Below are 56,293 nucleotides of genomic sequence, written 5' to 3'. Positions count from 1 at the left end.
GTCGCGCTGCGCACCCTGGTCTCCAGCGGGCTGGCGCGCCCCTCGCGGATCTCCCGCGACGAGGCGGACGGTGCGATCGTGGCCTCCGTCGAGGTGGAGGAACCCGGCGAGGACGAGGGCGAGCTCGATCTGCGGACCCTCCTCGCCCCGCATGCGGGCTCGCGGGTGAGCTTCGCGGAACCGGGCACCCCGGTGCCGCTGCCGGTGCCCGCCGCCAGGGAGCTGGCCGCGGCGGTCGGAGCCGCCCTCGACAACGTGCGCAAGCACGCGGGGGAAGGGGCCAGTGCCTGGATCCTGGTCGAGGACTGGGGCGACGAGGTGATCGTGACGGTCCGGGACGACGGTCCGGGCATCCCGGCCGGCCGGCTCGACCAGGCCGAGGGCGAGGGCCGGATGGGAGTGGCCCTGTCCATCCGGGGCCGGCTCCGGGACCTCGGCGGCAGCGCCGAGCTGGTGTCCGTCCCGGGGCAGGGCACCGAAGTGGAACTGAAAGTACCGAGGGGGAGCAACCAGTGAACGAGTCGAGCGAGCAGGGCAGCCAGGGCGGACAGGACAGCCTGGGCGGGCAGAGTGGCCTGGGCGGCATCAAGGTCATGGTCGTGGACGACCACCCGATGTGGCGGGACGCGGTCGCCCGCGACCTGGCCGCCGCCGGCTTCGACCTGGTGGCCACCGCGGGCGACGGGCCCGAGGCCGTCCGCCGGGCCCGCGCGGCCGCCCCGCACGTGCTGGTCCTCGACCTCAACCTGCCCGGCATGCCCGGGGTCCAGGTCTGCAAGGAACTGGTCGGCGCCAACCCGGCGCTGCGGGTCCTCGTGCTCTCCGCGAGCGGCGAGCACGCCGATGTCCTGGAAGCGGTGAAGTCCGGCGCGACCGGCTACCTGCTGAAGTCCGCGGGCGCCCAGGAGCTCATCGACGCCGTGCGCCGCACGGCGGCCGGCGACCCCGTCTTCACCCCGGGGCTGGCCGGCCTGGTCCTCGGCGAGTACCGGCGCCTCGCCACCGACCCGGCGCCGGCCGCCTCCGACGAGCCGAAGGCCCCGCAGCTCACCGACCGGGAGACCGAGGTGCTGCGGCTGGTGGCCAAGGGGCTCTCGTACAAGCAGATCGCGGAACGGCTGGTGATCTCCCACCGCACCGTGCAGAACCACGTGCAGAACACCCTGGGCAAGCTGCAGTTGCACAACCGGGTGGAGCTCGTCCGGTACGCGATCGAGCGGGGCCTCGACGACGCCTGAGCTGCGCACGCGCTGAGGCCGCCCCTCGTACGAGTGAACGGGCGTACGCAACGCCCCGCAATTCCCCCGGAATTGACCCTTCCTCAGGTCTTGCTGTGATCTGAGTCACCACTAGCGTGACCGTCATGCGGGCCCCGCGGCCTCAGCGGGCCCTGTGGCGAAGGGAAATTCCATGAAGGCCATGAAGGTCGGAGTGCTGACGGGCGGCGGCGACTGCCCCGGGCTCAACGCAGTGATCCGCAGCGTCGTGCGCAAGGGCGTGCAGGAGTACGCGTACGAGTTCGTCGGGTTCAAGGACGGCTGGCGGGGTGCGGTCGAGGGCCGCACCGTTCCGCTCGACATCCCCGCCGTCCGCGGGATCCTGCCGCGCGGCGGGACCATCCTCGGCTCCTCGCGCACCAACCCGTTCAAGCTGGACGACGGCGTCCGCCAGATCAAGGAGAACCTCGCCAAGTACGAGGTCGACGCCCTCGTCGCGATCGGCGGCGAGGACACCTTGGGCGTGGCCGCCAAGCTCTACGAGGAGTACGGCATCCCCTGCGTCGGGGTCCCGAAGACCATCGACAACGATCTGTCGGCCACCGACTACACCTTCGGCTTCGACACCGCCGTCGGCATCGCCACCGAGGCGATCGACCGGCTGCACACCACCGCCGAATCGCACATGCGGGTGCTGGTCGTCGAGGTGATGGGCCGGCACGCCGGCTGGATCGCCCTGCACTCGGGGCTCGCGGGCGGCGCCAACGTCATCCTCATCCCCGAGCAGCGCTTCGACGTGGACCAGGTCTGCGCCTGGGTGAGCTCGCGGTTCAAGGCGAGCTACGCGCCGATCGTGTGCGTCGCCGAGGGTGCGATGCCGAAGGACGGCGACATGGTGCTGAAGGACGCGACGAAGGACTCCTTCGGCCACGTCCGGCTGTCCGGCGTCGGCGAATGGCTGGCCAAGGAGATCGAGGCACGGACCGGCAAGGAGGCCCGTACGACCGTACTCGGACACATCCAGCGGGGCGGCACCCCGAGCGCGTTCGACCGCTGGCTGGCCACCCGCTTCGGGCTGCACGCGATCGACGCGGTGCGTGACGGGGACTTCGGGAAGATGGTCGCGCTGAAGGGCACGGACATCGTGCGGGTGCCGATCGCCGAGGCGACGGCGAAGCTGAAGACGGTGGACCCGGCGCTGTACAAGGAGGCCGGCGTGTTCTTCGGCTGAGTTCTCGGTCGAGCCCCGGCTGGGCGCAGGGCGGGTCGGGACCGTGGGTCGTAAGGTGACAAACGACCCATGGTCCGATTCTTCTGCGCAGTACGGGAGCGAACGTGGAAATCCTGGCATTCGGGGTGACGGCGGACGAGAAGCCGCTCATCGAGAAGGCGTTCGAGGGTCAGCACGAGGTGCGCTGCCTGGACGTCTTCCTGAGCGAGGACACCGCCCCCATCGCGACCGGGTACGAGATCGTCTCCTCCAGCGTCAACGCCGACCTGAGCGGGCGGGTGCTGCGCACCCTGGCCGCGGGCGGGACGAAGATGATCGCCCAGCGCTCCACCGGCTTCAACAACATCGACCTGGACGTCGCGCGGCAGCTCGGCCTGACGGTCGGCCGGGTCTCGTACTACTCCCCGTACTCGGTGGCCGAGTTCGCGTGGACCCTGGCCATGGCGGTGAACCGGCGGATCGTCCGGGCCTCGAACCGCACGCGGGACTTCGACTTCCGGCTCAACGGCCTGATGGGCCGCGACATGCGCGGCCGCACGGTGGGGGTGCTCGGCACCGGCAAGATCGGGGAGGCGTTCACCCGGATCGCCCACGGCTTCGGCATGAACCTGCTGGGCTGGGACGTGGCGCAGAACCCGGCGTGCGTGGAGCTGGGCATGAAGTACGTGGACAAGGACGAGCTGTTCGCGTCCTCGGACCTGATCAGCCTGCACGTACCGCTGCTGGAGTCCACCCACCACATCATCGGCGCCCAGGCGCTCAAGACGATGAAGGACGACGCGATCCTGGTGAACTCCAGCCGCGGCGGGCTCGTCGACACGGACGCGCTGGTCACGGAGCTGCGGTCCGGACGCTTCACGGGGGTCGGCCTGGACGTGTACGAGGCGGAGGCCGGACTCTTCTTCCTGGACAAGTCCCTGGTGGTCGTCGAGGACGACACCCTGGCGCGACTGATCACCTTCCCGAACGTGGTCGTCACCTCGCACCAGGCGTACTACACCCTCGACGCGGTGAGCCAGATCATCGACACCACGGTCGCCAACGTCGCGGACTACCTGGCGGGCCGCCGCTCGGAGAACACCCTGAGCCCCGCGGACCCCTCCTGAGGCGTCCCGGCACGAGTGGCCTAATGTCGCCCCCGTGGACATACCCGAAGCGGTTCGCTGGGCCCTGCTCGCCTGCGCCGCACTGAACCTCTTCTTCGCGCTCAGGGCCCTGCGGCTGCTCGTCCGGTCCGCGCCGGGACAGCGGACCGGCCCCGCCCTCACGGGCGCGGACCACCTGCTGGGCACGGTGCTCATCGCCGCCCTCGCCTCGCCCGAGGAGCACCCGGCCGTCGTCTTCGGCGCGCTGACCCTGCTCGGCCCGGTGATCCTCTGGCAGATCGTCCGGGACGCCCGGGCCCGCAAGGAGCCGAAGGACCCGACCGCCCCGGAGGACGGCCAGACCCCCGCCACAGCCGGCTAGCCGGCCGCTAGGCCTCCGCCGGGGTGCGGATCCCGGTGATCAGGTCGCGGACCAGCTCCGCACCGCGCAGGGTCAGGACCGACTCCGGGTGGAACTGGACGCCCGCGAAGCCGCCGGAGGCGGACCGCAGGGCGTGGACCTCACCCGTGGTGGGATCGCGCGAGACCTCGATGCCGCGCAGGGCCAGGGACCGCTCCCGCTCCGCCGAGCAGTGCGCCGCGTACGTGTTGTAGAAGCCGACGACCTCCTCCGTCCCGAACAGCGGGATCCGCGTCTGCGCCCCCTGCGCCGGCTCCGCCTTGCGGACCAGCGGGAGCCCCAGCTCGGCGGCGAGCAGCTGGTGGCTGAGGCAGACCCCGAGCAGGCCGCCCCGGTGCGAGGCCAGGAGCTCCGCCGTCAGCTCGCGCATGGTGCGGATCTTCGGGTCGCCGAAGTCCGCGGGGTCGCCCGGGCCGGGGCCGAGCACGATCGGCCCGTCCCAGGCCAGCGCGGCGGCCCGCAGCCCCGGGTCGTCGTAGCGGCGTACGGTCACCTCCAGCCCGGCCACCCGCAGCACGTGCCGCAGCATCGAGGTGAAGGTGTCCTCCCCGTCCACCACCAGCGCATGGCCCGTCACCCGAGAGGGCCGCTCCTGCATCCGCAGCCAGAACGGCGCCAGGTCCTCGCGGCGGGCCGCCAGGGCCGCCTGCACCCGGGGATCGTCGGCCAGCCGCGGCCCGGCCCCGCCGTCCGCGCAGGGCCGTACCGCCGCCGGGCGGACGCCCAGCGCAGCCAGTACGCCGGCCGCCTTCGCGTGCGTCTCCGCCACTTCGCCCGCCGGGTCGGAGTGGCGTACGAGGGTGGCCCCGACGGGCACCCGCAGCGCGCCGTCCGGCGCGATGTCCGCGGTCCGGATGAGGATGGGGGAGTCGAGGGTCTGGGCGCCCGAGGCGTCGAGGCCCAGCAGGGCCAGCGCGCCCGCGTAGTAGCCGCGGCCACCCGTCTCGTAGCGCTCGATGACCCGGCAGGCGTTCTGCACCGGCGATCCGGTCACCGTCGCCGCGAACATCGTCTCCTTCAGCACCTCGCGCACGTCCAGCGAGGACCGGCCGCGCAGCTCGTACTCGGTGTGCGCGAGGTGCGCCATCTCCTTGAGCCGGGGGCCGACGACCACCCCGCCCATGTCGCCGACCGTGCACATCATCTTGAGCTCCTCGTCCACCACCATGGACAGCTCCTCGGTCTCCTTGCGGTCCCCGAGGAAGCCGAGGAGGGAGTCGGCCGTCGGCCCCCCGGCCGGATAGCGGTACGTACCGCTGATCGGGTTCATCACGACCGTGCCCCCGGACATCCGCACGTGCACCTCGGGGCTCGCCCCGACGAGGGTGCGCTCCCCGGTGTGGACCACGTACGTCCAGTACGCGCCCCGCTCGCCCTCCAGCAGCCGCCGGAACAGTGCGAGGGCGTCGGCGCGGCCGAAGCCCTCGATCCGGCCCCCGTAGGTGCGCCGGATGACGAAGTTCGCGCCCTCGCCCCGGCCGATCTCGTCCTCGATGACCCTCCGGACGGTGTCCGCGTACTCCTCGTCGGGGACGTCGAAGGCGCCGCCGTCGACGCGGACCTCGTGGGCCGGCAGTGCGGCCAGGGCCTCGGCGAGCGGGATCTCGTGGGCCTCCTCGGCGACCAGCACGCTCAGCGGCGTGCCGTCGTCGCGCACGTCGAAGCCGCGCTCGCGCATCTGGCGGAAGGGGACGAGGGCCAGGGCGGGCCGCTCGCCGACGGGCAGGTCGGCCAGGTGCTCGGCCTCGTGGACCGGGCCGATCAGCACCTCGACGGTGTCGTGGTCGCGGCCGGGCGTGCGGCGGCGCAGCAGGGCGAAGGGCGGGCAGTCGTCGTCGAGCAGCCGGCTCAGGTGCGGGTGAGGGGGCAGGTGAGGCGGCAGGTGAGGGTGCAGGTCCATGGAGTGGGCGTCCTATCCGGTTTCGGAGGGTGGGACGGCCCGGTCGGCTGCGGTGACTCGCAGAACGCGGAAGGCCGCCCCTCGGGGCGGCCTTCGCTTCGCTCGTGATCTTCAGGTACGCGCGAGAAGTGGGCCGCCGGGAGCGGGCCACCACCAGTTCTGGTTCGAGTGCGCGTACATGCTCCGACCCTAACCCACCCGTCCGTCCAGGGCAGGTAAACGAGTGAGTAACAGAGCGAGAGACATCCGTCTCACGTAGTGGTCCTCGTCCGGGAGGTGCGGTGTGACGCCGTAATGTGTGTGGGGTGACCGTGAACGCTGAAACCCAAGCCCCCGCCGCCAAGGCGACCTGGCGGGACCTTCCCGCGGCGCAGCAGCCTTCGTACCCCGATGCCGAGGCCCTGCGCGCTGTCGTCGCGGACCTCGAGTCGTATCCTCCCCTCGTTTTCGCGGGCGAATGCGACCAGCTGCGCGCCCGCCTGGGAGCCGTCGCCAAGGGCGAGGCGTTCCTGCTGCAGGGTGGCGACTGCGCCGAGGCCTTCGATGCCGTCTCCGCCGACCACATCCGCGCCAAGCTGAAGACGCTGCTCCAGATGAGCGCCGTCCTGACGTACGCGGCCTCCGTGCCCGTCGTCAAGGTCGGCCGCATCGCGGGCCAGTACTCCAAGCCGCGCTCCAAGGACACCGAGACCCGCGACGGCATCACCCTGCCGACGTACCGCGGCGACTCCGTGAACGGCTTCGCCTTCAACGAGGCGTCCCGCGTCCCGGACCCCGAGCGTCTCAAGCGCATGTACCACGCGTCGGCCTCCACGCTGAACCTGGTGCGCGCCTTCACCACCGGCGGTTACGCCGACCTGCGCCAGGTGCACGCCTGGAACCAGGACTTCGTGAAGAACTCCCCCTCCGGGCAGCGCTACGAGCAGCTCGCGCGGGAGATCGACAACGCCTTGAACTTCATGAAGGCCTGTGGCACCGACCCGGCGGAGTTCAAGGCCGTCGAGTTCTACTCCTCCCACGAGGCGCTGCTCCTCGACTACGAGGGCGCCCTCACCCGTACGGACTCCCGCACCGGCCGGCTGTACGACACCTCGGGCCACATGGTCTGGATCGGTGAGCGCACCCGCCAGCTGGACCACGCGCACATCGAGTTCTGCTCGCAGATCGCCAACCCGATCGGCATCAAGCTCGGCCCCACCACCACGGTGGACGAGGCGCTCACCTACATCGACCGCCTCGACCCCGAGCGCGAGCCGGGCCGCCTGACCTTCGTCGTCCGCATGGGCGCCGACAAGGTCCGCGACAAGCTTCCCGAGCTCGTCGAGAAGGTCACCGCCTCCGGCGCGACCGTCGCCTGGGTCACCGACCCGATGCACGGCAACACCTTCGAGGCGGCCTCCGGCCACAAGACGCGTCGTTTCGACGACGTGCTCGACGAGGTCAAGGGCTTCTTCGAGGTCCACAAGGGCCTCGGCACCCACCCGGGCGGCATCCACGTCGAGCTCACCGGTGACGACGTCACCGAGTGCGTGGGCGGCGGCGACGAGATCTTCGTCGACGACCTGCACCAGCGCTACGAGACGGCCTGCGACCCGCGCCTCAACCGGAGCCAGTCCCTGGACCTGGCCTTCCTCGTCGCCGAGATGTACCGCGACCAGTAGGACCCGGCCCGGCGCAGTGTGAGCACCTCGTGACGATGGGGCGCGGATCGAATGTGATCCGCGCCCCATCGTCGTTCCCGGCTCTTTTAGGGAACCCTAAGTTTGGGTATGGTTAGGTAAGCCTCACCGAATAGGGGATGGCTGGCCGAACCATTCCTTCCCGGGAGGTGAACCGCGTGTACGTCTGCTCTTGTTTCGGGGTCACCGACAAGCAGGTCAAAGACCACGCGGAGGCCGGAGCCTGCACGCCCCGCCAGATCGCCTCGGCCACGAAGGCCGGCACCGACTGCGGTTCCTGCGTGCGGACCATCCAGGGTCTCCTCGGCCGCGGGGCCTGCCCGCGCCGTGAACTGCTGGAGAAGGGCGAAGCCGCCGCCGTGCTCGCCGCCGACCCGCTGGTACCGGCACTGGTGTCGACCGGTCCGGAGCTCGCCGAAGCGGCGTAAGGCCTACTCGGCTGCTAGCTCGGCTGCTCGATGAGCTGCGCGATGTAGAGCGCCTCGCCGATGGACTCGATGAGCTCCAGCTGGGTGTCGAGGTAGTCGATGTGGTGCTCCTCGTCTTCCAGGATCTCCTCGAAGAGCCGCGCCGAGGTGACGTCGCCCTTGCCGCGCATGACCTCGATGCCGCGCTTCAGGCGGTCGATCGCCTCGACCTCGACCTGCCGGTCGGCCTGGAACATCTCCGTGAGCGTCTGGCCCACGCGGACGTGGAAGAGGCGCTGGTAGTTCGGCAGACCGTCGAGCATCAGGATGCGCTCGGTGATCTTGTCCGCGTGCTTCATCTCATCGATGGACTCTTCACGCGTGTACTTGGCGAGCTTCGTCCAGCCCTTGTTGTCCTGGATCCGGTAGTGGAGCCAGTACTGGTTGATGGCCGTAAGTTCGCCGGTCAGCTGCTCGTTGAGAAACTCGAGGACCTCGGGGTCGCCCTGCATCGCAGAGGCTCCTTCCAAGCAATGTCAGCAATGTGACGGGGCAGGTGCGCGCATCCTTGCACCGCCACAGGAGGCCGTCCAGTAAGTGCCTCCTTAGTGGGAGTTGCCGTGACTTGCCCGAATCCGGGCGAAGCTGGTCATGACCACCCCGCCAAGTCTGTCACCATGGAGACATGGGTCAGCCGGAAAGCCGGGAATCTCCGGGATCAGAACAACTGGAGCTTCCCCCGGGGCAGAGGCTGCAGCGCGGCTGGCCGGTCACCCACTACGGGCCGGTACCCAAGTTCAAGCCGGAGCGCTGGGAGTTCCGCGTCTTCGGCGCCACGGCCGACGGTGAGAAGCGCTGCTGGAACCACGAGGAGTTCGCGGCCCTGCCGTTCGACTCCGTCGAGGCGGACCTGCACTGCGTGACCAAGTTCAGCATGCCCGGTGCCGAATGGGGCGGCGTGCTCGCCCGCCGGATCCTCGACCTCGCTCCGCCGTCCCCGCAGGTCACGCACGTGATGGTGTGGGCCGAGTACGGCTTCAGCTCCAACCTGCGCCTCGCGGACTTCGCCTCCGAGCGGACCGTCTTCGCCACCCACCAGGGCGGTGAACTGCTCACCGCCGAGCACGGTTTCCCGCTCCGGCTGGTCGTGCCCCACCTCTACGCGTGGAAGGGCCCCAAGTGGGTCCGCGGCATCGAGTACATGACCGCCGACCGCCGCGGCTTCTGGGAGGAGCGCGGCTACCACAACATCGGCGACCCCTGGCGCGAGCAGCGCTACTCGTACCAGGAGGAGCCGGGGGACGGCCCCGAGCTGTAGCTCATCGGTTCGGTGGCTCAATGGTGGTACTGGTGGACCACCGCGTGACCCTTTCCGCGGCCGATCATCCACTTGTTGACGGGTGTCGTGACGACGAAGGCCACCGCGAACGCGATCGCGAGCGCCGTCCAGAACAGTGCGTCCGACAGCATCGCGTCCATGGCTCCGGGCCAGAGCAGGATCACCCCGTTGTCGATCACCTCCATGACGGCGATGGACAGGGTGTCCGCCGCCAACGCCACCCGGACGGCCGTACGGAAGTCCAGGCCGGCGGCGCGGACCCCCCGCAGGGTGAGCGCGTAGCCGAAGAAGAACGCGAGGGCGATCGCGAGGACCATCGTCGGCGCGTTCCCCCAGCCCAGCGCCGTCCCGATGACCATGCCGAGCACCTCGCCGATGGCGCACCCGGTGAGGCAGTGCAGCGTGGCCTGCGCGGCGGCGGCCCAGGTGACCTTGCCGCCGGGGGTGGCGTGGTGGTGGGCGTGAGGGTGGTGCTCGTGCTCGTGGCCGTGGTTTTCGTGTTCGTGGCCGTGCTGCTCGTGCTCGTGACCGTGACCGCGGTGTTCGTGACCGTGGTGTTCGTGCTGCTGCTCGTGCGCGTGCTCCATGACAACCCCCTGGCGAGGAACGCCGGATAGCGGCTCCGTCGGTCGATATGACAGAACCGTATACCCCCCCGGGGTATTCCTCAACGGGTCTCGTGACCCGTGGGCGATCAGCCGAGCCCGCGCAGCTCCTTCAGCAGCGCCACGTCCTCCGCGTGCCCTTCCTTGCCGCCCGGCGTCTCGATGACCAGCGGTACGCCCTCCATCGCCGGATGCGTGAACAGCTCGGCGAAGGCGTCCCGGCCGATGTGCCCCTGGCCGATCTGCGCGTGCCGGTCCTTGTGGGCGCCCACGCCCTCCTTGGAGTCGTTGGCGTGCACCAGCTTCAGCCGGCCCTCGCCCACCGTGTCCACCAGCAGGTCCAGCGTCTGCTTCGTCCCGCCCGGCTCCGCCAGATCGTGCCCGGCCGCGAAGATGTGGCAGGTGTCGAGGCAGACCCCGAGCATCGGATGCCGGTCGAGGGCCTCGAAGTACGGGCCGAACTCCTCGGCGGTCGAGCACAGCGAGGAGCCCTGCCCGGCCGTGGACTCCAGCAGCAGGAAGGGGTCGTCGTCATGCGTCAGCTCGTCCAGCAGCGGCAGCATGTGCTCCCTGACCTGCGCGTACGCCGCTTCGCGCGGCCGGCCCCCGGTCGCCGAGCCGGTGTGCACGACCACCCCGAGCGCGCCGATCGCGCGGGCCCGGCGCAGCGAGTGCCGCAGCGATTCCACGGACTTCTCGACGGTGGCCTCGGTGTGCGAGCCGAAGTTGATCAGGTACGGGGCGTGGACGTAGGCCGGGATCCCCTCGGCCGCACAGGCCGCGCGGAACAGCTCGTCCTGGGCGGGATTGCCGGCCGGGGTGGCCCAGCCGCGCGGATTGGCGACGAAGACCTGGACGGCCTCGGCGCCCATCTCGCGGGCGTACGCCAGCCCGACCGAGGCCAGCCCGCCCGCGACGGGCACGTGCCCGCCGACGGGATTGCGGTGTGTGGAGTTGTCGTTCATGGCGTGCGGTTACAGCCCCTTGGTCCTGATGGTGATCGTGCTGCCCTCGGCGGCGTTCTGGCCCGCGGGGACCGACTGGGAGTCGACGGTGTTGCTGAAGGAGAGGAAGGGCTTGTCGACCTTGACCTTGAAGCCCAGCCCCTCCAGGGTCTTGCGGGCCGCGTCGGCCTCCTGGCCGGTGACGTCCGGGACCGAGATCTGGCGGGGCCCCTTGGACACGGTGAGGGTGACGGTGTCGCCCGCGGCGGCCTGGCTGCCGGCGCCGATCGACTGGTTGGCGACCGTACCGGCGGGGGAGGGGGAATTGACCTCCTCCGGTGCCGTCTCCACCTTCAGGCCGAGGCCCTCCAGGGTGGAACGGGCCTGGTCGAGGGGGGTTCCGGTGACGCGCGGGACCGCCACCGGGCGCCCCTTGCTGACCACCATCGCGACCAGGGTGTCGAGGGCCCGCTTCTGGCCGCCCGTCGGATCCGTGCTGATCACCGAGCCCTGTGCGACGTCCTGGCTGAAGGCCTGCGTGACGGCCCCCGGCGTCAGGCCGACCGAGGTCAGCTCGGCCTTCGCGGCCTCCAGGGGCTTGCCCTTGAGGTCGGGTACGACGACGACCTCGGGCCCGCGCGAGATGGTGAGGGTCACCGCGCCGTTGCCGCGGATGCGCTTGCCGCCGGCGGGGTCGGTGTTCATCACGGTCCCCTTGTCGAAGGCCGCGCTGAACTTCCGGTCGACCCGCTTCACCCCGAGCCCGGCCGCCGACAGCTGGGACTTGGCCTCAGCCTCGGTCTTGCCGAGGAGGTTCGGCACCTTGGTGAACTGGCCGGAGCTGATGTACCAGACCCCCGTGCCGAGGCCGAGGAAGAGCAGGACGCCGAGGACGACGAGCACCGCACCGGGCCGCCGGACCCGGGAGGCGGGCGCCGGGGGCAGGGGCGGAGCCGCGAGCCGCGAGGTGTGGGACACCGGCTCGGAGTGCGAAGCGTGCGGGGTGTGCGAAGCATGCGGGGTGTGCGCGGCGTGGGTGGCGTGCGTGGTCACCGGGCGGGGGATCACGCTGGTCCGGTCCTCGGCGGCGGTCCGCTCCGCGGCCCGGGCCTGCGGCGGTACGGCGTCCAGCTCGGAGTCGGAGAGCTGGGCCCGCGCCCCTATGGCCAGCCCGAGGAGGGCGGCGGCGTCGTAGGGACGCAGGTCGGGGTGGCGCGCGGTGGCCTGGGCGACGAGCTCGTCGAGCGCGACGGGCAGCCCGGGGACGGTGGCCGACGGGGGCGGGACGTCCTCGTTGAGGTGCTGGTAGATCACCTGGGCCGGGTTGTCGCCGGTGTGCGGCTTGGAGCCGGTGAGCATCTCGTAGAACACGACGCCGCAGGCGTAGACGTCCACGCGGGTGTCGGTGACGCCGTTCTCGATCTGCTCGGGGGCGAGGTAGGAGACGGTGCCGAGGACGGACCCGGTGGTGTTCGTGACGGAGTCCACGGACCGGACCAGCCCGAAGTCGGCCACCTTGACCCGGCCGTCGTCGCCGATCAGCACGTTCTCGGGCTTCATGTCCCGGTGCACGAATCCGGCGCGGTGCGCGGCGCCGAGGGCAGCGAGCACCGGTTCGAGGATGTCGAGGGCCGCGCGGGGCTGGAGCGCACCGCGCTCGCGCAGCACGTCGCGCAGCGTGCAGCCGGACACGTACTCCATGGCGAGGTACGTGTACGGCCCGTGCGTGCCCTGGTCGAAGACGGCCACGACGTTCGGGTGCGCGAGCCGGGCCACGGACTTCGCCTCCCGGATGAACCGGTCGACGAAGCCGGGATCGGCGGCGAGGGCCGGGTGCATCACCTTCAGCGCGAGGACCCGGTCCAGCCGGGTGTCGACGGCCCGGTAGACCGTGGCCATCCCGCCGGCCGCGATACGGGCGTCCACGCGGTACCGGCCGTCGAGCGTCTGCCCGACGAGGGGGTCATCCAGGGTCGTATCCACCCGGAGATTCTACGAGGGCCGCATCGGCCCCCGTCCCGGACGGCCGGGGTTGCAGCGGAGCTGTGACGTGGGGCGGTACGGGTTCCCGCGGGTGCGGGGCCCTCGCCCCCTCGCGCTCCACCCCGCCCTGGCGGCTGCCCACCCGCCACATCGGCACGGGGCGGACGGGCCTGGCAGCGATGTGCGCGGCGGAACACGGAATGCGCGGCGCTTTCCGGGCCGGAATCAGGCAGGGATGGGGTTTTCCCGTCAGTCTCATCGTCCTTCCGGGCCGGGCCGCCCTGTCAAGGGCGCTCCCTGCGGTCGCGTCGCTACGCGATGGCCTTCGGCCACCCTTGACAGACCGACCCGACCCGGAAAAACGAAGACTGCCGGGAAAACCCCAAAGGAACGGGACGGCTCAGAGGACGAGGAGCGGCCCCGTCGGCGATGTGCGGCCACACTCCGCAAGGCCTGCCTTGAGCCCGGGCGAGCCGAAGACCCCGGGCAGCCCCGGCGCGCATCAGATCGCTACACGCACCCCACACCTCAGCGACCGACCGCAGAGTCCAAAACAGACATCCTCGCTGAGTGGTTACGCCTGCCGGCCGACCGGCTCGATGTTGCGGATCGCGGTAGTGAACTCGCGGCCCGACGCGTCGCGGATGTAGGCCGGCTCCATCCAGCGCTCGTGAACGATCGAGTCCGAGACGTTCTCGTGGATCACGGCCATCAGCTCCCCTTCAGCGCCGGATGCGATGTCGCATGCGTGGACGGATCCCCAAGGTGGTACCTGTAGTGGCCTATGTCTGGTCCCAGGGTGTCTAGAGAGGCGAAGGGGTGATCGTTCAATGACCAGCCAAGGCGGGTCCCGCCAGCCGAAGTACCAGCGGATCGCTGATGCACTGCGGGCGGCCATTCAGTCGGGTGAGTACGGCCCGGGTGACCGCCTGCCAGGTGAGAACGACCTCATGACCGCCTACGACGTCGCCAGGATGACCGCACGTCAGGCCCTCGGCGTGCTCCAGAACGAGGGCCTCACCGAGGCGCGCAAGGGCGCCGGCGTCTTCGTCAGGGCGTTCAAGCCTCTGAGACGGCGTGGCATTCAGCGCCTCGCGCACGAGCAGTGGGGCTCAGGCCGCTCCATCTGGTCCGCAGACGCCGGGGACCGAGAGCTCGTCGTCGATCAGATCGAAGTGTGGGAGGACTCGGCCGACAAGCGCATCGCAGACGCCCTCGGCATTCCCACAGGGGCCCGGGTCTGGACACGCAGCCGCCGCTTCGTGCTCGAAGGAAAGCCGGTGCTCTTCGCGACATCGCACCTGCCGTCAGATGTCGTCGCCGACTCTGCGATCACCCAAGCCGATTCCGGCCCCGGTGGGACGTACGCGCGGCTGGCTGAGCTGGGGTACGAGCCCGTCCACTTCCGCGAGGAGATTCGCTGCCGGATGCCTTCGGCCGACGAGGCCGAACGTCTCTCCCTCGCGATGGGCACACCAGTCATCCAGATCATCCGCACTGCGTTCACCGGGGGTGGGCGGCCGGTCGAGGTCAATGAAATGACCCTGGACTCCGCCTCCTACGTGCTGGAGTACGACTTCGACGCCTAGACCGCAGCGGACTTGGGACTGCGGTCGGTCGCTGAGGTGTGGGATGTGTGTAGCGATCTGATGCGCGTCCGGTCTGCCCGGGGTCTTCGGCCGGCCCGGGCTCGGGGCGGGCCTTGCGGAGTGTGGCCGCGCCTCTCGGCCAGGCCCTTGCCTGCTCCTCTGACCCGCCCGTTCTTTTGGGGTTTTTCGGCTGCCTTCGTTTTTCCGTGGCGGGCCGCCCTGTCAAGGGCGGCCGAAGGCCGTCGCGTAGCGACGCGACCGCAGGGAGCGCCCTTGACAGGGCGGCCCGCCACGGAAGGACGATGAGGCTGCCGGGAAACCCCAACCCTCCCGCCGCTCCCGGTCGGCTCGGATCCCGCTTCCCCCGACCCCGGCGGGCCGGGCGGTGCGGGCCCGGTCCGGTGCCGGGTGGGCGGGTGGGCAGCCGCCGGGCAGGGGTGGAGCGCGAGGGGGGCGAAGGCCCCGCGTCCGCAGGGCCCCGTAGGCCTCAGAACGCCGGTCGTTCCGGGTCCAGGGTTGCTCGGCCCTCCGTGGGGGAGGAGGCTTCTGCAAAGCGGCGTTGGGGGATGCGGCCCGCGCGGTGGGCCAGGCGGCCTGCCGTGACCGCGTCGCGCATGGCCGCGGCCATCAGGACGGGGAGCTGGGCTCGGGTCACCGCCGAGGCGAGCATGACCGCCGTGCAGCCCAGTTCCATGGCCAGGGCCACGTCCGAGGCCGTTCCGGCTCCCGCGTCGAGGATGACCGGGACTCCGGCCCGTTCGGTGATCAGCTCGAAGTTGTGCGGGTTGCGGATGCCCATGCCGGAGCCGATGGGGGAGCCGAGCGGCATGATCGCCGCGCAGCCCACGTCCTCCAGTTTGCGGGCGAGGACCGGGTCGTCGTTCGTGTACGGGAGGACCGTGAAGCCCTCGTCGACCAGGGTTTCGGCGGCGTCGAGCAGTTCGACGCCGTCCGGGAGGAGGGTGCGTTCGTCCGCGACGACCTCCAGTTTGATCCAGTCCGTGCCGAGGGCCTCCCGGGCGAGGCGCGCCGTCAGGACGGCTTCGCCCGCCGTGAAGCAGCCCGCGGTGTTGGGGAGGACCGCGATGCCGAGGCGGTTCAGGACGGACAGGACCGAGCCCTGCACCGTCGGGTCGAGGCGCCGCATCGCGACAGTGGTGAGTTCCGTGCCGGACGCGACCAGGGCGCGTTCCAGGATGTCCAGGCTCGGCGCCCCGCCGGTGCCCATGATCAGGCGCGAGGAGAAGGTCCGGCCGGCGAGGGTGAAGAGGTCGTCCGCCATCTGATCAGCCTCCCTGGACTGCGGTGAGGACCTCGACGCGGTCGCCGTCGGTCACGGAGGTGTACGGCCACTGGCCGCGCGGCACCACGGTCTCGTTGAGGGCGGCCGCGACCCCCTTGGTGGCTTCGGTGAGGGTGGCGACCACCGTGGCGAGCACGGCCCCGTCCGCGATCTCGCGCGGCTCGCCGTTGACGGAGACGGAGATGGTCATGCGAATGACTCCTGTCGCGTGAGGGAGGGGGCGGGGGAGGGCGTGGCGGCGAAGCGGCGTGGGGTGAAGGGGTGGGCGATCTCCGGGAGTTCGCCGGTGGTCAGCAGGTCCGCCATCACGTCCCCGGTGAGCGGCGTCAGCAGGACCCCGTTGCGGTAGTGGCCGGTGGCCAGGTGGAGGCCGGGGAGTTCGGTCGGGCCGAGGAGGGGGGCGTTGTCCGGCGATCCAGGGCGCAGCCCGGCCCGGGTCTCCACCAGGGGGAGCTCGGTGATTCCGGGTACCAGTTCGTGGGCGTCGCGGAGGAGTTCGTAGACCCCGCCCGCGGTGACGGTGGTGTCCCAGCCGAGTTCCTCGCTGGTGGCGCCGACGACGAGCTCGCCGTTCTCGCGGGGGACCAGGTAGACGTGGCTGCCGCGCACCACGGCCCGTACGGTCCGGGACAGGAACGGGGCGTACGAGGGGGGCACCGCGAGGCGCAGCACCTGCCCCTTCACCGGCCGTACGGGGGCCACGGCCTCGGGCGGTACTCCGTCCAGCCGGCCGCTGAGCGAGCCCGCCGCCAGCACCACCTGGTCGGCGCGCAGTTCCGTACCGCCGTCGTCGTCGAGGACCGCGCCGCAGGCCCGGTCGGCGGAGGTCAGCAGGCGCGCGGCCCCGGCGCGGTGCAGGGCGACGCCGGACCGTTCGCAGGCGGCCAGCAGGGCGGCCGCGAGGCGGCGGGGATCGACCTGGTGGTCGCCGTCCACGCGCAGGCCGCCGCGTACGCCCGGGGCCAGCATCGGTTCCAGGCGGCGGCACTCGCGGCCGGTCAGCCAGTCGGACTCCAGGCCGCAGCGGCGCTGGAGGGCGTGCAGCTCGCGCAGGTGCAGCCGGTCGTCGGCGTCGAGGGCGACGGCGAGGGTGCCGCAGGCGCGGTAGCCGATGTCCATGCCGCCGCTGGCTTCGGCGAGCTCCGCGGCGAACTCGGGGTAGCGGGCGGCGGAGGCGAGGTTGAGCCCGAGCAGGGTCTCCTCGCCGTAGTGCAGCTCGGTGACGGCGGCCAGCATGCCGGCCGCGACCTGCGCGGCGCCGCCGCCGGGGGCCGGATCGGCCAGCGCGGTGCGCAGCCCGCGCCGGGCCGCCCGCCAGGCGGTGACCAGGCCGATGATGCCGCCCCCGATGACGAGGACGTCGTAGCCGGGACTCCGGCCGTTCCTGGATGAATGCATGGGCGTCCAGCCCCTCCCTTCGCCGGCATGACCCGGATCAGGTTCGTACGGTCGGAGGCCGGCCAGCCTCCCTCTCAGCCCGGTGCGCCCGGACTCCCGCGATAGGTTCGGTGCCAGAGTAACGCCGAGGCCGACGGCCGGTAAGGCTGCCTCCCCGGTGGCGGGCGTGCGGGCCGGATCCCGGCCGGGTCGCGCTTGGATCCTGCTCGGATCCCGCTTGGGTCCTGCTTGGATTCCGCTTGGATCGTTGACGGGTCCGGTCGGGTCGCCATCCGGTATTCCTGACGGACCGTCAGTTGATTAGGGTGGGCCGCGTGAGCGAGCAGACGGAACAGCAGACGCAGCAGCAGGCGCGGCAGGCGGAAGGGGCTCGGCGCGGCGTGGTGATCGTCGGCGCCGGGATGGCCGGGGTCCAGACCGCGGTCGCCCTCCGGGAACAGGGCTGGACCGGCCCCGTCACCCTGCTGGGGGCCGAACCCCACCAGCCCTACGACCGGCCCCCGCTGTCCAAGGCGGTGCTCCTCGGAAAGGCGGAGGACTCGGCCTTCGACGTCGACTTCGAGGAGCTCGGCATCGAACTCCGGCTCGGGGTCGAGGTCACCGGACTGCGGCCCGGCGACCGCGAGGTGGACACCGAGGCCGGGCCGGTCCCGTACGAGGTCCTCGTGCTGGCGACCGGGGCCCTCCCGCTCACCCTGCCCGGCGCGGACGGCGTCCCCGGGGTGCACCTGCTGCGCACCCTGGACGACGCGGCCCGGCTGCGGCCCGTCCTGGCGGCCGGTGCGGCGGTGGTCGTGGTCGGGGCCGGCTGGATCGGCGCGGAGTTCGCCACGGCCGCCCGCGAGGCGGGCTGCGCCGTGACCGTGGTCGAGGCGGCCGACCGGGTGCTGGCGGGCGCGCTGCCCGCGGAGGTGGCCGAGCCGATGGGGCGGTGGTACGCCGAGGCGGGCGCCGAGCTGCTCACCGGCGCGAGGGTGGCGTCCGTGGAGCCGGGCCGGGTCCTGCTGGCCGACGGGCGGGAGCTGCCGGCCGGAGCGGTGGTGGTGGGCATCGGCGCCCGGCCGGCCACCGGATGGCTGGCCGGGTCCGGCGTGGAACTGGGCCCGGACGGAGCGGTCACCGCCGACGAGCGGCTGCGCACCTCGGTACCCGGGGTGTACGCCGTGGGGGACTGCGCCTCGTTCCCGTCGAGCCGCTACGGGGCCCGGCTGCTGGTGCACCACTGGGACAACGCGCTGCAGGGGCCGCGGGTGGTGGCGGCGGACATCGTCGCCGGGGATTCCGCGGACCTGGGGGACTCCGTGGGGCAGGTCTACGACCCGGTCCCGTACTTCTGGTCCGAGCAGTTCGGCCGCTTCGTGCAGTACGCGGGCCATCACGGCGGCGCGGACGCGATGCTGTGGCGCGGTGACCCGGGGGCGGACACCTGGTCGGTGTGCTGGCTGCGGGAGGGGCGGCTGGTCGCGGTCCTCGCGGTGGGCCGCCCGCGGGACCTGGCCCAGGGGCGGCGGCTCATCGAGTCGGGCGTGCTGGTGGACCCGGCGAAGGTCGCGGACCCGGCGACCGCGCTGAAGTCGACGACCGCCTGACCCGGCGGGACGCGGGCCCCGGGCCAGGGCCCGGGCCCACGGGCGAAGTCCCCCACCCACCCTTCGCCCGTTCCCCGGGCTGCGCCCGGACCCACCTCCGGGCTGCGCCCGAACCCGCCCCCGCGCCCTCGGGCTGGGCCCGCAGCCGCCCCCGGGCTGTGCCTGGACCTGCCCTCGTGATGCGCCCGGACCCGCCCCCGCGCCCCTCGGGCTGTGCCCGGACCCGTCCCCGGGCTACCCCCGCACCCGCCCCCGGGCTGCGCCCGGACGCGGTCTCCCGCCCCGGGGTCGGAGACCGGCTGGCCCGGATCCGCAGCGTTCGGGGTCCGCTCGGCCCGTCTTCGGCCCCGTGCGGCGGGGCCCCCGGGCCCCGGACGGGGTCGCTCGGGTACCGGCGGGCAGTCCGAGATGGCAGGCTTGTGCTCGTGACCGAGATTGACGCAAAGATCGATGCCCTTGTTCCCGCCTGGCTGTACCTCCCCGACATCGCGGAGATGCTCGACATCGAAGTGACCAAGGTTCGCCAGCTGGTCAAGGAGGGGCAGCTGCTCGCGGTGCGCCGCGGCGAGAACCGCTCCCTCCAGGTCCCCGCCGCGTTCATCGACGGAGACAAGATCGTCAAGGGCCTGGTCGGCCTGCTGACCGTGCTCCGCGACGACCGCTTCACCGACGCGGAGATCCTGGAGTGGCTCTTCACCGCCGACGAGACCCTGCCCGGCACCCCCGTGCAGGCGCTGAGCGAGAATCGCGGCACGGAGGTGAAGCGCCGCGCTCAGGCGCTCGCCATCTGACCTGACTTCAACGCGGCAACAGCAAGAGCAGCAAGAGCAACACAGCAAGCCCAAGTGCCAGCGCGGTGTGCGGACCCGGTCGGGGACCGCGCACCGCGTACGTACGTACGACACACCACCCGGGGGTTCCCATGTCCGCCATCGCCGCCCAGCTGTCCGATGCCCGGCTCTACCTGTGCACGGACGCCCGCAAGCGGCAGGGCGACCTCCCCGAGTTCCTGGATGCCGTCCTCGCCGGCGGCGTCGACATCGTCCAGCTCCGCGACAAGGGCATGGAGGCGGGCGAGGAGCTGGAGCACCTCCAGGTCTTCGCCGAAGCGGCCCGCCGCCACGGCAAGCTGCTCGCCGTCAACGACCGGGCCGACGTCGCGCACGCCATCGGCTCGGACGTGCTGCACCTCGGGCAGGGCGACATCCCGGTGCCCGCCGCCCGCGCGATCCTGGGCCAGGGGGTCCTGATCGGCCGCTCCTGCCACTCCGAGGCGGAGGTCGACGCGGCCGCGGCCGAGCCCGGCGTGGACTACTTCTGCACCGGCCCCTGCTGGCCCACGCCCACCAAGCCCGGCCGGTTCGCCCCCGGCCTCGGCCTCGTCCGGCACGCGGCCTCCCTCGCCCAGGACCGGCCCTGGTTCGCCATCGGCGGGATCGACGCGGGGAACCTGGACGAGGTACTGGACGCCGGCGCCTCCCGCGTCGTGGTCGTACGGGCCCTCACCGAGGCCTCCGACCCCGGCGCCGCCGCCGCTGACCTCGCCAAGCGGGTCCGCGCGCGGCTCGGCTAGCGGGCCCCGGGCGGCCCGGGCCGCCCGCTCCGCGCGGATCCGCGCCGACCCGGCGTCTCATTTCCGCGTCCAATCCGTGGACAACGCTTCGATGGACACCGGACCGCGTCTAACCTCCCCGTATGGCCCTTGGTACCTCTTCCACCTGGTCGGACCGCGCACACACGGTCCGCGAGCTCATCGCGTCCGGGCGCTCGTACTCCTTCGAGTTCTGGGCCCCCAAGACGGAGAAGGGCGAGCGCAACCTCTGGAACGCGCTGCGCCGGGTCGAGGCGGTGGCCCCGAGCTTCGTCTCCGTCACCTACGGGGCCGGCGGCTCCACCCGCGGCGGGACCGTCCGGGCGACCGAGCAGATCGCCGCGGACACCACCCTGACCCCGGTCGCGCACCTGACCGCCGTCGACCACTCGATCGCCGAGCTGCGCAACGTGATCGGGCAGTTCGCCGACGCCGGCATCCGGAACATGCTCGTCCTGCGCGGAGACCCGCCGGGCGACCCCATGGGCGAGTGGGTGGCGCACCCCGAGGGCGTGCACTACGCCGCCGACCTGGTCCGGCTGGTCAAGGAGTCCGGCGACTTCTGCGTCGGCGTCGCGGCCTTCCCCGACATGCACCCGCGTTCGACGGACTGGGACACGGACATCCGGCACTTCGTGGACAAGTGCCGCGCGGGCGCCGACTATGCGATCACCCAGATGTTCTTCCATCCGGAGAATTATCTGCGGCTGCGCGACAGCGTCGAGAAGGCGGGCTGCGAGACCCCGATCATCCCCGAGGTCATGCCTGTTGTGAACATCAAGCAGCTCGACCGGCTCCCGCAACTCAGCAACGCAGTCTTCCCTGCGGCTGTGAAAGAGCGCATGCTCGCGGTCAAGGACGACGCGGCCGCTGTACGCTCCATTGGCATCGAGTTCGCCACGGAGTTCTGCGCGCGGCTGCTGTCCGAGGGTGTCCCGGGGCTGCACTTCATCACGCTGAACAATTCCACGGCGACTCTCGAGATCTACGAGAACTTGGGCCTGCACCAGCGGGCCTGATCGGCCGGCTCCGTTCCCCACGGGCGGGCGGCCGTACCGAGAGGGGCCCCGCATGGGAATGACGGTCCTCTACATCGCGTTCGGTTTCGTCGCGCTGTGGCTGCTTGCCGAGGTCCTGATGCAGTACAAGGCCCGGCTGCGCTGGCGCCTGCTCGCCTTCGCCGGCTTCGTCGGCGTGGTCGCAGGCGTCGTGCTGCCGTCGGTGCTCGTCATCGGGGCCGGTGCCGTCGCGTTCGCGATCGGCCAGACACTGGTGACCCTCTCCTTCCGCAAGGGCTTCGTGTCGGGCTGGTCGCTGCGCCGGGGCAAGGCCCCGGAGCCCGAGCCGCAGGCCCGGCGGCGCCGTGGCGGGGCCGGAGCGCGCCCGGAGCCCTCGCTCGAGGTGACGGCCCTGGAGTACGGGCCCGACCCGGCGGGGGACGAGGACTCCGACGAGGAGGCCGGTGCGTTCACCGCGGGGGCCGCGCGCCGGCAGGTCCAGGGGTTCCACCCTCCGCAGCCGGCCGCCGACGCGTCCGGTCCGTACGGCGCCCCGGGCGAGACCAGTGCCTTCGCCTCCCCGTTCGCCCCCTTCGCCCCGGCCGAGCAGGACGCCCACCAGTACGCGGCGTACTACGACCCGCAGGGCCAGGGCGGCTACGACTACACCACCGGCTATCCGGCCCCCGGCGAGCAGCAGGTGTACGCCGCCTACTCGGATCCGTACATCGGCACCGGCGGAACGGTCGCCCCGCAGCCGCCGTACGCCTACGAGGCCCCGTACGGCGGCTACGCCCCGGACCCGTACGCGGCCGGGCAGCAGGAGCAGTACTCCATGGACACCCCGCCCGGCGGGGTCTGGGTCCCGCAGCAGCGCGACGCGAACCAGCCCTACCCGGCGGAGGAGCCGCAGCAGCAGCCGTACCCGTATCCGTACCAGGGCACGGGCGAGTACGAGCAGTACCGCTACTAGCCCGCCGGGGCGCCGCGGCGCCCTAGCGGGAGCCGCGGAAGTCCGCGCCCTCCACGATCAGCCCGGACACCAGGGCGCCCGTCATCCCGGCGTGCGCCAGACCGCCGCCCGGGTGCGCCCAGCCGCCGGCCAGGTACAGCCCGGGCACGCCGGTGGTGTTCGCGGGGTGCAGCAGCCGTCCGCCGGCACCGGCCAGCGAGGGCGCGGGCACCCGGCCGTCCACCGAGCCCGTGTCCGCGCGGACCTCGGCCGGGGTGCGCAGCTCGTGCCACAGCAGCCGCTCCCGCAGCCCGGGGACGGCCCGTGCGGCCGCCGTCAGCAGGTCTTCGGCCGTCGGAGCGGGCGCCGGGCCCCCGGTCACCACGGCGTGTACGGTGACCGCCTCGTGCCCGGCGTCCGGGCGGGTGGCCGGGTCGTCGGGGCGCAGCACGGTCACCGGGCCCAGCAGCGTCCGGTGCGCGGCGTCGGTGTCCCGGGCCCCGCGCAGGGCGGCGAAGAGGGTGTACCAGCGGGCGGGCTCCGTACCGACGGGCGCGGAGTCGAAGGCGGGCGGCATCTTCACGAGCTGAGGGTCGGCCGCGCAGACCACGTGGTCGGCCGTCGCCTCGGTGCCGTCGGCCAGGCGCAGCCCGGCCGCCCGGCCGTCCCGTACGAGCACCTCCCGTACGGCCGCGCCGAACTCGAAGGCGACCTTCCGCTCCAGGCACCGCTCGTACACGGCGGTGGCCAGTTCCCGGATCCCGCCGCGCACGTACCAGCTGCCGAAGGTCTGCTCCATGTAGGGGAGCACCGTCGCCGAGGCGGGTGCGGTCGCCGGATCGACCCCGTACGCCCGTACGCGCGCGGTGAGCAGCTCGTCGAAGCCGCCGCCGCCGAGCTCGCGGGCGGCGACCTCGGCCAGGGTCGGAGGCCGGCGGCGCAGCAGCCCGCTCCCGCGCAGGGCCGGGTACGGATCGCGGCCCAGGGCCGACCGGTCCTGCTTCAGCGGCTCCTCCAGGAGCGGCCGGCGGGTGGCGTCCCAGGCGTCCCGGGCACGGCCCAGGACCGCGCTCCAGCGATCCCCGGAGCCGGGCCCGAAGGCCGCGTCGACGGCGGCGGCCGCGCCGCCGTGCGAGCCGCCCGGGAAGGTGACCGTACGGCCGTCCGGGAGCACGTACCGGACGGCGGGGTCGATCTGGACCAGTTCCGCGCACTCCTCCAGGGGGCGCTTGCCGGTCTTGACGAACAGATCGCGGTAGACGGCGGGCAGGTGCACCAGGCCGGGACCGGTGTCGAAGACGAAGCCGTCGCGGGCGTACCGGCCGACGGCTCCGCCGTAGGTCTCCCCGCGCTCGTACACCGTCACCTGATGCCCGGCGACGGCCAGCCGTGCCGCCGTAGCCATCGCGCCCATCCCGGCGCCGATCACCGCAATTCGTGCCATGCGGCTGAGCCTATCGAGCGACCCGCGCCACCTCGGCGGCGAGTCTCTTCTCCTCGCGGCGCTGGGCGCGGCGGCGCAGGAAGCGGCGGATCCTGGTCCAGAGGTAGATCAGCAGGGCGAGGCCGATGATCAGCAGGACGGCGCAGATGATCGCGGCGGCCTCGGGATGGAACATCGCGAAGGTGACGATCCCGCCGACGCCGAGGTCCTCGGCGGTGCTCATGGCGACGTTGCTGAAGGGTTCCGGGGAGGTGTTGATCGCCATGCGTGTGCCGGCTTTGACGAAATGGCTGGCCAGGGCGGTGGAGCCGCCGACCGCGCCGGCGGCGATGTCGGAGAGCGAGCCGCTCTGCCCGGCCAGCAGTGCGCCGACCACCGCTCCGGACACCGGTCGGATCACGGTGTGGACGGTGTCCCAGAGGGAGTCCACGTACGGGATCTTGTCGGCGACCGCCTCGCACAGGAAGAGGACGCCGGCCACGATCAGCACGTCGGTGCGCTGCAGGGAGGCGGGGACCTCGTCGGTCAGGCCGGCCCTGCCGAAGATGCCGAGCAGGAGGACCACGGCGTAAGCGTTGATCCCACTGGCCCAGCCGCTGGTGAAGACCAGGGGGAGCACACTCATCTGATCATCATGTCCCAGAAGCCGTGATCCGGCGCGGAATCAGTGAGTGCGGAGCGGACAGCAGTGAGGGGACGGCCGCCTTCCGGCGGCCGTCCCCTCACCCGAGTCTGTCGGTGGGGCTACTGCCCCTGTTCGTCACGGCGGCGCTGCCACCGTTCCTCGATCCGGGTCATCATCGACCGACGCTGCCGGTTCTGCCCTTGGGGCGAACCGCCTGCACTACCGGAGGCGGGTTGCTCACCAGGCTTGGGTGCCTTGCGCCAACCGGTGACCACGAGCACCGTACAGCCCAGCATGACGAGGAATCCCACCACGCTGATCCACAGTACGTTCGGCACGATCACACCGGTCATGAGGAGCGCGATACCCACCACAATGCCTGCGACTGCCTGGTAGACCCGTCGCCGGGTGTACGTGCGCAGTCCGCTTCCCTCAAGCGCTGTAGCGAATTTGGGATCTTCGGCGTACAGCGCTCGCTCCATCTGCTCGAGCATTCGCTGCTCGTGCTCCGAGAGCGGCACGGGAGTCCTCCTCATCCGTCGGTCGCGGGGGGTAGCGACCAGGGGTCCCCTTCAGGATAGGCGGGGAATCGCCCCCGTGACACCCGCCCTCTACGCCACGTTCTAAAAAAACACTGCCCGTAAAAAGTACTGCTTGTTCCATCTCGGGGAATGCTCAGCGCCGTCTTGAACGGCTCGCTGAGGGCGTTATTCCCCAGAGGTCCGCTCGGCATGCCGGTCGCTGACCCCGATCATACGGGTCACGACCCCGGTTCGGAGGGTGAGTGGCGCACCGCGTTCCTCGAAGCTCCGCAGATCAGGCGGGCTTCTCGCCGAGGATGTGCAGCTGCGTGGCGACCGCGTGGAACGCCGGGAGCTCCGCGGCGGCCTCTTCCAGGCGCATCAGCGCCTCGACGGCACCCGGCTCGGTGTCGACCAGCACGCCGGGGACGAGGTCGGCGAAGATCCGCACTCCGTGCACCGCGCCCACGGCCAGGCCCGCCTCGGAGGCCAGCTCGGAGAGCTGCTCGGCGGTGAAGCGCCGCGGTACCGGATCGCCCGCGCCCCAGCGACCGGCCGGGTCGGTCAGGGCCGTACGGGCCTCCGTGAAGTGCCCGGCCAGGGCGCGGGCCAGGACGGCCCCGCCGAGGCCGGCGCCGAGCAGGCTGAGGGTGCCGCCGGGGCGCAGGGCGGCCACGGCGTTGGCCACGCCCTCGGCCGGGTCGTCCACGTACTCCAGCACGCCGTGGCAGATCACCACGTCGTAGGAGTCGCGGTCGACGACCTCGAGCAGCCCCTGGGCGTCGCCCTGCACCCCGCGGACCAGATCGGCCACGCCGGCCTCGGCGACCCGGCGCTCCAGTCCGAACAGCGCGTTGGGGCTCGGGTCGACCACGGTGACCCGGTGGCCGAGGTGGGCCACCGGCACGGCGAACTTGCCCGTACCGCCGCCCGTGTCGAGCACGTCCAGTACGTCCCGCCCGGTCGCCTTCACCCGGCGGTCGAGCGCCTCCTTGAGCACCTCCCACACCACGGCGGTGCGGAGGGAGGCGCGGGGGCGGGAAGTGTCCGACACGGCTGATGGCTCCTCGGCACGTTGGGTGAGCGGTCGCTGCCCACCCTATTGCCTCCGGCTGCCGGGCAGGTCATCCCACGTCCGGACGCTCCGTCCGCGGCAGCGGCAGGCCTTGCGCGGGGCCGGCCGGCGCCTGTGGGTGGAGCGAGAGCATCCGCTCCACCAGACGCACGAACATCGCGACGGCACGCACCAGATCGTCCGCGTCCCGGCCGGTGGCCGCTCCCGCTATGCCGGCCTCCGCCCGGGCCCGGCGGGCCGCACCGGAGGCGAAGAGCGCGCTCCACTCGGTCAGTTCGGGCGCTATCTCCGGGAGCACCTCCCACGCGCTGCGGATCCGCGGCCTGCGCCGGGGGTGCACCGGTTCGGGCCGCCCGCGCACGGCGAGCACGGCCGCGGCGGTGCGCAGTGCGGCGAGATGGGCGGTGGCGTACCGCTCGTTGGGCCGGGTCAGCCGGGCGGCTTCGGCCAGGCCCTCGTGGGCCTTGGCGAGCAGATCGAGGGCGGCGGGCGGTGCCGCCGACTTCCGGGGGACGGGGTGGACAGGGGACGGGGACGGTGTGGCCATGACGAACCTCCTGTCGTTGCATGCGCAGGGCGCTGCCTGGTGTAGCTCCTACGGATCGAGCACGGATCGAGCACGGATCATCGAGCGTTCTTGCGTGTCCCTATCGTGACGCCCCCCACTGACAATCGCGCTGACCTGCGGTTTCGTCCCGATGTGCGAGGTCGCGCCCGGGCAACTGCCGCCCGGTGCACAGCGGATGCCGCCGGGGATGCTAGTTTTTGAACTGACCGGTCAGTTCAAAAGGAGGGGGACGAGGTGGACAGCCCGCACGGCGCGGCCGTCAAGGCCGAGGACTTCGGAGTCAAGGGCCCGCGCGGCTGGGTGTTCCGGGGGATCGGCATCGACGCGGCGCCCGGCTCGCTCATCGCGGTCGAAGGCCCCTCCGGCAGCGGGCGGACCTGCCTGCTCCTCGCCCTCACCGGCCGGATGAAGCCCACCGAGGGCCACGCCGAGATCGGCCGCCACCGGCTGCCGAAGAAGATGGCCGCGGTCCGCCGCATCGCCGCCCTCGGCCCGGTGTCCGGGGTCAACGACCTCGACCAGGCCCTCACCGTCGCCGAGCAACTGCGCGAGGGCGCCCTGCTCCAGCGCCGCTACGACGGCCCCGTGCGCGCCCTGCTCCGCCCGCGCGGCGAGCGGCGCGCCTCCACCGCGGCCCGGATAGAGGACGCCCTGGAGGCCGCCGGACTCGACGTGGCCACCCTGCCGAAGGGACCGCACACCTCCGTGCGGGACCTGGAACGACTGGAATCCGTACGGCTGTCGGTGGCCATCGCGCTGCTCGGGGCGCCGCGCCTGCTGGCCCTGGACGACCTGGACCTCAAGCTCTCGGACGCCGAGCGGGCCGAAGCCTGGGACCTGTTGCGCTCCCTCGCCGCCCGCGGGACCACCGTCCTCGCGGTGTGCAGCGAGGCCCCGTCCGACGCGACGGTCCTGCGCACCGGCCCGGCGGCGGAACCCGCCGCGGACGCGGCCGCCGGATCCACCGCGGTGCCCCGGCCCATGGACACCAAGATCACCTGGGGCGTCCAGGCCGCCGCCCATGACTCGCACGACACGCACGACTCGCACGACACGAAGGGGGACGACGATGCGCTCGCCGAAGCTCGCCGCGCTTGAGCTGAAGCGGTTCGGGCGGGGGAAGCTGCCACGAGCCGCCCTCGTCGCGCTGCTCCTGCTGCCGCTGCTCTACGGAGCCCTGTACCTGTGGTCCTTCTGGGACCCCTACAGCCGCCTCGACAAGGTGCCCGTCGCCCTCGTCAACTCCGACCGGGGCGCCACCGTCGACGGGAAGCAGATCGACGCCGGCGGCGAGATCACCCGCAAGCTGCACGACAGCAAGACCTTCGACTGGCGCGAGGTGAGCGCCGAAGAGGCGGCCAAGGGGCTGGAGAACGGCACCTACTACCTCTCCCTCACCATGCCCGCCGACTTCAGCGCGAAGATCGCCTCCAGCTCCGGCGAGGACCCCGCCACCGGAGCCCTCCAGGTCCGCACCAACGACGCGAACAACTACATCGTCGGCTCGATCTCCCGCACCGTCTTCTCCGAGGTCCGCTCGGCGGCGTCGACCAACGCCTCCCGTGGATTCCTCGACAAGATCTTCGTCAACTTCTCCGACCTCCACGGCAAGACCGCCGAGGCCGCCGACGGAGCCGACAAGCTCACCGACGGGGCGGGCAAGGCCCAGAAGGGAGCCAAGGACCTCGCCGACGGCCTGGACACGGCGAAGCAGAAGAACGGCGAGATCACCGGGGGGCTCAAGAAGCTGAACGGGGCCGCCGCCCAGCTGGAGACGGGCACCAAGGACATCGCGGCCGGCACCCAGACGCTCGCCGACAAGGTCGGCGGCGTTGCCGACAAGGCCCGCCCCATCCTCAAGGACCCCAAGAGCCTCGCGGACACCGCCGAACTCGTCGCCGACACCGCCAAGGTCGTCGACAACCACCTCGAAGCCTTCGCCAAGGCGGCCCCGGCCGCCGCCACCGTCACCCAGCGCGTCTCCACCGGCGCCGCCGACGTCTACGCGAAGACCTGCACCACCGGTGCGAAGCCGGTCCCGGACACCTGCCCGCAGCTCAAGCGGCTCAAGGACGACGCCGCCGAAGCAGCCGAGCTCGCCGGCGACGTGGACACCCTGCTGGGGAACTCGAAGGGGGACCTCGCCACCCTCCACAAGCAGCTCGGCGACCTGGAACGCGAAGCACGCCTCCTCGTGAAGAAGGCCCCTGGCCTCTCCGCGGACCTCGAAGCGGCGGTCACCCAGGTCAACGCCCTCAACGACGGCGCCCACAAGGTCTCCGACGGCATGGCCAAGCTGCACACCGGCATCGGCTCCGCCACCGAGGGCTCCAGCGCGCTCGGCGTGGGCGTCGGCAAGCTCGGCGTCGGCGCGCACGACCTGGACGGCGGCCTCGTCAAGCTCGTCGACGGCAACGGCGAACTCGCCGGCGGCCTGCACGACGGCGCGGCGAAGATCCCGGCCTACGACCAGCAGCAGCGCGACGCCCGCACCGAGGTCATGGCCGACCCGGTCCGGCTCGCCAACCAGTCCCTGCACAAGGCGCCCAACTACGGCACCGGCTTCGCCCCGTACTTCATCCCGCTCTCCCTCTGGGTCGGCGCGATGGTCGCCTACATGCTGATCGCACCGCTGAACCGGCGCGCGCTCGCCACAGGAGCCTCGCCCTGGCGGATCGCCCTCGCGGGCTGGCTGCCCGTGGCCGGGATCGGCGCCGCGCAGGTGGGCGCACTGATGTCCGTACTGCACTGGGGACTCGGCCTGCAGATGGCCCGGCCGGCGCTCACCGTCGGCTTCCTGATGCTGGTCACCGGCTGCTTCGCCGCGATCGTCCAGTGGCTCAACGCCAAGTTCGGCGCCGCCGGGCGGATCCTGGTGCTGGCCGTCCTGATGCTCCAGCTCACCTCGGCGGGCGGCACCTACCCCGTCCAGACCAGCCCCGGCTTCTTCAACGCCCTCCACCCCTACCTGCCGATGTCGTACGTGGTCGAGAGCCTGCGCCGGCTCATCACCGGCGGCGACCTGGCCCCGGTCTGGCAGGGCTGCGCGGTCCTCACCGCCTTCACGGTGGGCGCCCTCGCACTGACCGCCCTCGCCGCCCGCGGCAAGCAGGTGTGGACGATGGACCGGCTCCGCCCGGAACTGAGCCTGTAGCCCGGAGAGACAGGTCGACCTGTGAGAATCAGCGCCATGGAAAGCAGCAGCACCGGTACGGTCCCGGGCGGCGGCCGCCGCCAGGCCACACGGCAGAAGCTCTACGAAGCAGCCGTCACCCTCATCGCGGAGCAGGGCTTCTCCGCGACCACGGTCGAGGAGATCGCCGAGCGGGCGGGCGTGGCGAAGGGGACCGTCTACTACAACTTCGCCAGCAAGAACGACCTCTTCGAGGAGCTGCTGCGGCACGGGGTCGGACTCCTGACCGAGTCGCTGCGGACGGCGGCGGAATCGACCGAGGCCAGGGGCGGGACCCGGGTCGAGGCGCTCGACGAGATGATCCGGGCCGGACTGGTCTTCATCGACCGGTACCCCGCCTTCACCCAGCTCTACGTCGCCGAGCTGTGGCGCACCAACCGGACCTGGCAGTCCACCCTGATGGTCGTCCGGCGGGAGGCCGTCGCCGTCGTGGAGACGGTGCTCCGGGAAGGCGTGGAACGGGGTGAGCTCAGCGCGGAGATCGACGTACCGCTGACGGCCGCGGCGCTGGTGGGGATGGTGCTGGTGGCGGCGCTCGACTGGCAGTCGTTCCAGAGCGAGCGGTCGCTGGACGACGTGCACTCGGCGCTGTCGCTGTTGCTGCGGGGCCGGGTGAGCGGGAACCGCTGACGGTTCCCGGCCGGTTCACAGCCGGTTCCCTGACGGGTGACCCCCGATCGGCGGTGCCGCAGGGGCGGCGGGGCCGCGTAGAACTGGTGGGGCGGGTGAGTATCCGTACCTAGACGCGGAAATGAGTACCTGCGCGGATGGGGTGCGGCATGCCGGCACGCCAGACTGGGGGCAACGGACAGGGACCCGGCTCGCACCGCCGGCACGGGGCGGCAGGTGCGGATCGGGTCTCTTTGACCGACAGGGGTGGGAACGCGGCAGAGGCCGGGGCTCGGGGGGATCGAGCCCCGGCCTCCGTCATGTTCCCGTTCCGGGAGCGAAGCCCGTGCCCGGCTGCGACCGTTGCCGCTGCGCTGCGCGGAGTTCCCCTACCCGCCCTTCGCCCGTTCCCCGGGGCTGTGCCCCGGACCCCCTGGGGCTCCGCCCCAGACCCCGCGCCTCAAACGCCGGCGGGGCTGGACATGCCGCAACGCGGCCCGGGTCCGGGCGGAGCCCGGGGAACGGGCGAAGGGCGGGTAGGGGACAGCCCCGCAGGGCGGCCGGAGTCCCGGCTCCGCCGTCAGCCGCGGCCGCGGAGGGGGATCCGGGTGCGGAGACGGGCCGTGGCGGCAGCCGCGCGGCCGGTCACCGCCGACCAGCGGGTCGAGGCGGCCCAGCCGAGCCGCGCCGCCGAGCGGGGGAAGAGCAGCGCGCGCAGCCGCGCCCCGCGGGACACGCCGGCGAGCAGCCCGGCGCGGCCCAGCAGGACGTCCGGTGCCAGCTCCCCGTAGGGGGGCTCCGCATCCGGCGGCGCGTACAGCGCCCGCTCCACCGCGCCCGCGACCCGCCGTACGGCATCGGCCGCCGCCGGATCCAGCCGGCCCAGGGACACCACCCGGTCCGCCGCCCCCCGCGGGGACAGCGCCTCGTCCGGGACGATCCCGACGTCCCACGCCGCGTCGCCCAGCTCCCGCCAGGCGGCCAGGACCTGCCGCGATCCGAGCCGCCGCGCCCGCAGCCGCCCGCGCCACAGGAACGGGAGGAGCGGCAGGGCCAGCAGCAGGATGCCCGCGGCGGTCCAGCCCAGGACCGTGGCCGCCGAGGGGCCGCCGTCACCCGCGCCCGTGTTCCGCTGCGCCGCGGCGGGACCGCACTCGCCCAGCTTCTTCTGGTCCGGGGGGCAGTCGTCGGCCGTCGAGGGCCCGGCCGAAGGCTGCGCCGCACTCGCGGACGGGGCCGTCACCGGGGCACTCGGCTGCGTCTGCGGGGTGGCGGGCCGGCTGTAGTCCGGCACCGTGATGCCCGACCGGGGCGTCGGCTCGAAGCGGGTCCAGCCCACGCCCTCGAAGTACAGCTCGGGCCAGGCGTGCGCGTCCTTCATCGAGACGTCGACGGTGCCGTCGGACTGCTTGACCCCGGGCGTGAACCCGACCGCGACCCGCGCCGGGATGCCGAGCGTGCGCGCCATCGACGCCATCGAGAAGGCGAAGTGGACGCAGAAGCCCTCCTTGTCGGCGAGGAACTTGGCGATGGCCTGCGAGCCCGTACCCGAGGAGACCTTCGTGTCGTAGCGGAAGCCGCCGTTCACCGCGAAGTAGTCCTGGAGCTTGACCGCCGCCGAGTAGTCGTCCTTCGTGCCGCGGGTCACCTCGCGGGCCGTCTGCACGACGACCGCCGGCAGGTTGTCCGGCACCTTCGTGTACTCGGCCGCGATCTCCGGATTCGCCGCCGGTGCGCTGCGCAGCTGTTCCGCCGTCGGGTTCAGCAGCAGGCTCCGCACCGTGTACTGCACGCCCTGGGCGTTCTGGAACTTGTCCTTGCCCAGCTGGTCCCCGACGAGGGTGCGCCCGGCCGGCTCGAACCGCCACTTCCCGCTGATCTCCACGCCCGTCGCCGGATACGGCATCGGCAGGTAGCGCTGCGCGTACGTCTGCGCCGAGGAGATGAAGGTCTGCACCTCGGTCGCGCCGGTCAGCACGCTGTCGCTCACCCCGGGCGGGTTCGGCATCCGCTTGGGGACGTCCGTCAGGGCGCGCCCCGAGGCCTCCCACTTGATGCCGTTGAACTCGTCCAGTGCCAGGATCCGCAGGTACTGCTCGCTGAGCTGCGGGCTGTCCGTGCGGTACCGCAGGACCACCCGGTTGTCCTGGGTGTTGAGGCTGCTCTGCAGGGAGACCAGCGGGTTGACCGCCTGGATCGAGGGGCCGAGGCCGTTGCCCTCGCCCTCGCCCGCGCCGCCGCCCGTACCCAGGAGTCCGCTGCCCAGCGAGGGCAGCACCGCCGGCACCGCCAGCGCCAGTCCCAGCGCGACCGCGCCGATGCGGCGCCCGGTGCGGACCGGGGCGAGCGCCTGTCCGCCGCCGGAGAATCCGGCCGCCACCTTCCCGCGCGGGGCCGCGCCGAAGACCCGGCCCCACTGTGCGAGCCGGTCGCGGCCTTCGGCGAGCAGGAGGAGGAGGTAGCCGCAGCCTGCCAGCACGAAGGAGATCCAGGATGCGCCGCCGGAGCCGGCGGCCGCGCCCGACAGGCCCGCCGCCACCGAGTACAGCGCGAGCAGCGGGAGCCCGGCCGCGGCGGCCGTCCGTACGGTCACCGCCAGCAGGTCCACCAGCAGCCCGATCAGCAGCACCCCGGACACCAGCAGCAGCCGGATCCCGTCCGTGAGCGGGGCCGGCATCGCGAACTCGTTCACGTCCTGCACGCCTTGGCGGAACAGCGCGCCGAAGTCCGTGACGAGGTAGTCCAGCAGCCCGTCGCCCTCGGCGGACTGCATCTTCCCGCCGAACAGCAGCATCAGCGCCACCAGCGACACGAGGACCTGCGCCGCCACGGTCAGGGTCCGGGCCAGTGGTACCCGCCGGGCCCCCGCGCCCACCGCGCTCTGCAGCGCCAGCAGCAGCGCGGCCTGCGGGAACCAGCTGCCCGATTCCACCAGCGGGTTCAGCGACCAGGCGGTGAACAGCGTCGCCAGGGCCGCGAAGACCGTCAGTCTCGCCCGTCCGCTCATCCCCAGCCCCCCGCCGAGCCCGAACCGCCCGCCGCACCGATCGGCGCGTTCCCCGCCTGCCGCCACAGTTCCCCGAAGGCCACCCCGGGCGGGGCGGCCAGTGCCGTCCAGCCCGCGTCGCGCAGTCCGGCCAGGCGCTCATCCAGCGTAGGCACTCCCTCCGACATCGCTGACATGACCGAGGCCAGCCCCTGAGGCCGGCCGGACCAGTCCGCGGAGTCCAGTACGAACGCCACGGCGCCGCCGCCGCGCCGGCACATCCTGGCCGCGAGTCCCGTCTGTACGGAGTCCAGGTCTCCGAAGAAGGCGATGAGGAGCCCGTCCCCGCCCGCTCCGCCGAAGCCGCTGCCGGCGCCGTTGCTGCGTACCGCGTCGCAGGCCCGCGAGAGGCCCGCGCCGTCGGAGTGGCCGACCACGGCGAGGGTGTCCATCATCAGCCCCGCCGCCTCCGCGGACTCCTGCCCGCCGGAGGTGAAGCCGCCGCCCTCGCGGGGCACGCAGTCCCCGGTGTCGGTCAGCAGCCGCACGGAGAAGCCCTGCTCCAGCAGGTGCACCAGGGTCGACGCGGCGGCCGAGACGGCCCATTCGAAGGCGGAGTCGGGGCCGGCGCCCTCGTAGGCGAGGCGCCGGGTGTCCAGCAGTACGGTGGCGCGGCTGCGCTGCGGCTGCTCCTCGCGGCGCACCATCAGCTCGCCGTAGCGGGCGGTGGAGCGCCAGTGCACGCGGCGCAGGTCGTCGCCGCGCCGGTAGCCGCGCGGGATCACGTCGTCCTCGCCCGCCAGGGCCAGCGAGCGGCGGCTGCCGTCGCCGTAGCCGGAGGACTCGCCGGTGAAGCGCACCAGGGGCAGGGCCTCGGTGCGCGGGATGACGGTGAGGGTGTCGTAGGCGGAGAAGGAGCGGGTCAGCTCGACCAGCCCGAAGGGGTCGGTGAGCCGCAGCTGGAGCGGGCCCAGCGGGTAGCGGCCGCGCAGGTCGGAGCGGACCCGGTAGGACACCTCGCGGCGGCCGCCCGGCTCCACCCGGTCCAGGACGAAGCGGGGCCGCGGCCCGAGCACGTAGGGCACCCGGTCCTGGAGCATCAGCAGTCCGGTCGGCATCCGGGAGGTGTTGTCGAGCCGCAGCTGCACCCGGGCCTCGGAGCCGGCGGGCACCCGCATCGGGGTCAGCCGGCGGGTGCCGGAGACCCGGTGGCGGGTGCGGTGCAGGGCCAGGACGCAGAGCAGGGGCAGCACGGCCAGCAGCAGTCCGACCCGGAGCAGCTCGGACTGGCCGAGGACGTAGGCGCACAGCCCGGCGGCGATCCCGGCGGCCAGGAAGGACCGGCCGCGGGTGGTCAGCCCGGACAGCGACGCGCGCAGCCCGGCGCCGGTCCCGGTGGGCTCCGGGCCCCGGGCGCCCGCGCCGTGCGGGGCGCCGGCGCTCATCAGAAGCCCCGGACGCCGGCGCCGGGCGGGATCTCGCCGCGGGACTGCGCGGCCGGTACGGGGGTGCGCTGGACGATGTCGGCGACGACCTGTTCGGCGGTGCGCCGGCTCAGCTGGGCCTGCGCGGTGGGCAGCAGCCGGTGCGCGAGCACCGGTCCGGCCAGGGCCTGCACGTCGTCGGGCAGTACGTAGTCGCGGCCGGCCAGTGCGGCGGAGGCCTTCACGGCCCGCAGCAGGTGCAGGGTGGCGCGGGGCGAGGCGCCCAGGCGCAGGTCAGGGTGGCTGCGGGTGGCGGAGACCAGGTCGACGACGTAGCGGCGTACGGGCTCGGCCACGTACACCTCGCGGACGGCTTCGATGAGCTTGCCGATGTCGTGGGCGTGCGCGACGGCCGTCAGGTCGTCGAGCGGGGAGAGTCCGCCGTGCACGTCGAGCATCTGCAGTTCGGCCTCGGGGCTGGGGTAGCCCACCGAGACCCGGGCCATGAAACGGTCGCGCTGGGCCTCGGGGAGCGGGTAGGTGCCCTCCATCTCCACCGGGTTCTGGGTGGCGACCACCATGAAGGGGCTCGGCAGCGCGTAGGTGGTGCCGTCGATGGTGACCTGGCGCTCCTCCATCGACTCCAGCAGCGCGGACTGGGTCTTGGGGGAGGCGCGGTTGATCTCGTCGCCGATGACGATCTGCGCGAAGATCGCGCCCGGCTTGAACTCGAACTCCCGGCGCTGCTGGTCGTAGATGCTCACGCCGGTGATGTCCGAGGGGAGCAGGTCAGGGGTGAACTGGATGCGCTGCACCGAACAGTCGATGGACTTGGCGAGGGCCTTGGCCAGCATCGTCTTGCCGACGCCGGGGACGTCCTCGATCAGCAGGTGCCCCTCGGCGAGCAGGACGGTCAGCGCGAGGCGGACCACTTCCGGCTTTCCCTCGATCACGCTCTCGATCGATTCCCGCACCTGCTGCGCCGTGCTGGTCAGATCCGCGAGGCTCGCTCGGTCGTCATACGTGGTCACCTGGTTCTCCTCGACCCTTTCCCAGGGCCGGCGCCCCATGGCGCATGACCGGCCCACCCCGAAACACCTCAGAAACCGCGAGCAATCAAAAACGTCGGAACGCGGTCACCGGCCCGGAAACGTACTTCCGGGTGACGTCTCCCCGCATTCTTGACGGCCCTTGGCCCTGGTGTCACTCAAGAGGTGGGATCGATCTCCCGCAGGAGCCCGGTGTGCACGTCGAAGACGAAGCCTCGCACATCGTCCTTGTGGGGCAGGAAGGGGTTCGTGCGGACCCGCTGCATGGACTGGCGGACGTCCTGGTCCACGTCACGGAAGGCCTCGACGGCCCAGGCGGGGCGCTGGCCGACCTCGTCCTCCAGCTCGTGCCGGAAGTCCTCGGTCAGGCTTTCGAGGCCGCAGCCGGTGTGGTGGATGAGTATCACCGTGCGGGTGCCGAGCGCCCGCTGGCTGATGGTGAGGGAGCGGATGGTGTCGTCGGTGACGACCCCGCCGGCGTTGCGGATCGTGTGACAGTCGCCCAACTCCAGGCCGAGGGCGGCGTGAAGGTCGAGGCGGGCGTCCATGCAGGCCACGACGGCCACCTGGAGGACCGGGCGGGCGTCCATGCCGGGGTCGCTGAACTTCGCGGCGTAGGCGCGGTTCAGCTCCACGAGCCGGTCGGTGGTCGGGGAACCCTCGCGGGGCAGGTGGGCGGACTCGGCGGGCAGGGATGCGGAAGTCGTCATGGTGTCGACGGTAGTGGTCACAGGGCGTGCGGGCATCGAGTGAGGGTGGACAAAGAAGGTCACTCGATCCTGTTGTGAGCTAACCCACAGGGGTGAGTCGCACCGGGCCGTCCGGGTGATTCACGGCTTTTGCCGCTTCGGTCACAGCGGGGCGCACGGCGCGCGGGGCGGTTCGTTGACCGCGGCGACCGTTGCACTAAAGTGACGCGAACCGGCCGGAGCCCGGCCCTGACCGGCCGCCCGGCCCTTTGGTAAGACTCCGCGTGCGCGGCGCGGCGTATGCCTGCCGCGCCGTTATCTGAGAGGGCGCTTTGACTAGCGAGTCCCGACACGTCCCGGTGATGCTCCAGCGGTGCCTGGACCTGTTGGCCCCGGCACTGGAGAGGCCCGGGGCCGTCGTCGTCGACTGCACCCTCGGGCTCGGCGGGCACAGCGAGGCCCTGCTCACCCGGTTCCCCGAGGCCCACCTGATCGGCCTGGACCGCGACAAGGAAGCCCTGCGCCTTTCCGGAGAGCGCCTCGCGCCCTTCGGGGACCGGGTCACCCTCGTCCACGCCATCTACGCCGACCTGGCCGACGTGCTCGACGGCCTGCGCATCCCCACCGTGCAGGGCATCCTCTTCGACCTCGGCGTCTCCTCCATGCAGCTGGACGAGGCCGACCGCGGCTTCGCCTACGCGCAGGACGCCCCGCTCGACATGCGGATGGACCAGACGACGGGCATCAGCGCGGCCGAGGTCCTCAACACCTACGCGCCCGGCGAGCTGGTCCGCATCCTGCGCCAGTACGGCGAGGAGAAGCAGGCCAAGCGGATCGTGTCCGCGGTCGTGCGCGAGCGGGACAAGGACCCCTTCACCAACAGTGCGCGCCTCGTCGAACTGATCCGCGACTCCCTGCCGCAGGCGGCGAAGCGGACCGGCGGCAACCCGGCCAAGCGCACCTTCCAGGCCCTGCGCATCGAGGTCAACGGCGAACTGTCCGGACTGGAGCGGGCCATCCCCGCCGCCGTGGACCGGATCGCGGTCGGCGGCCGGATCGTGGTGCTGTCGTACCAGTCGCTGGAGGACCGCCTCGTCAAGCAGGTCTTCGCGGCCGGCGCGGCCTCGACGGCCCCGCCCGGGCTGCCGGTCGTACCGGAGAAGTACCAGCCGAAGCTGAAGCTGCTGACGCGAGGTGCGGAGCTGCCGACCGAGGAGGAGATCGCCGAGAACCGGCGTGCTGCGCCGGCCCGCTGCCGCGGGGTGGAGCGCATCCGGGAGGCGCGGCTGTGAAACGCCTGGGGCGGGTGCTGGGGGGACCGGTCGCCGGACAGGCGGCGCGGACCCCGTTCGTCCTGCTGGTCGTGGCGCTGCTCGGCGGCGGGCTGATCAGCCTGCTGCTGCTGAACTCCGCGCTGAACCAGGGCTCCTTCCAGCTGAGCAAGCTGAAGCGGGAGACCACCACGCTCACCGACGAGGAGCAGGCGCTGCAGCGGGACGTGGACGGCTACTCGGCGCCCGACGCGCTGCAGCGGCGGGCGCACGAGCTGGGGCTCGTCCCCGGTGGCAGCCCGGTGTTCATCGGGCCCGACGGCAAGGTCGCCGGGGCCGCCTCGCCCGCCGCCGAGCCGCCGCCCCCGTCCCCTCCGGCGCCGCCGCCGTCCGCCGTGGCCGGCTCGCCCGCCCCGGGGGCGTCCGCCCCACTCCCGGCCACCCCGGCCGGGGCCCTGCCCAGCCCGGCCGGCTCCCCGGAGGCCGCGCCCTCGGGCGCCGCCGCGCCGGCCCCCTCCGCCGCACCCCCGGGCGGAGCCCCCCAGCCCTCGCAGACCCCTGGACGGTGACGTAGTGACGCGTACCCCTGCGGGGCTGGTCCCCTACCCGCCCTTCCACCGTTCCCCGGGCGCTGCCCGGACCCCCTTCGCCGGCCGGCCCACGGACCCCCGCTCCTCGCACGCCGGAGGGGCCGAGTTCCCCCGGATCCAGCGCCTCCCGGAGGCCGCCGCATGAGCCCGCAGGAGCCGCCGCGGCGGCGGGTGCCCGGGCCCGGGCGGCCACGGCCGGGCGGCGAGCGGGCGCGAGCCGGGGAGCGGGCGCGGGCCGGGGCCCGGCCGGCCGCCAGGCCCGCCACCCGTAGGCCCGCCCCCGCGAGGAAACCGCACACGATCCGGCTCGGCGCCCCCAAGCCCCGGCTGCGGCTGGTCAGCGTCGGTCTGACGATGGTGATGCTGGTGTTCGTCGTACGGCTGCTCCAGGTGCAGGCCGTCGACGCGTCCGCGTACTCCGCCAAGGCCTCCGAGAACCGCTTCGCCAGCTACACCCTGGCCGCCGAGCGCGGAGAGATCACCGACCGCAAGGGCGTCGCGCTCGCCACCAGCGTGGACGCGTACGACATCACCGCGGACCCGCACATGTTCACCGTGCAGGAGAGCAAGGCCCCCGACGCCCCCGAGCAGGCGGCAGCGCTCCTCGCGCCGATCCTCGGCAAGGACGCCAAGGAGCTCACCGCACGCCTGAAGACGAAGAACACCCGCTACGTCGTCCTCGCCCGCCGCCAGACCCCCCAGGTCTGGAACCAGATCAAGGACCTCAAGAAGGTCTTCGCCGAGAAGGCGGTCGCCGACAAGAAGAACAACGGCCCCGGCGCCAACGTCCTGGCCGGCGTGTTCAACGAGAACAGCAGCAAGCGCGTGTACCCGAACGGCGACCTCGCCGCCGGGATACTGGGTTACGTCAACGCCGAGGGCAAGGGCGGCGGCGGCCTGGAGTCCTCCCTCGACAAGAAGCTGTCCGGCAAGGACGGCACGCTCACCTACGCCCAGTCGGGCGGCCGGCGCGTGCCGACCGCCGGGTCCAGCGAGAAGCCCGCCGTGCCCGGCGAGGACATCGAGCTGACCATCGACCGCGACATCCAGTGGGCCGCGCAGAGCGCCATCACCGAGCAGGTCGCCAAGTCGGAGGCCGACCGCGGGTACGTCATCGTCCAGGACACGACCACCGGCGAGGTCCTCGCCATGGCCAACGCCCCGGGCTTCGACCCCAACGACCTCTCCAAGGCCAGCTCCGCCGCCATGGGCAACGCCGCACTGCAGGACGTGTACGAGCCCGGCTCCACCGCCAAGGTGATGTCGATGGCGGCCGTCCTGGAGGAGAAGAAGGCCGGCCCCGACACCCACGTCGAGGTCCCCAACCGGCTGCACCGCGGCGACCGGCTCTTCAAGGACGACATCGACCACCCGACCTGGTACCTGACCCTCAACGGGGTCCTGGCCAAGTCCTCCAACATCGGCACCATCCTGGCCACCGGCCAGCTCGGCCCGACGCAGCCCGAGTCCAACAAGGTCCTGCACTCGTACCTGGACAAGTTCGGCATCGGCCGGCCCACCGGCCTGGGTTACCCCGGCGAGTCCCGGGGCATCCTCGCCAAGCCCGAGAACTGGTCCACTTCACAGCAGTACACGATCCCCTTCGGCCAGGGCCTGTCCCTCAACGCCATGCAGGCGGCCTCCGTGTACTCGACCATCGCCAACGGCGGGGTCCGCATCGCCCCGACCCTGGTCCGCGGCACGAAGGGCCCCGACGGCCGCTTCACCCCGGCCCCGGCGCCCGCGAAGACCCAGGTGGTCAGCAAGGAGACCGCCAAGACCCTCGCGGCCATGCTGGAATCGGTGGTCGACGACCAGGAGGGCACCGGCACCAAGGCGCGGATCCCCGGCTACCGGGTCGGCGGCAAGACGGGCACCTCCAACCGGGTGGATCCGGCCACCGGCCGCTACAAGGGCTACACCGCTTCCTTCGCCGGCTTCGCACCCGCGGACAACCCCCGCATCACCGTCTACTGCGCCATCCAGAACCCCACCAAGGGCAGTTACTTCGGTGGTCAGATCTGCGGTCCCATCTACAAGAAGGTCATGGAGTTCGCCCTCAAAACCCTCCAGATCGCTCCCACCGGAACCGCCCCCGCCGGACTTCCGGTCACCTACGAACCCGGCGCGCAGCCCGGCCCCCAGCCGAGCCCGCAGCCCGGTCAGTGACCGAAACCCCGGCCGGCCCGCCCCAGAAATGCGTGAGGCACCATCAGTGACAACGATCACCCCCGAATCCGGGAACCACGCGTCCGCCGCCGCCGAGGCCGGGCCCTCACTTCGCGAGCGGCCCGCCGGGCCCGGTACGCTCACCGCCGTGCCCCACGCTGATCAGCCCAGAACCACCCAGAATGACGCACCGGCAGCGCCGCCGGGAGCGCCACGCCCCCTGTCCGTCCGCCCGACCCCCCTCGGCGAGCTGGCGGAGCTGCTGGGGGTCGAAGCCCCCGGCGCCCCCGGCGACCTGACGCGGATCACCGGCATCACGCACGACTCGCGTGCCGTGCGCCCCGGAGACCTGTACGCGGCCCTGCCGGGCGCCAAGCTGCACGGCGCGGACTTCGCCGCGCAGGCGGCCTCCCTCGGCGCCGCGGCCGTGTTGACGGATCCGGCCGGCGCGGAGCGCGCCGCGGCCACCGGCCTGCCGGTCCTCGCCGTCGCCGACCCGCGCGGCCGGATGGGAGAACTGGCCGCCGCGGTCTACGGACGGCCGGGCGAGGCCCTGCTCCAGATCGGCATCACCGGCACCTCCGGCAAGACCACCACGGCGTACCTCGTCGAGGGCGGCCTGCGCGGCGGCGGACGCACGACGGGGCTCATCGGCACCGTCGAGATGCGCGTCGGCGACGAGCGCATCAAGTCCGAGCGCACCACCCCCGAGGCCACCGACCTGCAGGCGCTGTTCGCGGTCATGCGCGAACGCGGCGTCGAGGCCGTCGCCATGGAGGTCTCCAGCCACGCCCTGGTGCTCGGCCGGGTCGACGGCTGCGTCTTCGACGTGGCCGTCTTCAACAACCTGAGCCCGGAGCACATGGAGTTCCACTCCGACATGGAGGACTACTTCCAGGCCAAGGCGCAGCTCTTCACCGAGCGCCGCGCCCGCCTCGGCGTGGTCAACATCGACGACGAGTACGGCCGCCGCCTGGCCAAGGAGTCGCCGATCCCGGTCGTCACGTTCTCCGCCGCGGGCGACCCGGCGGCCGACTGGCGCGCCGAGGACGTGGTCTCGCGCCACATGGACTCGACCCTGACCCTGGTGGGTCCCGCGGGTGAGCGGGTCACGGCCACCGCCCCGCTGCCCGGCCCGTTCAACGTGGCCAACACCGTCGCCGCCATCGTCACGCTCGCCGCCGCCGGCCTCGACCCGCAGACCGCCGCCGACGGCGTCGCCGCGGTCCCCGGGGTGCCCGGCCGGCTGGAGCGGGTCGACGCGGGACAGCCGTACCTGGCCGTCGTGGACTACGCGCACAAGACGGACGCCGTCGAATCGGTCCTGCGGGCCCTGCGCGAGGTCACCACCGGCAAGCTGCACGTGGTCCTCGGCTGCGGCGGCGACCGCGACACCACCAAGCGGGCCCCGATGGGCGCCGCGGCCGCCCGGTTCGCCGACACCGCCGTACTGACCTCCGACAACCCGCGCTCCGAGGACCCCCTCGCGATCCTCGCCGCGATGTTCCGCGGCGCCGTGTCCGTGCCGCCCGCCGAGCGGGGCGCCGTCCTCGTCGACGCCGACCGGGCGGCGGCCATCGCCACCGCCGTCGCGCGCGCCGAGGCGGGAGACACCGTGCTGGTGGCCGGCAAGGGCCACGAGCAGGGCCAGGACACCGCGGGCGTCGTACGCCCCTTCGACGACCGGGCGGTCCTGCGCGCGGCCATCGAGACCCAAGCACGCCAGCGTCCCCGACAGGCCGAGGTGAACCAGTGATCGCCCTTTCCCTCGCCGAGATCGCCGACATCACCGGCGGGCAGCCCCACGACATACCGGATCCGTCCGTCACGGTCACCGGGCCCGTGGTCTACGACTCCCGCGAGGTCCAGGCCGGAAGCCTGTTCGCCGCCTTCGTCGGGGAGCGGGTGGACGGCCACGACTACGCCGAACGCGCCCTGGCCTCCGGTGCGGTGGCCGTCCTCGCGACCCGGCCCGTCGGCGTCCCGGCCATCGTCGTCCCCGACGTGGTGGCCGCCCTCGGCGCGCTCGCCCGTTCCGTCGTCGAACGGCTGGGCACCGACGTCGTGGCCCTGACCGGCTCCGCCGGCAAGACCTCCACCAAGGACCTGATCGCCCAGGTCCTGCAGCACCACGCGCCGACCGTGTGGACCCCGGGGAACCTCAACAACGAGATCGGCCTGCCGATCACGACGCTGCGGGTCACCGAGGAAACGCAGCACCTGGTCCTGGAGATGGGCGCCCGCGGCATCGGCCACATCGCCTACCTCACCGGACTGACGCCCCCGCGCATCGGCCTGGTCCTCAACGTCGGCACCGCGCACATCGGGGAGTTCGGCGGCCGGGAGCAGATCGCGCAGGCCAAGGGCGAGCTCGTCGAGGCCCTGCCGTCCGAGGCGGAGGGCGGCGTCGCCGTCCTCAACGCCGATGACCTGCTGGTCCGTGCCATGGCCGGGCGCACGAAGGCCCGTACGGTGCTCTTCGGCGAGGCCGAGGACGCCGACATCCGGGCCACCGAAGTCCGGATGACGGACAGAGGACAGCCTTCCTTCACATTGCGAACACCGACCGGGTGCAGCGACGTGACCTTGCGGCTGTACGGTGAGCACCACGTGTCGAACGCGCTCGCCGCGGCCGCCGTCGCCCACGTACTGGGCATGTCCGTCGAAGAGATCGCCACCGCGCTCTCCGGGGCGGGCAGCCTGTCCCGGTGGCGGATGGAGGTCACCGAGCGGGCGGACGGCGTGACGATCGTCAACGACGCCTACAACGCAAACCCCGAGTCCATGCGGGCCGCACTGCGCGCACTCGCCGCGATGGGCGGTGCCGGCAAGGCGAACGGGGGCCGCACGTGGGCGGTGCTCGGCCCGATGGCCGAGCTCGGAGACGACGCGCTCGCCGAGCACGACGCGGTCGGACGGCTTGTCGTCCGGCTCAACGTGAGCAAGCTGGTCGCGGTCGGGGGCAGGGAAGCCTCCTGGCTGCAACTGGGCGCATATAACGAGGGTTCGTGGGGTGAGGAGTCGGTGCTCGTGTCCGACGCGCAGGCGGCGGTCGACCTGTTGCGCAGTGAACTGCGCCCGGGAGACGTCGTGCTGGTGAAGGCTTCCAGGTCAGCCGGCCTGGAGCGGGTGGCGCAGGCCCTGCTCGACGGCGAGGTCGCCGGCCGATGAGGCAGATCCTGTTCTCCGGAGTCATCGGACTCTTCCTCACGCTCATCGGCACCCCGCTGCTGATCAAGGGTCTGGCCCGCAAGGGCTACGGCCAGTTCATCCGGGACGACGGGCCGCGCGGTCACGCCGGGAAGAAGGGCACGCCCACCATGGGTGGCATCTCCTTCATTCTGGCCACGCTGATCGCGTACGCCCTCACCAAGGTGATCACCGGCAGCCAGCCGACCTTCTCCGGCCTCCTCGTGCTCTTCCTGATGGCCGGCATGGGCGTGGTCGGCTTCCTCGACGACTACATCAAGATCGTCAAGCAGCGCTCGCTCGGTCTGCGGGCCAAGGCCAAGATGGCCGGCCAGCTGATCGTCGGCATCGCCTTCGCGGTGCTCGCGCTGCAGTTCAAGGACGCCCGCGGACTCGCCCCGGCCTCGACGAAGCTGTCGTTCGTCAACGACTTCGGCTGGTCGATCGGCCCGGTGCTGTTCGTGGTCTGGGCGCTGTTCATGATCCTGGCGATGTCCAACGGCGTGAACCTGACCGACGGTCTGGACGGTCTGGCCACCGGCGCCGCCGTGATGGTCTTCGGCGCCTACACCTTCATCGGCGTCTGGCAGTACCAGGAGTCCTGCGCCAACGCGCAGACCCTGACCAACCCGGCCGCCTGTTTCGAGGTGCGCGACCCACTCGACCTGGCCGTCGTCGCCGCCGCCCTCATGGGTGCCTGCTTCGGCTTCCTGTGGTGGAACACCTCGCCCGCCAAGATCTTCATGGGCGACACCGGTTCGCTGGCCCTCGGCGGCGCGCTCGCCGGCCTGGCGATCTGCTCCCGCACGGAGTTCCTGATGGCGCTCCTGGGCGGCCTCTTCGTCCTCATCACCATGTCGGTCGTCATCCAGGTCGGCTCCTTCAAGCTGACCGGCAAGCGCGTCTTCCGGATGGCACCGCTGCAGCACCACTTCGAACTCAAGGGATGGTCCGAAGTCCTGGTCGTCGTCCGGTTCTGGATCATCCAGGGCATGTGCGTGATCGTGGGCCTCGGCGTCTTCTACGCGGGATGGGCAGCCGACAAGTGACCGCCTGGCAGGGCAAGAACATCACCGTCGCCGGCCTCGGCGTGAGCGGCATCAGCGCCGCGCGTGCCCTGGCCGGTCTGGGTGCGGTCGTCACCGTCGTGGACGGCGGCGACGGCGAGGGCCACCGTGCACGGGCCGCGGAGCTGGAGGCGGCGGGCATCTCCGTACGCCTGGGCGACGCGCAGACCCTGCCCGAGGGCACCGACCTGGTCGTCACCTCGCCGGGCTGGAAGCCCGACAGCCCCCTCTTCGCGGCCGCGGCCGCGGCGGGCGTGGACGTCGTCGGCGACGTGGAGATCGCGTGGCTGCTGCGCGGTCCGGACGCCGCCCCCTGGCTGGCGATCACCGGGACCAACGGCAAGACCACCACCACCCAGATGCTCGCCTCGATCCTCCGGGCGGCCGGGCTCCGTACGGCGGCCGTCGGCAACATCGGCACCCCGATCATCGACGTGGTGCTCGGCGAGGAGCAGTACGACGTGCTCGCCGTCGAGCTCTCCAGCTACCAGCTGCACTGGGCGCCCTCGGTGCGCCCCCACTCCGCGGCCGTCCTGAACCTGGCCCCGGACCACCTCGACTGGCACGGCTCGATGGAGGCGTACGCCGCCGACAAGGGCCGGATCTACGAGGGCAACACCGTGGCCTGCGTCTACAACGTGGCCGACAAGGCCACCGAGGACCTGGTCGTCGAGGCGGACGTGGAAGAGGGCTGCCGGGCCATCGGCTTCACCCTCGGCGCCCCCGGGCCCTCCATGTTCGGCGTCGTCGACGGCATCCTCGTCGACCGGGCCTTCGTGGAGAACCGGCAGAAGAACGCCCAGGAACTCGCCGAGGTCGCGGACGTCAACCCGCCGGCCCCGCACAACATCGCCAACGCCCTCGCCGCTGCGGCCCTGGCCCGGGCCTTCGGCGTGGCGCCGCGCGCCGTCCGCGACGGACTGCGCGACTTCCGGCCGGACGCCCACCGGGTCAGCCACGTGGCCGAGGTGGGCGGGGTCACGTACGTGGACGACTCCAAGGCCACCAACACCCACGCCGCGGAAGCCTCCCTGGCGGCCTTCGAGCCGGTGGTCTGGATCGCCGGCGGCCTCGCCAAGGGCGCGACCTTCGACGAGCTCGTCCAGAAGGCCGCGAAGCGGCTGCGGGGCGTCGTGCTCATGGGCGCCGACCGGGCCCTGATCGCCGAGGCACTGGCGCGACACGCCCCGGAGGTCCCGGTCGTGGACCTCGCACGGACCGACACTGGGGCGATGCTCGCGGCGGTCCGGGAAGCGGCCGGGCTCGCGGAGCCCGGGGACACGGTTCTGCTGGCTCCTGCCTGTGCCTCGATGGACATGTTCGCGAACTACAGCAAGCGTGGGGACGCGTTCGCCGACGCGGTGCGCGAACTGGCCGCCGAGCAGGCCTAGGTCCTGCTCGATCCAGGGCAGGTTCCCTCCGGCCGACCGGCTGCTCGCCTCGTACGAGTTGGAGGGGAAGATCACAGATGCCGGCCAAGCAAGTGCTGCCGGGGCGGCGGCCGTCCGCGGACAGGACCGCCAAGGCTGCCCGGTCCGTCAAAGAGGGCAGGGGCGCCAAACCAGGTGCTCCCCGGGCCGGCAGGGGGGTGCTGGGCCGCGGACGCCCCGCCGCGCGTCCCGGACGGCCCGCCGGGGGCGGGCCGCTGACCCGGCTGCGGCGCACGCAACGGCAGTTGCGCCGGGCCTGGGACCGGCCCCTCACGGCGTATTACCTGATCTTCGGCAGCTCGTTGCTCATCACCGTGCTCGGCCTGGTGATGGTCTACTCGGCCTCCATGATCAAGGCGCTCCAGCTCGGCCTGGGCGACGCGTACTTCTTCAAGAAGCAGTTCCTGGCGGCCGCGATCGGCACCGGACTGCTGCTGATCGCCTCCCGGATGCCCGTCAAACTCCACCGGGCCCTGTCCTACCCGGTGCTCACCGGCACGCTCTTCCTGATGGTCCTGGTCCAGGTGCCCGGGATAGGGGTGTCGATCAACGGCAACCAGAATTGGATCTCCCTTGGCGGTCCGTTCATGCTCCAGCCCAGTGAGTTCGGCAAACTGGCACTCATCCTCTGGGGCGCCGACCTACTGGCGCGCAAGGGCGACAAGGACCTGCTGAGCCAGTGGAAACACCTGCTGGTGCCGCTGGTCCCGGTCACCTTCCTGCTGCTCGGGCTCATCATGCTGGGCGGGGACATGGGCACCGCGATGATCCTCGGAGCCATCCTGTTCGGCCTGTTGTGGCTGGCCGGAGCCCCGACGCGGATGTTCGCAGCGGTCCTGGCCTTCGTGGGCGTGCTCGTCGCGCTGCTCATCAAGACCAGCCCGCACCGCATGGACCGGCTCCAGTGCATCGGAGTGACCGAACTGCCGGAGAACGGCCTGTGCTGGCAGGCCGTCCACGGAATCTACGCCCTCGCATCGGGCGGATGGTTCGGTTCCGGACTGGGTGCCAGTGTGGAAAAATGGGGGCAACTGCCAGAGGCCCACACCGACTTCATCTTCGCCATCACCGGCGAGGAACTGGGTCTGGCGGGGACGCTGTCGGTGCTCGCCCTGTTCGCGGCCCTAGGCTATGCGGGTATCCGCGTGGCCGGACGCACGGAGGACCCCTTCGTACGGTTTGCCGCGGGAGGCGTGACCACCTGGATCACGGCGCAAGCCGTGATCAACATCGGTGCGGTACTCGGTCTGCTGCCGATCGCCGGGGTCCCGCTCCCGCTGTTCTCCTACGGCGGGTCGGCCCTGCTGCCGACCATGTTCGCGGTCGGACTCCTCATCGCCTTCGCGCGGGAGGAGCCGGCGGCACGGGCGGCGCTCGCGATGCGGAGGCCCAAGAACGGCCGGCCGCGGACCGGGCAGAGATGGAAGTCGATGAGACGGCGCGTCAAGAAGCGTCCGTCCGGAGAGCGGTGAATTTCGGTGCATGTCGTACTCGCCGGTGGGGGGACCGCCGGCCACATCGAGCCGGCGCTGGCCCTCGCGGACGCCCTGCGCAGGCAGGACCCTTCCGTGGGCATCACCGCCCTCGGCACCGAACGCGGACTCGAAACCCGCCTGGTGCCCGAGCGCGGCTACGAGCTGGGACTGATCCCGGCCGTCCCGTTGCCCCGCAAGCCCACGCCCGAGCTGATCACCGTCCCGGGACGGCTCCGCGGCACCATCAAGGCCGCGGAGGAGATCCTCATCCGCACCAAGGCCGACTGCGTCGTCGGCTTCGGCGGCTACGTGGCCCTGCCCGGATACCTCGCGGCCAAGCGCCTCGGAGTGCCGATCATCGTCCACGAGGCCAATGCCCGGCCCGGACTGGCCAACAAGATCGGCTCCCGGTACGCGCACGCCGTCGCGGTCTCCACCCCCGACAGCAAACTGCGCGGCGCCCGCTACGTGGGCATCCCGCTGCGCCGCTCCATCTCCACCCTCGACCGGGCCCTGGTCCGCCCGGAGGCGCGCGCCGCCTTCGGCCTGGACCCCAACCTGCCGACGCTGCTGGTCTCCGGCGGCTCGCAGGGCGCCCGCCGCCTCAACGAGGTGATCGAGCAGGTCGCACCGACCCTCCAGCGCTCCGGGGTCCAGATCCTGCACGCGGTCGGCCCGAAGAACGAACTGCCGCGTGTCGACAACATGCCCGGGATGCCGCCGTATGTGCCGGTACCGTACGTGGACCGGATGGATCTCGCGTACGCAGCCGCCGACATGATGCTCTGCCGCGCGGGCGCGATGACCGTCGCCGAACTGTCCGCCGTCGGGCTCCCCGCCGCCTACGTCCCGCTGCCCATCGGCAACGGCGAACAGCGGCTCAACGCCCAGCCGGTGGTCAAGGCCGGCGGCGGCCTGCTCGTGGACGACGCGGAACTGACGCCCCAGTGGGTGCAGAGCCAGGTCCTCCCGGTGCTCGCCGACCCGCACCGGCTGTACGAGATGTCCCGCGCCGCCGCCGAGTTCGGCCGCCGGGACGCCGACGAGCTGCTGGTCGGCATGGTGTACGAGGCGATCGCAGCCAACAGAGCCCGCTGACGCGGGAAGCACCGACGCAGGAGGCACAGGAGTGGCCGGAGCGAGCACCGCGCAGCGTGGCGGTCCGGGAGCCGCCGGGAAGGGCTCCGGCCCCCTCAAGCGGCTGGGGACCCCGAAGGCCCCCAAGTCGCCGAAGCCGCCCAAGGGATCCGGCCCCGGGGGACCCCGCGGGCCGCGCCCCGGCGGGCGGCTCCCGGGAGGGCTGCGGCGGGGGCCCCTCGTGGTCGCCGGCGTGGTCCTCGCGCTGCTCCTGGCCGCCGGCTGCACCTGGGTGCTCTACGGGTCCTCCTGGCTCCGGGTCGAGAAGGTCACCGCCACCGGCACCGAGGTCCTGACCCGGGACCAGGTGCTGGCGGCGGCGGGAGTCCCGGTCGGGGCACCCCTGGTGTCCGTGGACACCGACGAGATCGAAGCCCGGCTCCGCGGCCGGCTGCCCCGTATCGATTCGGTCGATGTGGTGCGGGCCTGGCCGCACGGAATCGGGCTGAAGGTGACGGAACGCAAGCCCGTTCTGCTCATCAAGAAGGACGCGCAGTTCGTGGAAGTGGACGCTTCCGGTGTGCGATTCGACACGGTCGGACAAGCACCGGCGGGCGTTCCGCTCCTCGAACTGAGCTCCCAGCAGTCCCCGAGCGGCCGCCGTTTCGACGAGGAACGGCTGCTGCGCGAGGCCGTGGAGATCGCCGGGGTCCTCCCGGAATCCGTCCGCAAGGAGACCCTGCAGGTCAAGGTCCGGTCCTACGACTCGGTGGTACTGGAGTTGTCCGGCGGTCGGTCGGTGGTCTGGGGGAGCGGCGAACAGGGCGAGGCGAAGGGCCGCGCACTGACAGCGCTCCTGAAGGCCTCTCCCAAGGCTGACCGATTCGACGTGAGCGTCCCCACCGCCCCGGCGGTGTCCGGTAGTTGACGTCTGGTCGAACAGCGTCGCACCCTGGTTGGCCACCGATACGGGTGATCACATAGGGTGAAAAGAAAAACGGGAGGTTCGGCGTGTTCGTTGAACACGCGCTACTTGTCGACTTAGTGTCCTGTTCGGAAGAGTCCAAGGAACAGACACACTCATAACCCTAAACTTCAGGGTTAGGGTTCGGGTCGGCGTGTACGGACCGTCCCACTTTCGGCATCAGTCGTCGCACCGCAGGCCCGCGAGGCGAACGACACGTAACTCGAGGCGAGAGGCCTTCGACGTGGCAGCACCGCAGAACTACCTCGCAGTCATCAAGGTCATCGGTGTCGGCGGCGGTGGTGTCAATGCCATCAACCGAATGATCGAGGTCGGTCTCAAGGGCGTCGAGTTCATCGCCATCAACACAGACGCCCAGGCGCTGTTGATGAGCGACGCCGACGTCAAGCTCGACGTCGGCCGGGAACTCACCCGGGGTCTCGGCGCCGGCGCCAACCCCGATGTCGGCCGCAAGGCGGCAGAGGACCACCGAGAGGAGATCGAGGAGGTCCTCAAGGGGGCCGACATGGTCTTCGTCACCGCCGGCGAAGGCGGCGGCACCGGAACGGGCGGCGCACCCGTCGTCGCCAACATCGCGCGCTCGCTGGGCGCCCTGACGATCGGTGTGGTCACCCGGCCGTTCACCTTCGAGGGCCGGCGCCGCGCGAACCAGGCCGAGGACGGCATCGCCCAGCTCCGCGAGCAGGTCGACACCCTCATCGTCATCCCCAACGACCGCCTGCTGTCCATCTCGGACCGCCAGGTCAGCGTCCTCGACGCCTTCAAGTCGGCGGACCAGGTCCTGCTGTCCGGCGTCCAGGGCATCACCGACCTCATCACCACCCCGGGTCTGATCAACCTCGACTTCGCGGACGTCAAGTCCGTGATGTCCGAGGCGGGCTCGGCCCTGATGGGCATCGGCTCCGCCCGCGGCGACGACCGCGCGGTGGCCGCGGCCGAGATGGCGATCTCCTCGCCGCTGCTGGAAGCGTCCATCGACGGTGCCCGCGGCGTGCTGCTCTCCATCTCCGGCGGCTCGGACCTCGGTCTCTTCGAGATCAACGAGGCCGCGCAGCTGGTGAGCGAGGCCGCGCACCCCGAGGCGAACATCATCTTCGGAGCCGTCATCGACGACGCGCTCGGCGACGAGGTACGGGTCACTGTCATCGCGGCCGGGTTCGACGGCGGACAGCCCCCGGCCCGCCGCGACAACGTCATCGGCGCGGCCTCCACCAAGCGCGAGGAGCCGGCCCCGGCTCCGGTCCGCGCCGCCCCCGAGCCGGCCCGCCCGGCCTTCGGCGGACTCGGCTCGGTCACCCCGCGCGAGGAGCCGGTCCGCAGCGAGCCGGTCCCGGTCGCCGAGGCTCCGGCCCCGCAGGTCCCGACGGCCCGGCCGTACCAGGACAGCCCGGCCGAGGAACTGGACGTTCCGGACTTCTTGAAGTGACCCTGGAGCAGTACAGCGAGAGCGGCGCCCACTTCGCCTTCACCGACCGGTGGGGCGGGGTGAGCGCCGTTCCGTACGAGGAGCTCAATCTCGGCGGCGCGGTCGGAGACGACCCGGCCGCCGTTCGTGCGAACCGGGCCGCCGCGGCGAAGGCGCTGGGCATCGCGCCGGACCGGGTGGTCTGGATGAACCAGGTGCACGGCCGGGACGTGGCGGTGGTCGACGGCCCGTGGGGCCCGGACCGCGAGGAGATCCCGGCGGTGGACGGGGTGGTGACCGCCCGTCGGGGGCTCGCCCTCGCGGTCCTCACCGCCGACTGCACGCCGGTCCTGCTCGCCGACCCCGTGGCCGGTGTCGCGGGAGCCGCCCACGCCGGGCGGCCCGGGCTGGTCGCCGGAGTCGTGGGCGCCGCCGTCGAGGCGATGGTCGCGCTCGGCGCGGACCCCGCACGCATGGTGGCCCGTACCGGACCGGCGGTGTGCGGACGGTGTTACGAGGTTCCCGCCGAGATGCGGGCGGCGGTCGCCGAGGTGGTGCCGGCCGCGTACGCCGAGACGAGCTGGGGAACACCGGCCGTCGACGTGGTGGCCGGAGTCCACGCCCAGCTCGCGGAGGCGGGGGTGGCCGACATCGGCCGGTCCCCGGTCTGCACACTGGAGTCGCGGGACCACTTCTCGTACCGCCGCGACCGGATGACCGGGCGGCTTGCCGGATATGTCTGGTTGGGCTGAAGAATGACGGATCGTAAGTCCGAGCTCGCCGCGAACCTCGCGCAGGTGGAGGAGCGGATCGGGGCCGCCTGCGCGGCCGCAGGGCGCAAGCGGGAAGAGGTGACCCTCATCGTGGTCACCAAGACCTACCCGGCGAGCGACGTACGACTGCTGGCGGACCTGGGGGTCCGTCACGTGGCGGAAAACCGGGACCAGGACGCGGCCCCCAAGGCCGAGGCCTGTGCGGATCTGCCCCTCACCTGGCACTTCGTCGGACAGTTGCAGACGAACAAAGTCCGTTCCGTGGCGGGATACGCGCACCTCGTGCAGTCCGTCGACCGCCCCAAGCTCGTCACGGCCCTCTCGGCGGCCGCGGCAGGCGCCGGACGGGAACTGGGCTGCCTGGTGCAGATCGCCCTCGACGCCGAGTCGGGCGAACGGGGAGCCCGCGGCGGCGCGGCGCCCGAGCAGCTCGCCGAGTTGGCGGACCTCGTGGCCGCGGCTCCCGGACTGCGCATCGACGGTCTCATGACGGTCGCTCCGCTGGCCGGTCTCTACGCGGGACGCGAACAGGCTGCCTTCGAGCGGCTGGTGGAATTGTCATCCCGCCTGCGCGCGGACCATCCGGCTGCCACGATGGTGTCGGCCGGGATGAGCGCAGACCTGGAACAGGCCGTTGCGGCCGGTGCGACACATGTACGCGTCGGCACTGCGGTACTCGGCGCGAGACCCCGGCTCGGGTAACGTCGCGAAGAAAGTCGGACCACAGCAGAAAATATGGTCATTTCCGCTGATGAGCGGACAGGCCACGTGGATCGCGGGCAGTTGGTGACATTCGTGACACGGCGAGACACCTGCGACAGGGCGATCCACCACAGAGCGGAGGACTCAGAGAATGGCCGGCGCGATGCGCAAGATGGCGGTCTACCTCGGCCTCGTGGAGGACGACCGGTACGACAACCCGGGGTACGACCCCGACGACGAGTTCGAACCCGAGCCGGAGATGGAACGGGCGCGAGAACGGGACCGCCGACAGCAGCCCGTTGCGCACCAAGCGCCCGTATCGGACGAACCGGTACGAATTGCACAGCCCCCGGCGCCAAGAGAACCCCTCCCAATGCCGGTTGAAAACGGACGTCCTGCGCGAATTGCCCCCGTGGCGTCCATCACACCCGAACGCTCGAATCTGGAGAAGAACGCCCCCGTGATCATGCCCAAGGTCGTCTCCGAGCGGGAGCCGTACCGCATCACGACGCTGCACCCCCGGACCTACAACGAGGCCCGTACCATCGGGGAACACTTCCGTGAGGGCACTCCGGTGATCATGAATCTCACGGAGATGGACGACACGGACGCGAAGCGTCTGGTCGACTTCGCCGCCGGTCTCGTCTTCGGCCTGCACGGCAGCATTGAACGCGTGACACAGAAGGTGTTCCTGCTGTCTCCTGCTAACGTCGATGTCACGGCGGAGGACAAGGCCCGCATCGCGGAGGGCGGGTTCTTCAACCAAAGCTAGACCGATCCGTCAGATACGGGACCGGGTACAGGGCGGAAGCAGGGGAGAGGGAAGCGCTAGATGGGCGTCGCACTGCAAGTGGTCTACATCGCGCTGATGTGCTTCCTCATCGTGCTGATCTTCCGACTGGTCATGGACTACGTGTTCCAGTTCGCACGTTCATGGACACCCGGCAAGGCGATGGTGGTCGTTCTGGAGGCCACCTACACTGTCACCGATCCACCGCTCAAGCTCCTTCGGCGGCTCATCCCGCCGTTGCGTCTCGGGGGCGTGGCACTCGACCTGTCCTTCTTCGTTCTGATGATCATCGTTTACATCCTCATCAGTTTCGTGAGCACCGCTGCGAGAAGCGTGTGAACGATGAGCTCCCCCGCAGGTGCGGGGACAGTCCCGATACGGTCCTGCCGACTGCCGACGACTACGTAGAGGTGAAGAAGACATGCCGCTGACTCCCGAGGACGTGCGGAACAAGCAGTTCACGACCGTCCGCCTGCGAGAAGGCTATGACGAGGACGAGGTCGATGCCTTCCTCGACGAGGTCGAGTCCGAACTGACGCGCCTGCTGCGCGAGAACGAGGACCTGCGCGCCAAGCTGGCAGCCGCCACGCGTGCCGCCGCGCAGAACCAGCAGCAGCAGAACATGCGCAAGCCGGAGCCCCAGGACCAGCGTGGCCCCGGTGCCCCCGTGCCCGCGGCCATATCCGGCCCCCCGCAGCAGCAGCAGCCCCCGATGGGTCCGCCGCAGCTCCAGGGCGGCCCGCCCCAGCTTCCGGCCGGCCCCGGTGGGCACGGTCCGCAGGGCCCCGGCCCGATGGGCGGCCCCATGCAGCAGCACACCATGGGTGGGCAGCAGCAGATGGGTCAGCCGGGCATGGGTCAGCCGGGCATGGGTGGCCCGCAGGGTCCCGGCCTGATGGGCGGCCCGATGCAGCAGCAGCAGTCCATGGGCGGCCAGAACCAGCTCGGCCAGCCGATGGGTCAGCAGATGCAGCCGATGGGCCAGCAGATGCAGCCCATGGGTCAGCAGATGCACCAGCAGCAGCCGCCGCAGCAGCTTCCCCAGCAGGGCCCCGGTGGCGACAGCGCCGCCCGCGTCCTGTCGCTCGCGCAGCAGACCGCCGACCAGGCGATCGCGGAGGCCCGCTCCGAGGCCAACAAGATCGTCGGCGAGGCCCGGTCGCGTGCCGAGGGCCTGGAGCGGGACGCCCGCGCCAAGGCCGACGCGCTGGAGCGGGACGCGCAGGAGAAGCACCGCGTCGCGATGGGCTCCCTGGAGTCCGCCCGCGCCACGCTGGAGCGCAAGGTCGAGGACCTGCGGGGCTTCGAGCGCGAGTACCGCACCCGTCTGAAGTCCTACCTGGAGTCGCAGCTGCGCCAGCTGGAGACGCAGGCCGACGACTCGCTGGCTCCGCCGCGGAACCCCGCCGGTCCCGCGCTGCCGCCGTCGCCGACCCCGTCGATGGCTCCGGCCGGTGCGATGCACTCCATGGGTGCTCCGTCGATGGGTGGCCCGTCGCCGATGGGCGGACCGTCGCCGATGGCCCCCTCCTACGGTGGCGGCCAGCAGCAGATGTCCCCGGCGATGACGCAGCCGATGGCTCCGGTGCGGCCGGCTGGTCCGCAGCCGATGCAGCAGGCGCCGTCTCCCATGCGGGGCTTCCTGATCGACGAGGACGACAACTAAGCGGCACATCCGTCGGCAGACGGCACGGGCCGGGCCCGGTTCCCCTTCGGGGGCACCGGGCCCGGCCCGTTTCCGTACCCCGGCGGGGTGGGCGGGTGCGGGTGGACGGCCCTGCGGGGCGGTGTCCCCTACCCGCCCTTCGCCCGTTCCCCGGGGCTGCGCCCCGGACCCCGCGCCTCGAACGCCGGCGGGGCTGGATGTGCCGCTGCGCGAGGCGGGCAGGGGAAACGCGAAGCGGCCCGCACCCCCAGGAGGGGGTCGCGGGCCGCTCGGGCGGGAGGTGCTACGCCTTGCGGAGGCGGAAGGTCAGGCCCAGGGGCTCGTCCGTGAAGGGGTCGCCGTACGAGGCGTCCCCCTCGCCGGAGGCGTAGTCCGTGGCCAGGACCTCGTCCGCGATCAGGACCGCGTGGTCCATCAGGGCCGCCACCAGCTCCGGGTCCGACGAGGACCAGCGCAGGGCGATGCGGTCGGCCACGTCGAGGCCGGAGTTCTTCCGGGCCTCCTGGATCAGGCGGATCGCGTCACGGGCCAGGCCCGCCAGCCGCAGCTCCGGAGTGATCTCCAGGTCCAGCGCGACCGTCGCGCCGGAGTCGGAGGCCACCGACCAGCCCTCGCGCGGGGTCTCCGTGATGATGACCTCCTCGGGGGTGAGGGCGACGGTCTCGCCGTTCACCTCCACCGAGGCCTCGCCGGAGCGCAGCGCCAGGGACAGGGCGGCGGCGTCCGCGGCCGCCACGGCCTTGGCCACGTCCTGCACGCCCTTGCCGAAGCGCTTGCCCAGCGCGCGGAAGTTCGCCTTGGCCGTGGTGTCGACCAGCGAGCCGCCGACCTCCGAGAGGGAGGCCAGCGAGGAGACGTTCAGCTCCTCCGTGATCTGCGAGTGCAGCTCCGGCGAGAGGGTCTCGAAGCCCGATACGGCGACCAGCGCGCGGGAGAGCGGCTGACGGGTCTTCACGCCCGACTCGGCCCGCGTGGCGCGGCCCAGCTCCACGAGGCGGCGTACCAGCAGCATCTGGCGGGACAGCTCCGGGTCGATCGCCGAGGCGTCCGGGACCGGCCAGGTGGTCAGGTGCACCGACTCCGGGGCGTCCGGGGTGACCGGGACGACCATGTCCTGCCAGACCCGCTCGGTGATGAAGGGGGTGAGGGGGGCCAGCAGGCGGGTGACGGTCTCCACGACCTCGTGCAGGGTGCGCAGCGCGGCCGCGTCGCCCTGCCAGAAGCGGCGGCGGGAGCGGCGGACGTACCAGTTGGAGAGGTCGTCGACGAAGGAGGAGAGGAGCTTGCCGG

The 56,293-nt window shown here is 72.0% G+C and carries 53 protein-coding genes and 1 riboswitch (2 of these 54 running past the window's edge); of the genes, 34 read left to right on the top strand and 19 right to left on the bottom strand.

Features of this window, described 5'->3' with window-relative positions:
• The 5 genes from macS to ACZ60J_RS14470 all read left to right on the top strand — a co-directional run.
• On the top strand, positions 1-516 hold the end of the coding sequence (macS, locus tag ACZ60J_RS14490) for a MacS family sensor histidine kinase (protein WP_469681874.1). Its footprint begins 693 nt before the window's first position; 516 of the gene's 1,209 nt are visible here — the last part of the coding sequence; the start codon falls outside the window, past its left edge; the stop codon is at positions 514-516.
• A 77-nt stretch (positions 517-593) separates the two neighbouring features.
• Entirely contained in the window at positions 594-1,238 is a 645-nt protein-coding gene (locus ACZ60J_RS14485; protein WP_250743819.1) for a response regulator, read from the top strand.
• Positions 1,239-1,419: 181 nt separating this feature from the next.
• Positions 1,420-2,448, top strand: coding sequence for a 6-phosphofructokinase (locus ACZ60J_RS14480; protein ID WP_469682428.1), 1,029 nt, complete (start codon positions 1,420-1,422; stop codon positions 2,446-2,448).
• 104 nt (positions 2,449-2,552) lie between these two features.
• Complete coding sequence (locus ACZ60J_RS14475) at positions 2,553-3,554, top strand: 2-hydroxyacid dehydrogenase (protein WP_469681872.1); 1,002 nt, start codon at positions 2,553-2,555, stop codon at positions 3,552-3,554.
• Between the two features lie 34 nt (positions 3,555-3,588).
• Positions 3,589-3,915, top strand: coding sequence for a hypothetical protein (locus ACZ60J_RS14470; protein WP_469681870.1), 327 nt, complete (start codon positions 3,589-3,591; stop codon positions 3,913-3,915).
• A 7-nt stretch (positions 3,916-3,922) separates the two neighbouring features.
• Here the strand turns inward: ACZ60J_RS14470 and ACZ60J_RS14465 are convergent, their stop codons facing one another.
• The gene (locus ACZ60J_RS14465) at positions 3,923-5,854 is read right to left on the bottom strand and encodes an anthranilate synthase family protein (RefSeq protein ID WP_469681868.1); all 1,932 of its coding nucleotides are present in this window, start codon (positions 5,852-5,854) and stop codon (positions 3,923-3,925) included.
• Between the two features lie 296 nt (positions 5,855-6,150).
• Between ACZ60J_RS14465 and ACZ60J_RS14460 the strand changes: the two genes are divergently transcribed.
• On the top strand, positions 6,151-7,515 hold the full coding sequence (locus ACZ60J_RS14460) for a class II 3-deoxy-7-phosphoheptulonate synthase (RefSeq protein WP_469681866.1): 1,365 nt from the start codon (positions 6,151-6,153) through the stop codon (positions 7,513-7,515).
• A gap of 167 nt (positions 7,516-7,682) precedes the next feature.
• Positions 7,683-7,961, top strand: coding sequence for a (2Fe-2S)-binding protein (locus ACZ60J_RS14455; RefSeq protein WP_469681865.1), 279 nt, complete (start codon positions 7,683-7,685; stop codon positions 7,959-7,961).
• Between the two features lie 14 nt (positions 7,962-7,975).
• Here ACZ60J_RS14455 and bfr read toward each other — a convergent pair whose 3' ends face one another.
• The gene (gene bfr / locus ACZ60J_RS14450; protein ID WP_112446344.1) at positions 7,976-8,452 is read right to left on the bottom strand and encodes a bacterioferritin; all 477 of its coding nucleotides are present in this window, start codon (positions 8,450-8,452) and stop codon (positions 7,976-7,978) included.
• Positions 8,453-8,625: 173 nt separating this feature from the next.
• Here bfr and ACZ60J_RS14445 point away from each other — a divergent pair, with 173 nt between their 5' ends.
• On the top strand, positions 8,626-9,258 hold the full coding sequence (locus tag ACZ60J_RS14445) for a sulfite oxidase-like oxidoreductase (RefSeq protein ID WP_469681863.1): 633 nt from the start codon (positions 8,626-8,628) through the stop codon (positions 9,256-9,258).
• A gap of 17 nt (positions 9,259-9,275) precedes the next feature.
• On the opposite strand, the gene ACZ60J_RS14440 is transcribed toward ACZ60J_RS14445, so the two are convergent.
• The 4 genes from ACZ60J_RS14440 to ACZ60J_RS14425 all read right to left on the bottom strand — a co-directional run bounded on the left by ACZ60J_RS14440 (position 9,276) and on the right by ACZ60J_RS14425 (position 13,523).
• Positions 9,276-9,866: a DUF4396 domain-containing protein gene (locus ACZ60J_RS14440; RefSeq protein ID WP_469681861.1), complete on the bottom strand. Its 591-nt coding sequence runs from the start codon at positions 9,864-9,866 to the stop codon at positions 9,276-9,278.
• 107 nt (positions 9,867-9,973) lie between these two features.
• A complete protein-coding gene (locus ACZ60J_RS14435) occupies positions 9,974-10,849 on the bottom strand; it encodes a deoxyribonuclease IV (RefSeq protein WP_469681859.1) in 876 nt (291 codons plus the stop codon).
• A gap of 9 nt (positions 10,850-10,858) precedes the next feature.
• Positions 10,859-12,811 carry a Stk1 family PASTA domain-containing Ser/Thr kinase gene (pknB, locus tag ACZ60J_RS14430; protein ID WP_469681857.1) on the bottom strand — a complete coding sequence of 651 codons (1,953 nt, stop codon included), beginning with the start codon at positions 12,809-12,811 and terminating at the stop codon, positions 10,859-10,861.
• 574 nt (positions 12,812-13,385) lie between these two features.
• Positions 13,386-13,523: a hypothetical protein gene (locus ACZ60J_RS14425; RefSeq protein ID WP_469682466.1), complete on the bottom strand. Its 138-nt coding sequence runs from the start codon at positions 13,521-13,523 to the stop codon at positions 13,386-13,388.
• A gap of 118 nt (positions 13,524-13,641) precedes the next feature.
• Between ACZ60J_RS14425 and ACZ60J_RS14420 the strand changes: the two genes are divergently transcribed.
• Positions 13,642-14,400 carry a GntR family transcriptional regulator gene (locus tag ACZ60J_RS14420; protein ID WP_469681856.1) on the top strand — a complete coding sequence of 253 codons (759 nt, stop codon included), beginning with the start codon at positions 13,642-13,644 and terminating at the stop codon, positions 14,398-14,400.
• Positions 14,401-14,887: 487 nt separating this feature from the next.
• On the opposite strand, the gene ACZ60J_RS14415 is transcribed toward ACZ60J_RS14420, so the two are convergent.
• The 3 genes from ACZ60J_RS14415 to thiO all read right to left on the bottom strand — a co-directional run bounded on the left by ACZ60J_RS14415 (position 14,888) and on the right by thiO (position 17,101).
• A complete protein-coding gene (locus ACZ60J_RS14415) occupies positions 14,888-15,682 on the bottom strand; it encodes a thiazole synthase (RefSeq protein ID WP_469681854.1) in 795 nt (264 codons plus the stop codon).
• Positions 15,683-15,686: 4 nt separating this feature from the next.
• Positions 15,687-15,887: a sulfur carrier protein ThiS gene (thiS, locus tag ACZ60J_RS14410; protein WP_469682426.1), complete on the bottom strand. Its 201-nt coding sequence runs from the start codon at positions 15,885-15,887 to the stop codon at positions 15,687-15,689.
• Between the two features lie 2 nt (positions 15,888-15,889).
• Positions 15,890-17,101 (bottom strand): glycine oxidase ThiO, encoded by a 1,212-nt coding sequence (thiO, locus tag ACZ60J_RS14405; protein WP_469681852.1) that lies wholly within the window; start codon positions 17,099-17,101, stop codon positions 15,890-15,892.
• Positions 17,099-17,211, bottom strand: a riboswitch (TPP riboswitch). (Overlaps the previous gene by 3 nt.)
• A gap of 204 nt (positions 17,212-17,415) precedes the next feature.
• Between thiO and ACZ60J_RS14400 the strand changes: the two genes are divergently transcribed.
• From ACZ60J_RS14400 to ACZ60J_RS14380, 5 genes are all read left to right on the top strand, one after another.
• The gene (locus tag ACZ60J_RS14400) at positions 17,416-18,690 is read left to right on the top strand and encodes an NAD(P)/FAD-dependent oxidoreductase (RefSeq protein WP_469681851.1); all 1,275 of its coding nucleotides are present in this window, start codon (positions 17,416-17,418) and stop codon (positions 18,688-18,690) included.
• 425 nt (positions 18,691-19,115) lie between these two features.
• Positions 19,116-19,481, top strand: a complete 366-nt coding sequence (locus ACZ60J_RS14395) for an Rv2175c family DNA-binding protein (protein ID WP_243330105.1) — start codon at positions 19,116-19,118, stop codon at positions 19,479-19,481.
• 131 nt (positions 19,482-19,612) lie between these two features.
• On the top strand, positions 19,613-20,263 hold the full coding sequence (gene thiE, locus ACZ60J_RS14390; protein ID WP_469681849.1) for a thiamine phosphate synthase: 651 nt from the start codon (positions 19,613-19,615) through the stop codon (positions 20,261-20,263).
• A 122-nt stretch (positions 20,264-20,385) separates the two neighbouring features.
• Positions 20,386-21,300, top strand: coding sequence for a methylenetetrahydrofolate reductase [NAD(P)H] (metF, locus tag ACZ60J_RS14385; RefSeq protein ID WP_469681847.1), 915 nt, complete (start codon positions 20,386-20,388; stop codon positions 21,298-21,300).
• Between the two features lie 52 nt (positions 21,301-21,352).
• Positions 21,353-22,252 carry a hypothetical protein gene (locus ACZ60J_RS14380; RefSeq protein ID WP_469681846.1) on the top strand — a complete coding sequence of 300 codons (900 nt, stop codon included), beginning with the start codon at positions 21,353-21,355 and terminating at the stop codon, positions 22,250-22,252.
• A 22-nt stretch (positions 22,253-22,274) separates the two neighbouring features.
• Here ACZ60J_RS14380 and ACZ60J_RS14375 read toward each other — a convergent pair whose 3' ends face one another.
• The 5 genes from ACZ60J_RS14375 to ACZ60J_RS14355 all read right to left on the bottom strand — a co-directional run bounded on the left by ACZ60J_RS14375 (position 22,275) and on the right by ACZ60J_RS14355 (position 26,443).
• Positions 22,275-23,675, bottom strand: coding sequence for a phytoene desaturase family protein (locus tag ACZ60J_RS14375; protein ID WP_469681844.1), 1,401 nt, complete (start codon positions 23,673-23,675; stop codon positions 22,275-22,277).
• Between the two features lie 10 nt (positions 23,676-23,685).
• Positions 23,686-24,300, bottom strand: a complete 615-nt coding sequence (locus ACZ60J_RS14370) for a DUF4126 domain-containing protein (RefSeq protein ID WP_469681842.1) — start codon at positions 24,298-24,300, stop codon at positions 23,686-23,688.
• A 119-nt stretch (positions 24,301-24,419) separates the two neighbouring features.
• Entirely contained in the window at positions 24,420-24,821 is a 402-nt protein-coding gene (locus tag ACZ60J_RS14365; RefSeq protein WP_266909422.1) for a DUF3040 domain-containing protein, read from the bottom strand.
• Positions 24,822-25,116: 295 nt separating this feature from the next.
• Positions 25,117-25,875, bottom strand: a complete 759-nt coding sequence (locus tag ACZ60J_RS14360) for a class I SAM-dependent methyltransferase (protein ID WP_469681840.1) — start codon at positions 25,873-25,875, stop codon at positions 25,117-25,119.
• Between the two features lie 70 nt (positions 25,876-25,945).
• Entirely contained in the window at positions 25,946-26,443 is a 498-nt protein-coding gene (locus tag ACZ60J_RS14355; protein WP_469681838.1) for an SAV_6107 family HEPN domain-containing protein, read from the bottom strand.
• Positions 26,444-26,698: 255 nt separating this feature from the next.
• Here ACZ60J_RS14355 and ACZ60J_RS14350 point away from each other — a divergent pair, with 255 nt between their 5' ends.
• Genes ACZ60J_RS14350 through ACZ60J_RS14340 form a run of 3 tightly spaced genes read left to right on the top strand, consistent with a single transcriptional unit; the run spans position 26,699 to position 30,287 of the window.
• A complete protein-coding gene (locus tag ACZ60J_RS14350) occupies positions 26,699-27,562 on the top strand; it encodes an ATP-binding cassette domain-containing protein (RefSeq protein ID WP_469681836.1) in 864 nt (287 codons plus the stop codon).
• A complete protein-coding gene (locus ACZ60J_RS14345) occupies positions 27,534-29,618 on the top strand; it encodes a YhgE/Pip family protein (RefSeq protein ID WP_469681834.1) in 2,085 nt (694 codons plus the stop codon). The genes ACZ60J_RS14350 and ACZ60J_RS14345 overlap by 29 nt, the downstream gene beginning before the upstream one ends.
• A gap of 36 nt (positions 29,619-29,654) precedes the next feature.
• Entirely contained in the window at positions 29,655-30,287 is a 633-nt protein-coding gene (locus tag ACZ60J_RS14340; protein WP_469681832.1) for a TetR/AcrR family transcriptional regulator, read from the top strand.
• 559 nt (positions 30,288-30,846) lie between these two features.
• On the opposite strand, the gene ACZ60J_RS14335 is transcribed toward ACZ60J_RS14340, so the two are convergent.
• From ACZ60J_RS14335 to ACZ60J_RS14320, 4 genes are all read right to left on the bottom strand, one after another.
• Complete coding sequence (locus ACZ60J_RS14335) at positions 30,847-33,273, bottom strand: transglutaminase TgpA family protein (protein WP_469681830.1); 2,427 nt, start codon at positions 33,271-33,273, stop codon at positions 30,847-30,849.
• On the bottom strand, positions 33,270-34,697 hold the full coding sequence (locus ACZ60J_RS14330; RefSeq protein WP_469681828.1) for a DUF58 domain-containing protein: 1,428 nt from the start codon (positions 34,695-34,697) through the stop codon (positions 33,270-33,272). Before ACZ60J_RS14330 ends, ACZ60J_RS14335 begins: the two co-directional genes overlap by 4 nt.
• Positions 34,697-35,707 carry an AAA family ATPase gene (locus tag ACZ60J_RS14325; RefSeq protein WP_469681827.1) on the bottom strand — a complete coding sequence of 337 codons (1,011 nt, stop codon included), beginning with the start codon at positions 35,705-35,707 and terminating at the stop codon, positions 34,697-34,699. Before ACZ60J_RS14325 ends, ACZ60J_RS14330 begins: the two co-directional genes overlap by 1 nt.
• 176 nt (positions 35,708-35,883) lie before the next feature.
• Complete coding sequence (locus ACZ60J_RS14320; RefSeq protein ID WP_469681825.1) at positions 35,884-36,435, bottom strand: beta-class carbonic anhydrase; 552 nt, start codon at positions 36,433-36,435, stop codon at positions 35,884-35,886.
• 341 nt (positions 36,436-36,776) lie between these two features.
• Here ACZ60J_RS14320 and rsmH point away from each other — a divergent pair, with 341 nt between their 5' ends.
• The 17 genes from rsmH (at position 36,777) to ACZ60J_RS14235 (ending at position 55,003) form a co-directional block, all read left to right on the top strand.
• A complete protein-coding gene (gene rsmH, locus ACZ60J_RS14315) occupies positions 36,777-37,706 on the top strand; it encodes a 16S rRNA (cytosine(1402)-N(4))-methyltransferase RsmH (protein WP_375957454.1) in 930 nt (309 codons plus the stop codon).
• A complete protein-coding gene (gene ftsL / locus ACZ60J_RS14310) occupies positions 37,703-38,254 on the top strand; it encodes a cell division protein FtsL (RefSeq protein WP_469681824.1) in 552 nt (183 codons plus the stop codon). Before rsmH ends, ftsL begins: the two co-directional genes overlap by 4 nt.
• A gap of 4 nt (positions 38,255-38,258) precedes the next feature.
• Positions 38,259-38,420 (top strand): hypothetical protein, encoded by a 162-nt coding sequence (locus ACZ60J_RS14305; protein WP_469681822.1) that lies wholly within the window; start codon positions 38,259-38,261, stop codon positions 38,418-38,420.
• Positions 38,417-40,444 carry a peptidoglycan D,D-transpeptidase FtsI family protein gene (locus ACZ60J_RS14300; RefSeq protein ID WP_469681820.1) on the top strand — a complete coding sequence of 676 codons (2,028 nt, stop codon included), beginning with the start codon at positions 38,417-38,419 and terminating at the stop codon, positions 40,442-40,444. The genes ACZ60J_RS14305 and ACZ60J_RS14300 overlap by 4 nt, the downstream gene beginning before the upstream one ends.
• A gap of 46 nt (positions 40,445-40,490) precedes the next feature.
• Positions 40,491-42,200: a UDP-N-acetylmuramoyl-L-alanyl-D-glutamate--2,6-diaminopimelate ligase gene (locus tag ACZ60J_RS14295; RefSeq protein WP_469681818.1), complete on the top strand. Its 1,710-nt coding sequence runs from the start codon at positions 40,491-40,493 to the stop codon at positions 42,198-42,200.
• On the top strand, positions 42,197-43,615 hold the full coding sequence (locus ACZ60J_RS14290; protein ID WP_469681816.1) for a UDP-N-acetylmuramoyl-tripeptide--D-alanyl-D-alanine ligase: 1,419 nt from the start codon (positions 42,197-42,199) through the stop codon (positions 43,613-43,615). Before ACZ60J_RS14295 ends, ACZ60J_RS14290 begins: the two co-directional genes overlap by 4 nt.
• Complete coding sequence (gene mraY, locus ACZ60J_RS14285; RefSeq protein ID WP_469681814.1) at positions 43,612-44,682, top strand: phospho-N-acetylmuramoyl-pentapeptide-transferase; 1,071 nt, start codon at positions 43,612-43,614, stop codon at positions 44,680-44,682. The genes ACZ60J_RS14290 and mraY overlap by 4 nt, the downstream gene beginning before the upstream one ends.
• Positions 44,664-46,091: a UDP-N-acetylmuramoyl-L-alanine--D-glutamate ligase gene (gene murD / locus ACZ60J_RS14280; protein ID WP_469681812.1), complete on the top strand. Its 1,428-nt coding sequence runs from the start codon at positions 44,664-44,666 to the stop codon at positions 46,089-46,091. The genes mraY and murD overlap by 19 nt, the downstream gene beginning before the upstream one ends.
• A 77-nt stretch (positions 46,092-46,168) precedes the next feature.
• Positions 46,169-47,602, top strand: coding sequence for a putative lipid II flippase FtsW (gene ftsW, locus ACZ60J_RS14275; RefSeq protein ID WP_469681810.1), 1,434 nt, complete (start codon positions 46,169-46,171; stop codon positions 47,600-47,602).
• A 6-nt stretch (positions 47,603-47,608) separates the two neighbouring features.
• Positions 47,609-48,703 (top strand): undecaprenyldiphospho-muramoylpentapeptide beta-N-acetylglucosaminyltransferase, encoded by a 1,095-nt coding sequence (murG, locus tag ACZ60J_RS14270; protein WP_469681808.1) that lies wholly within the window; start codon positions 47,609-47,611, stop codon positions 48,701-48,703.
• A 31-nt stretch (positions 48,704-48,734) separates the two neighbouring features.
• The gene (locus ACZ60J_RS14265; protein WP_469681806.1) at positions 48,735-49,610 is read left to right on the top strand and encodes a cell division protein FtsQ/DivIB; all 876 of its coding nucleotides are present in this window, start codon (positions 48,735-48,737) and stop codon (positions 49,608-49,610) included.
• A gap of 280 nt (positions 49,611-49,890) precedes the next feature.
• Positions 49,891-51,093 carry a cell division protein FtsZ gene (gene ftsZ / locus ACZ60J_RS14260; RefSeq protein WP_469681805.1) on the top strand — a complete coding sequence of 401 codons (1,203 nt, stop codon included), beginning with the start codon at positions 49,891-49,893 and terminating at the stop codon, positions 51,091-51,093.
• Positions 51,090-51,824: a peptidoglycan editing factor PgeF gene (gene pgeF / locus ACZ60J_RS14255; RefSeq protein WP_469681803.1), complete on the top strand. Its 735-nt coding sequence runs from the start codon at positions 51,090-51,092 to the stop codon at positions 51,822-51,824. Before ftsZ ends, pgeF begins: the two co-directional genes overlap by 4 nt.
• Before the next feature lie 3 nt (positions 51,825-51,827).
• On the top strand, positions 51,828-52,547 hold the full coding sequence (locus ACZ60J_RS14250; protein WP_469681801.1) for a YggS family pyridoxal phosphate-dependent enzyme: 720 nt from the start codon (positions 51,828-51,830) through the stop codon (positions 52,545-52,547).
• A gap of 151 nt (positions 52,548-52,698) precedes the next feature.
• Positions 52,699-53,319 carry a cell division protein SepF gene (locus ACZ60J_RS14245; protein WP_469681799.1) on the top strand — a complete coding sequence of 207 codons (621 nt, stop codon included), beginning with the start codon at positions 52,699-52,701 and terminating at the stop codon, positions 53,317-53,319.
• A 60-nt stretch (positions 53,320-53,379) separates the two neighbouring features.
• Positions 53,380-53,676 (top strand): YggT family protein, encoded by a 297-nt coding sequence (locus ACZ60J_RS14240; protein WP_112450285.1) that lies wholly within the window; start codon positions 53,380-53,382, stop codon positions 53,674-53,676.
• An 82-nt stretch (positions 53,677-53,758) separates the two neighbouring features.
• A complete protein-coding gene (locus ACZ60J_RS14235) occupies positions 53,759-55,003 on the top strand; it encodes a DivIVA domain-containing protein (RefSeq protein WP_469681797.1) in 1,245 nt (414 codons plus the stop codon).
• A gap of 283 nt (positions 55,004-55,286) precedes the next feature.
• Here ACZ60J_RS14235 and ileS read toward each other — a convergent pair whose 3' ends face one another.
• Positions 55,287-56,293, bottom strand: partial view of an isoleucine--tRNA ligase gene (gene ileS, locus ACZ60J_RS14230; RefSeq protein ID WP_469681795.1) — the 3' end only. The gene runs 2,140 nt beyond the window's last position; only the last 1,007 of its 3,147 coding nucleotides appear in the window; its start codon lies off the right edge, out of view; its stop codon occupies positions 55,287-55,289.

The sequence above is a fragment of the Streptomyces sp. NPDC104226 genome (assembly GCF_055584085.1).
Note: the sequence above shows the minus strand (reverse complement) of the source record. Positions and strands in the feature narration are given on the sequence as shown.

Bases quoted from the DNA above. Each gene is read 5' to 3' on its own strand.
- ACZ60J_RS14355 (WP_469681838.1), bottom strand. From the start codon at position 26,443: ATGGCCACACCGTCCCCGTCCCCTGTCCACCCCGTCCCCCGGAAGTCG.
- ACZ60J_RS14415 (WP_469681854.1), bottom strand. From the start codon at position 15,682: ATGGCGGACGACCTCTTCACCCTCGCCGGCCGGACCTTCTCCTCGCGC.
- ACZ60J_RS14370 (WP_469681842.1), bottom strand. From the start codon at position 24,300: ATGAGTGTGCTCCCCCTGGTCTTCACCAGCGGCTGGGCCAGTGGGATC.
- ACZ60J_RS14250 (WP_469681801.1), top strand. From the start codon at position 51,828: ATGACGGATCGTAAGTCCGAGCTCGCCGCGAACCTCGCGCAGGTGGAG.
- ACZ60J_RS14245 (WP_469681799.1), top strand. From the start codon at position 52,699: ATGGCCGGCGCGATGCGCAAGATGGCGGTCTACCTCGGCCTCGTGGAG.
- murD (WP_469681812.1), top strand. From the start codon at position 44,664: ATGGGCAGCCGACAAGTGACCGCCTGGCAGGGCAAGAACATCACCGTC.
- ACZ60J_RS14340 (WP_469681832.1), top strand. From the start codon at position 29,655: ATGGAAAGCAGCAGCACCGGTACGGTCCCGGGCGGCGGCCGCCGCCAG.
- metF (WP_469681847.1), top strand. From the start codon at position 20,386: ATGGCCCTTGGTACCTCTTCCACCTGGTCGGACCGCGCACACACGGTC.
- ACZ60J_RS14235 (WP_469681797.1), top strand. From the start codon at position 53,759: ATGCCGCTGACTCCCGAGGACGTGCGGAACAAGCAGTTCACGACCGTC.
- thiO (WP_469681852.1), bottom strand. From the start codon at position 17,101: ATGCATTCATCCAGGAACGGCCGGAGTCCCGGCTACGACGTCCTCGTC.
- mraY (WP_469681814.1), top strand. From the start codon at position 43,612: ATGAGGCAGATCCTGTTCTCCGGAGTCATCGGACTCTTCCTCACGCTC.
- bfr (WP_112446344.1), bottom strand. From the start codon at position 8,452: ATGCAGGGCGACCCCGAGGTCCTCGAGTTTCTCAACGAGCAGCTGACC.
- ACZ60J_RS14335 (WP_469681830.1), bottom strand. From the start codon at position 33,273: ATGAGCGGACGGGCGAGACTGACGGTCTTCGCGGCCCTGGCGACGCTG.
- ACZ60J_RS14375 (WP_469681844.1), bottom strand. From the start codon at position 23,675: ATGGCACGAATTGCGGTGATCGGCGCCGGGATGGGCGCGATGGCTACG.
- ACZ60J_RS14445 (WP_469681863.1), top strand. From the start codon at position 8,626: ATGGGTCAGCCGGAAAGCCGGGAATCTCCGGGATCAGAACAACTGGAG.
- rsmH (WP_375957454.1), top strand. From the start codon at position 36,777: ATGCTCCAGCGGTGCCTGGACCTGTTGGCCCCGGCACTGGAGAGGCCC.
- ACZ60J_RS14435 (WP_469681859.1), bottom strand. From the start codon at position 10,849: ATGAACGACAACTCCACACACCGCAATCCCGTCGGCGGGCACGTGCCC.
- ACZ60J_RS14345 (WP_469681834.1), top strand. From the start codon at position 27,534: ATGCGCTCGCCGAAGCTCGCCGCGCTTGAGCTGAAGCGGTTCGGGCGG.
- ACZ60J_RS14320 (WP_469681825.1), bottom strand. From the start codon at position 36,435: ATGACGACTTCCGCATCCCTGCCCGCCGAGTCCGCCCACCTGCCCCGC.
- ACZ60J_RS14380 (WP_469681846.1), top strand. From the start codon at position 21,353: ATGGGAATGACGGTCCTCTACATCGCGTTCGGTTTCGTCGCGCTGTGG.
- ACZ60J_RS14330 (WP_469681828.1), bottom strand. From the start codon at position 34,697: ATGAGCGCCGGCGCCCCGCACGGCGCGGGCGCCCGGGGCCCGGAGCCC.
- ACZ60J_RS14440 (WP_469681861.1), bottom strand. From the start codon at position 9,866: ATGGAGCACGCGCACGAGCAGCAGCACGAACACCACGGTCACGAACAC.
- ACZ60J_RS14485 (WP_250743819.1), top strand. From the start codon at position 594: ATGGTCGTGGACGACCACCCGATGTGGCGGGACGCGGTCGCCCGCGAC.
- ACZ60J_RS14465 (WP_469681868.1), bottom strand. From the start codon at position 5,854: ATGGACCTGCACCCTCACCTGCCGCCTCACCTGCCCCCTCACCCGCAC.
- ACZ60J_RS14480 (WP_469682428.1), top strand. From the start codon at position 1,420: ATGAAGGTCGGAGTGCTGACGGGCGGCGGCGACTGCCCCGGGCTCAAC.
- ftsW (WP_469681810.1), top strand. From the start codon at position 46,169: ATGCCGGCCAAGCAAGTGCTGCCGGGGCGGCGGCCGTCCGCGGACAGG.
- ACZ60J_RS14425 (WP_469682466.1), bottom strand. From the start codon at position 13,523: ATGGCCGTGATCCACGAGAACGTCTCGGACTCGATCGTTCACGAGCGC.
- ACZ60J_RS14240 (WP_112450285.1), top strand. From the start codon at position 53,380: ATGGGCGTCGCACTGCAAGTGGTCTACATCGCGCTGATGTGCTTCCTC.
- ACZ60J_RS14300 (WP_469681820.1), top strand. From the start codon at position 38,417: ATGAGCCCGCAGGAGCCGCCGCGGCGGCGGGTGCCCGGGCCCGGGCGG.
- ACZ60J_RS14420 (WP_469681856.1), top strand. From the start codon at position 13,642: ATGACCAGCCAAGGCGGGTCCCGCCAGCCGAAGTACCAGCGGATCGCT.
- thiE (WP_469681849.1), top strand. From the start codon at position 19,613: ATGTCCGCCATCGCCGCCCAGCTGTCCGATGCCCGGCTCTACCTGTGC.